Source organism: Stenotrophomonas sp. Sm2128 (genome assembly GCF_030985535.1).
Classification (GTDB): domain Bacteria; phylum Pseudomonadota; class Gammaproteobacteria; order Xanthomonadales; family Xanthomonadaceae; genus Stenotrophomonas; species Stenotrophomonas maltophilia.
The window spans coordinates 1-51,603 of record NZ_JAPTFQ010000027.1 but is presented as its reverse complement, the minus strand read 5'-3'; the positions used below and the strand labels follow the sequence as shown (position 1 = coordinate 51,603).

Genomic DNA, 51,603 nt, shown 5'->3' with positions numbered 1-51,603 from the left:
CCGCTGGCCGGCAGCCCTGGAACGCCGGCCAGCGGCCGGCACTACCTATTCGGCCGTGGCCGCATCGCCCTGCAGGCGCAGGGTGGCCATTACGCCCAGACGCAGGCCCGGCAGGTCGCCGTCGGCCGGCAGCAGGATCGGCTGCTGGCGGATGCCGCCGAAGTGCTTGACCTGGAACAGCACGTCCAGGCCATGACCACTGGCGCCACCGCCGCTGGCCGCCGGCGGCTCGGGGCGGCCACCCGGATTGCGCCGGGCCGGCTGGAACCCCGGGGTACTGCGCACGAGCTCGACGGTGGTTGCCGAGAAATCACCGGCGATCAGGCTGGGCATGCCCTCGGCGGTGGCGCCGATCCAGGTCATCAGGTCGCTGGTCTGGTGCTGGCGGGCAGTGGCCTCGTCCGGGTCCGGGCGCAGCCGTGCCACATAGATGTTGACCAGCGCCTGGCCCAGCTTCAGCCGCATCATGCCGGCGGCGCTGAAGGTGCCGGGTGGGTGCAGCAGGGTTACGCCATCCTCGCTGACCGGCAGCCGGGTCAGCATCGCGTTGCCATGCCGCAACGGCTGGCTGGGCGGATCGGCGGTAACGAAGTCGCAGCTGTAGCGTAGCCGGCTGGCCAGCCAGCAGGCCGGATTGCGGCCCTGCTGCTGCAGCACCTGCTGTACGGAGATCACGTCCGGCTGCAGCTCGGTGAGCAGGTGCGCCACCTGTTCGCGGCGCTGCTTCCACTGCGCATCATCGCGGCTGGGCAGTTCCAGCGCGGCCACGGTCAGCTGCCGGGGCTCGGCCTCACCGCTGGCGGCGGCCGGTGCCTGCGGCCGCGCCTGTGCCTGCAACGCCAGCAGCACGAGACAGCTGAGCAGGAGACGGGCGTGGGCGAGGGGGCGCATAACGATAAGTTTACGCTTTTGTCGTGCAGGTGCCGTGACTTCCGGCATGTAGTGACGTTGCCTGCCACGGATTGGCACCGTTGTCATGCAGCCCTGCAGCGTGCTTCGCAAGCCCCGCTTCCGGTAACCTTGCGCCTTTCGCTTTGCAGGATTGCCTTACAGGATGAGCCACGACGCAGTTGCCCCCATCGCCGGCCAGGGAAAGATGCCGCGCCAGATCCCGTACATCATCGGCAATGAGGCCTGCGAGAGGTTCAGTTTCTACGGGATGCGCAACATCCTGGTGCAGTTCCTGATCACCTCGCTGCTGCTGCAGGAAATCACTGCGGAAGGCCGTGCCGGTGAAGCCAAGGACATCATGCACAGCTTCATGATCGGCGTGTATTTCTTCCCGCTGCTCGGAGGCTGGCTGGCCGACAGGTTCTTCGGCAAGTACCACACCATTCTCTGGTTCAGCCTGGTCTACTGTGCCGGCCATCTGTGCCTGGCGCTGTTCGAGAACAGCCGCGAGGGCTTCTTCCTCGGCCTGGGCCTGATTGCGCTGGGTGCCGGTGGCATCAAGCCGCTGGTGGCCTCGTTCATGGGCGACCAGTTCGACCAGAGCAACAAGCACCTGGCCAAGATCGTTTTCGACGCCTTCTACTGGATCATCAACTTCGGCTCGCTGTTCGCCTCGCTGCTGATCCCGCTGGTGCTGAAGAACTGGGGCCCGCAGTGGGCGTTCGGCATCCCGGGCATCCTGATGTTCATCGCCACTTTCGTGTTCTGGCTGGGTCGCAAGCGCTACGTGCTGGTACCGCTGCCGCCGAAGGACCCGCATTCGTTCGCCAACGTGGTGCGTACCGCACTGACCACGCGCGTGGCCGGCCAGGGCCGTCCGGGCCTGGTGATCGCCGTGCTCGGCCTGGTGCTGGCAGCGGCCTCGTTCGGCTTGGTCGGCTCGCTGGGCATCGTCATCTGCCTGTGCCTGGCGCTGGTGTCGATCCTGGCGGGCATCGGCGGTGGCACCTGGCTGCAGCTTGATCGCGCCCGTGGCCAGCATCCGGCCGAAGCGGTTGAAGGCGTGCGCTCGGTGCTGCGCGTGCTGGTGATCTTCGCCCTGACCACGCCGTTCTTCTCGCTGTTCGACCAGAAGGCCTCGACCTGGGTCCTGCAGGGCCAGCAGATGCAGATGCCGAGCTGGTTCACCGCCTCGCAGATGCAGGCGCTGAACCCGCTGCTGGTGATGATCCTGATTCCGTTCAACAACCTGGTGCTGTACCCGGCCCTGCGCCGCTTCGGCTTCGAGCCGACCGCGCTGCGCCGCATGACCGCCGGCATCGCCTTCAGCGGCCTGGCCTGGATCGTGGTCGGCGGCATCCAGGTGGTGATGGACGGTGGCAATGCCATGTCGATCTTCTGGCAGATGCTGCCGTATGCGCTGCTGACCTTCGGTGAGGTGCTGGTCTCGGCCACCGGCCTGGAGTTCGCCTACAGCCAGGCGCCGCAGGCGATGAAGGGCGTGGTGATGAGCTTCTGGAACCTGACCACCACCATCGGCAACCTGTGGGTGCTGCTGTCCAACGCTGCTGTGCGCAACGATGCGGTGACCCACAAGATCGCCAGTACGGGCCTGAGCGAGGCGGCATTCCTGATGTTCTTCTTCGCCGGTTTCGCCTTCGTCGCGGCGTTGGCCTTCGGTTGGTACGCGAAACGCTATCGTATGGTCGACAACTACCGTAGCGCCTGAGCCTGACATGACCCCCGTCAATCTGCTGTTGATCGCCATCACCGCCCTCCTGTCGTGGATGGCGTTCAACAACCGCAAGCTGGCCGACCGCCTGATCCTGTGGCCGCCGGCCATCGACCGTCACCGCCAGTACGACCGGCTGGTGACCTATGGCTTCATCCACGCCGACTGGTCGCACCTGATCTTCAACATGATCACCCTGTTCTTCTTCGGGGGATTCATCGAGAGCGTGATGGTGCAGCTGACCGGCAGCTACCTGACCTACCCGGCGTTCTACATCGGTGCGCTGCTGGTCTCGATCCTGCCCAGCTACCTGAAGAACCAGAAGAACCCGAACTACCTGAGCCTAGGCGCGTCCGGGGCGGTGTCGGCGGTGTTGTTCGCCTTCATCCTGATCAAGCCGTGGTCGATCATCCTGGTGTTCTTCATCCCGGCACCGGCCATTGTCTATGCCGCGTTCTACGTGGGCTACAGCATCTGGATGGACAAGCGCGGTGGTGATCGCATCAACCACAGCGCCCACCTGGCGGGCGCGGCGTTCGGTGTGATCTTCATGCTGGCCATGCAGCCGAGCATCTTCACCCACTTCCTGCGCGAGCTTTCCAACCCGACCTTCCGCCTCGGCGGCGGTTGAGGGGCCGGAGTCGGATCCACTGGATCCGCCCCCGGGGGCAGGGACCCGCTCCTGGTCAGGCGCGGGTCTGCTGGCCGTAGGTGTCCAGCAGGCGGGCGAATACCTCTTCGCCGATGCGCTGGAAATCCTGATCTTCGGTCTGCCCTTCCACCGCCAGCTGCAGCAGGCCCTCCAGCAGGGCGCGGTCGGTGTCGGAATGGGAATCGCTGGGGTGCATCGGAGCCTCCGCGGTGGTGCGCATGATCAACGGTCGCAAGGGCCGTGCCAGCATGGCCGTACCCCTCCACAGGCGATAGCGGCCGCCCTCGCTCCAGCTTGAGGGTCGAAAACTGACGTGATTGGATTGGACTTGCCCCTGTTCAGGCTTCACGCGATCATGGCGCCCGGCTGCGCACCATCCACGCAGTCGCCGCAGGAGACAGTTCCATGGCTTCGGTCACGCCCCCCGGTCTGGCCTACGAGGTCGAACACGACCTGGCCAACCATCGCTTCACCGCCCGTGTGCGCGGACAGCTGGCGGTGCTCGATTACCAGATCAAGCGCAGGCGCATGGTCATCACCCACACCGAGGTACCTGAGCCGATTGCCGGCCGTGGCATCGCAGGTGAGCTGACCCGCGTGGCACTGCGCTTTGCCCGCGAGCAGAAGTACAAGGTGGTGCCGGCATGTTCCTACGCCGAGGCCTTCCTGCAGCGGCACGAGGAGTACCACGACCTGCTCGCTGGCTGAATGCCAGCGGGCCACGCTTCAGCCATGGCAGGCGATGATGTGCAAACATGAACAGGGGATCCCGATGAAGATTGGAAACAACCGGCCATTGCACGGCAGCGTGCTGGCCGGCGTGGTGGGCGTGCTGTTGCTGGCCGGTTGCCAGCGTGAAAGCGAGCCGGCACCGGCGACCGACGCGGCCCCCGCCGCCGAGGCCACTGCCGCAGGTGAAACGCCGGCCACGGAAGCGCCGCTGGACCTGCGCGACGTGATCGAGAACAACGAGCGCGAAGTGGTGGGCATCAGCTACCCGGCCGGCATCGATCGCTACCCGGGCCTGGCGCGCGCGCTGCAGAACTACGCAACCAGCGCACGCAGCGACCTGCAGCAGGCACTGGACGGGCTCGGCAATGACAAGCCGACCATGCCCTACGAACTGTCGCTGAGCTTCGAGAAGCTGCTGGAAACGCCGCAGCTGGTGGTGGTCAGTGCCGATGGCAGCCGCTATACCGGTGGCGCCCACGGCGAGCCGCTGGTGGCGCGTTTCGTGTGGCTGCCGGCGCAGCAGCAGATGCTCAGTGCCGACAAGCTGGTGGCCGATGCCAAGGGCTGGAAGGCGATCAGTGATTTCGTCGCCGACCAGCTGCGCGAACGCGTGGCCACCCGCCTCAGTGGCGAGGACATGGACCCGGCCCAGCTGCAGGAATCGCTGCGTAACGCATCGCGCATGATCGCCGACGGTACCGGCCCCCAGGCCGACAATTTCAGCCAGTTCCAGCCGCTGACCAACGACAAGGGGCAGATCACCGCGCTGCGCTTTGTTTTCCCGCCGTACCAGGTGGGTCCATACTCGGACGGCACCCAGACCGCCGACGTACCGGCGGCGGTGCTGTTGCCGCACGTGGCCAAGGACTACGTGGAGCTGTTCGCACGCGGTTGACCGCAGTCGAGGAGGTGGCGTGGATACAGGGTTGCAGGAGCGGGGCGCCGGCCTGCTGCAGGAAGCCGGGGTCCGCATCGGCGGCACCCAGCCACAGGACATCCAGGTGCATGACCCGCGTTTCTTCGCGCGGGTCATGGCGCACGGCTCGCTCGGCCTCGGCGAGAGCTACATGGACGGTTGGTGGGATGCCAACGTCCTCGATGAATTCCTCGTCCACCTGATGCAGGCACACCTGGATGAACGGGTGCACGGTTGGCGCGAAGTGGCCGATGCGCTGAAGGCGCGCCTGTTCAACCTGCAGGTCGGGCAGGGCAGCTACGAAGTGGGCCGCCGCCACTACGATCTTGGCAACGACCTCTACCAGGCCATGCTCGGCCAACGCCTGGTGTACAGCTGCGGCTACTGGCGCCATGCCGGTGATCTCGATGCCGCGCAGGAGGCCAAGCTGGACCTGGTCTGCCGCAAGCTGGGGCTGCGCCCCGGGCAGCGTGTGCTGGACATCGGCTGTGGCTGGGGTGAGGCCCTGAAGTTCGCAGCAGAGCGCTACGGCGTCAGCGGCGTCGGCGTGACCATTTCGCAGGAACAGGCCGGGTTCGCACGCGAACTGTGCGCCGGCCTGCCGATCGAGATCCGCCTGCAGGACTATCGCGAACTGGATGAGCCGTTCGATGCGATCTTCTCGATCGGCATGTTCGAGCATGTCGGCGACAAGAACTACGCCAGTTTCTTCGAGGTGGCCAGGCGCTGCCTGTCTTCGCGCGGGTTGCTGCTGCTGCACACCATCGGCACCAACATCTCGCGGCATCGCACCGATCCGTGGATCGCGCGCTACATCTTCCCCAATTCAATGCTGCCGTCGGCGGTGCAGATCAGCAAGGCGTTCGAAGGGCGCTTCGTGCTGGAGGACTGGCACAACTTCGGCACCGACTACGACCTCACCCTGCAGGCTTGGCGGCGCAACGTGGAAGCGGCGTGGCCGCAGCTGGACGCGCGCTACGACGAGCATTTCCGCCGCATGTGGCGGTTCTACCTGGCCGGATCGATGGCCACCTTCCGCTGCCGGCACGCGCAGCTGTGGCAGCTGGTGCTGTCGCCGGAAGGCGTACCGGGTGGGTACGTGGCGCCACGCTGAGGGTGCGCAGGGGTAGATCAGGCCGGATGCGATACTTACTGACGCCAAATCCGTGTGTTGCACGGTCAGCTCCGCGCGTGGGCGTCGTCGACGCTACGCTGTTGGGTCGGCGGGATTACCGCATTCCTGAAGGCGTTGCAGCATGGGTTGGGACATCACCTACCATCCAGTCGCGGATTCGGAGATCCGTGACATCTATTTCCGTGCTCTGGAGGACGTGACGCTGGTCGAGGCGCTGCAACAGCGGTTCCGGATCGAGCCGTTCTACATGGAGCAGTTGCAGGAACGCATCGACGAGGCTCGCTCGATCAGCGCCGACGTGCCTTTCGAGAAGGGGCACGCTTTGTACCTGGCGATCGTGGCCGGCCACCTTCGGCGGTATCACTATCTCCGCGGGAGCGCCCTTTCGTTTTTCATCGACGATCCGGTGGTCGCCCGGTATTTCGCGGACTGGCGGCAACTGGTGCCGTTGCAGTGGGCGGATGCTGCCGCCGGCAACCATCTACGTGAAAACTATGGTGGTGGCGTGTTCATCACGCATGCCCGGCTGAAGCAATTACGCGCTGATTATGCAGTGGACAGCGCACTTGCTGCGCGCCTGGAGGAGCTGTTCTCCGATGGACGCCTGGTCGTTTTCTGGCGTGTTGTCGATGAAGCGATCGCCAGCGGATGCGGATTGCTGGAGGCCAGCGAGGTGGTCGAGCCGAACCCGATGGATCTCAATGCATCGACCAGCTTGAGCAATCTGCTGAACTGCGCGCCGGATGGCGCGATCCTTTATGCGGAAGCCGCGGCGGCCCAGCTGGCGGAGTTCGTGGCAGCGCACCCGGATATCGCATCGACTGCCGCTGCCGCGCCCGGTGCGCCGAAACGACGGTGGTGGGAGCGACTGTTTCGGCGCTGATCTGGAAGCGCATCCACGCATGGCGCGGATCTACTGGAGTGCGTCATGTGTGGATCGATGATGCCGGGGTTCGTGGCGCGAATGGATCGTGTCGACCAACGGTCGGCACCCACCAGTAGATCCACGCCATGCGTGGATGTCCCAACAAAAAAACCGCCCGGTTTCCCGGGCGGTTTTTCGTTTCAGGCTACTGCGCGGGCGATCAGTTGCCGGCGCCGGTCAGGCCACGCTTTTCCAGCAGCGGTTCTATCTGCGGCTCGTGGCCGGCGAAATCGCGGAACAGCTGCATCGCGTCGACGCTGCCGCCCTTGGACAGCAGGGTGGCGCGGAAGTGGTCGCCGTTCTTGCGGCTCAGGCCGCCGTTGTCCTTGAACCACTTCTGGGTGTTGGCGTCGAGCACTTCCGACCAGATGTAGGCGTAGTAACCGGCCGAATAGCCGCCCATGATGTGGCTGAAGTACGGGGTCTTGTAGCGCGGCGGCACCGGCGCGTAGTAGATGCCGTCCTTCTCCAGCGCGGCGCGCTCGAAGGCCATCACGTCCTTGGCGGCCGGCACCTGGTCGGCGCCGATCTGGTGCCAGCGCTGGTCCAGCATGGCCGCACCCAGGTACTCGGTGGTAGCGAAGCCCTGGTTGAACTTGGCTGCCGCCAGCACCTTGTCCAGCAGTGCCTGCGGCATCGCCGAACCATTCTGGTAGTGCTTGGCGTAGTTCTTCAGGATGACCGGGTTGTCGGCCCACATCTCGTTGACCTGCGAGGGGAACTCGACGAAGTCACGCGGCACCGAGGTGCCCGAGAAGTACGGGTACTTCACGTTGGAGAACATGCCGTGCAGGGCGTGGCCGAACTCGTGGAACGTGGTGTTCACCTCGTCCCAGGTCAGCAGGGTCGGCTGGCCGGCCGGCGGCTTCGGAATGTTCAGGTGATTGGCGACCACCGGCTTGAAGCCGGTCAGCTTGGACTGCGAGACGTAGGAGTTCATCCACGCGCCACCGCGCTTGGAGGCGCGTGCATACGGGTCGAAGATGAAGATCGCCAGCTGGCTGCCATCGGCGTCGAACACGTCGTAGACGGTGACGTCATCGTGGTAGACCGGCAGGTCGGTGCGCTGCTTGAAGGTCAGGCCGAATTCCTGGCCCGCGGCGTAGAACACGCCGTTCTCCAGCACGTTCTTCATTTCGAAGTACGGCTTCAGCTGCGACTCGTCGAAGTTGTACTTGGCCTGGCGCACCTTCTCGCTGTAGAAGGCCCAGTCCCACGGTTCCAGCTTGAACGTCGGCTTGCCAGCGGCCTTCTGTTCCTGGTCGATCATCGCCTGCAGGTCGGCGGCTTCACGCTTGGCGTTGGCCACCGCGGCCGGGGCCAGCTTGCCCAGCATCGCGTTGACCGCTTCGGGGGTCTTGGCGGTCTGGTTGGTCAGGTTGTAGGCGGCGAAGTTCGGGAAGCCCATCAGCTTGGCCTTGTCGGCGCGCAGCTGCATGATGCGCGAGACCAGCGCGGTGTTGTCGAACTCACCGCCGCGGCTGCCGCGGCTCACCGATGCTTCGTAGATCTTCTGGCGCAGGGCGCGGTTGGCCAGGTTGGTCAGCGGCGGCTGGCCGGTGGTGTTGAGCAGGGTGATCACGTACTTGCCGTCCTGGCCGCGGGCCTTGGCGGCTTCGGCGGCGGCGGCGATCTGCTCCTTGGACAGGCCGTCCAGTTGCTTGACGTCGTCGACGGTGATCGCCGAAGCGTTCACCTCCGACTGCACGTTCTGGCTGAACTTGGTACCCAGGTTGGCCAGCTCGGCGTTCATCTCCTTCAGCTTGGCCTTGTCGGCGTCGGACAGCTTGGCGCCTGCGCGCACGTAGTTGTCGTAGTACTTCTCGACCAGGCGCACGCCTTCGGCGTCCAGGCCCAGCTGGCTGCGGGTGTCATACAGCGCCTGGATGCGGGCGAACAGCTTGCCGTTCAGCGCGATCGCATCGCTGTGCGCGGCGAACTTCGCCGAGTAGTCGGCCTGCAGCTTCTTGCGGGTGTCGTTGGTGTCGGCACCGACCAGGCTGAAGAACACGGTGGTCGCGCGGTCGAGGACATCACCGCTCTTTTCCAGGGCGATGATGGTGTTGTCGAAGGTCGGCTTGGCCTTGTTGTTGGCGATGGCCTCCACTTCCTTCAGCTGCTGCGCCATGCCGGCGTCGAAGGCCGGGGCGAAGTCGCTGTCCTTGATCTTGTCGAACTGCGGGAAGTGCAGCGGCAGCGGGCTTTCGGCGAAGAAGGGATTGGCCTGCTGGGCGGTGCTGCTGGCGGCCGGGGTGGCGGCGCCGGCCGAGAAGGCGGGCAGGGCAAGGCCGAGGGACATGGCCACGGCAAGGGCAAGGCGGGTGGTCAAGGCAGGAACTCCGGTAAGGCAAACAAGGGCCCGAGGGTAACCCGGCCGGCGGCGCCCGCACTTGTGTCAAAAGGCATGTTGCCGCGGCCGGGCGCGGGTACCATGCATTCACCGCCCACGGTTCACCGCCATGACCACTGCCTACGATTTCAGCTTCCGCGACCTCGACGGCCAGCCACAGGCCCTCGCCGGGTACCGGGGTCACCCGCTGTTGCTGGTCAATGTCGCCAGCCGCTGTGGCTTCACCCCGCAGTACACCGGGCTGGAACAGCTGTGGCAGGAGTATCGCGAGCGTGGCCTGGTGGTGATCGGCTTCCCATGCAACCAGTTCGGCGCGCAGGAGCCGGGGGACGCCGCGCAGATCCGCCAGTTCTGTTCGCTGGATTATCCGGTCAGCTTCCCGCTTTCGGAGAAGATCGAGGTCAACGGCGAGGGGGCTGATCCGTTGTGGGCATGGCTGTCACGCGAGAAGCGCGGCCTGCTGGGTAGCGCCCGCATCAAGTGGAATTTCAGCAAGTTCCTGGTCGATCGCCAAGGGCGGGTGGCTGCGCGCTTTGCGCCAACCACCAGGCCGGAACAGCTGCGCAGCGCGATCGAAGCGCTGCTGTGAAGGGGGTAGTGCCGGCCGCTGGCCGGCAATCCCGGAGCGCACGGAGAGCCGGCCGGCGGCCGGCTGCCGTTGCAGATCATTTCTCGACGAACGCGCGCTCGAACACGTAGTGGCCCGGCTGGCCGATGCGCGGCGAGACCTGGAAGCCGCGGGCATCGAGCACGCTGCGCAGATCAGCCAGCATCTGCGGGCTGCCGCAGATCATCGCGCGGTCGTTTTCCGGGCTCAGCTCCGGCAGGCCGAGGGTGCGCTGCATCTGGCCGCTTTCCATCAGCTGGGTCAGGCGGCCCTGGTTGGCGAACGGCTCGCGGGTGACCGCGGGGTAGTACAGCAGCTTGTCGCCGATCATCTCTCCCAGGAACTCGTGCTCACGCAGTTCCTTCTCGAAGTAATCGCGGTAGGCCAGATCCTTCTCGTAGCGCACGCCGTGGCAGAGGATCACCTTCTCGAAGCGCTCGTAGGTCTCCGGGTCCTTGATGACCGACAGCCACGGCGCCATGCCGGTGCCCGTGCCCAGCAGGTACAGGTTCCTGCCCGGGTGCAGGTCGCTGATCAGCAGGGTGCCGGTGGGCTTCTTGCCGACCAGCACCTTGTCGCCCGGCTTGATGTGCTGCAGGCGCGAGGTCAGCGGGCCGTCCTGCACCTTGATGCTGAAGAACTCCAGGTGCTCTTCCCAGTTGGCGCTGGCGATGGAATAGGCGCGCAGCAGCGGCCGTGCCTCGGTTTCCAGGCCGATCATCACGAACTGGCCGTTCTCGAAGCGGAAGCCGCTGTCGCGGGTAGTGGTGAAACTGAAGTAGGCATCGGTCCAGTGACGGACCTCAAGCACCGTTTCGGCGCCGAAAGCGGAGGACATGGGCGTATCTATCGAAAGTCGTCGGGGTTGATTCTATCTCAAATGAGACGGGTTCTCATTGGGCGGAACGAGAGGCGTTCTCAGCGGTAACCCGCCGCCTGCAGCTCGAACAGCTCGGCGTACCGTCCTCCCTGGGCCATCAGCTGCGCATGGGTGCCGCTGGCCTCGATGCGGCCATCGGCCAGCACCAGGATGCGATCGGCCATGCGTACCGAAGAGAAACGGTGGGAAATCAGCACTGCCGTACGATTATCCGCCAGCTCCCTGAACCGCTGGAACACTTCGAACTCACTGCGCGCGTCCAGCGCTGCCGTTGGCTCATCCAGGATCATCACCTGCGCATTGCGCATCCACGCGCGGGCAATGGCGATCTTCTGCCACTGGCCACCGGACAGGTCCACGCCCTGCTTGAAGCGGCGCCCGATCAGCTGGTCGTAGCCGCCGGGCAGGTCGTCGATCACTTCCTCGGCCATGCCTCGCCGCGCGGCATCGGCGATGCGTGCCTGGTCGTCCATCGCCTCGACCTGGCCGACGCCGATGTTCTCGCCGGCGCTGAGGTTGTAGCGCACGAAGTCCTGGAAGATCACCCCGAGGTTGGCGCGCAGGTCGTCCAGGTCGTAGTCGCGCAGGTCGCGGCCGTCGAGCAGGATGCGGCCTTCGTCCGGCTCGTACAGCCGTGCCAGCAGTTTCACCAGCGTGGTCTTGCCCGCGCCGTTCTCGCCGACCAGGGCCAGCACTTCGCCGGCCTGCAGCTGGAAATCGAGGTGGCGCACCGCCCACTGTTCGGCATCGGGATAGCGGAAGCCGACGTTCTCGAACACGAAGCCCTGGCGGATCGGCTGCGGCACGCGTATCGCGCCTTCACGCGAATGGATTTCCGGCTCGATCTGGAAGAACGAGAACAGGTCGTCCAGGTACAGCGCCTGGCTGGCCACCTGCGAGAAGCCGATCAGCAGGCCTTCCAGCAGCTGGCGCAAGCGCAGGAAGCTGCCGGCAAGGAAGGTCAGGTCGCCGATCGAAAAGTCGCCGCGCACCGTGCGCCAGGCAATGTAGGCGTAGGCGGTGTAATACCCCAGCGTGCCCAGCGCAGCCAGCAGCGTGCCCCAGAACGCGCGGCGCCGGGCCAGTGCACGGTTGGCCTGGAACAGCGCCACCGACAGCCGCCGGTAGCGTTCCACCAGGAAGCGGTGCAGGTTGTAGATCTTCACTTCCTTGGCCGTTTCCACGCTGGCACCGAGCTGGCGCAGGTAGTCGAGCTGGCGGCGCTCGGGCGTCCACTGGAAGTTGAGGCTGTAGCCGGCCGCGTTGAAGTGCGATTCACCGATGAAGGCCGGCACCAGTGCCAGCGCCAGCAGCAGGATCAGCCACGGCGCGTAGACCAGCAGGCCGACGGCGAGGCTGGCCACGGTGATCGCGTCCTGGACCTGGCCGAACAGCTGGCTCATCAGGTTCATCCGGCCCATGGTCTGGCGCCGCGCACGGTCCAGCTTGTCCTGCAGGTCCGGGTCCTCGAAGTCCTCCAGATCCAGCGTCGCCGCGTGTTCCATCAGCCGGATGCTGGTGACGTTGGCGAACAGCTCGGAGAGCAGGGCATCGGCGTAGCTGACCAGCCGGCCGAGCAGGTCCGAGGCGATGGCCAGGCCGAATTCCAGCGCCAGCAGGCCCAGCAGCGGATTCAGCACGCCGCTGGACAGCGCTTCGCCCAGCGGCGGGAAGCCCGCGTCGTGCTGGCTCAGGTGCAGGGCGCTGTCGATGATCAGCTTGCCGACGTACAGCATCGCCACCGGCAGCAGCGCGCGGATCAGGCGCAGCCCGAGGCTGGCCAGGGTGAGCGCGGGACTGGTCTTCCAGACCATGCGCAGGAACGGCGGCAGGTTGCGCATCGCCCTGAAGCGCTGGCGCAGGCTGGGTTTCTTCGCGGCGTCAGCGCCAGCGGCGGGGGTGGCAGGCATGTGCGTATTCTGCGCGCCTGATACGTGCAGAGGGGGTCAGTGCAGGCGTGTGGCCGGCACCGGGGTCAGATCCCTTTGCGCGGCAAAGGGCTCTGACCCCAGCGACCCACAGCGGGTCAGAGCCCTTCGCGAAGCGAAGGGATCCGACTCTCCCGCATCCACGCGTAGCGTGGATCTACCGTGTCGACCAAGGTCGACACCTACCAGCAGCACCGATGAACTGTCGAAGGCGGGGTGGGTCAGGCCGGCAGCGGCGGCAGCAACCCCGCACCGAGGCGGTTCCAGGCATTGATCACCGCGATGCCCATGCTCAGGTCACTGATGCCCATCTCATCGAAGTGCGGCGCCAACGCATCGAACGCCGCCTGCGACGGCGCACCGTCGGTCAGCCGGGTCAGTGCCTCGGCCCAGCCCAGCGCCGCGCGCTCGCGTTCGTCGAAGAAGCGGCTCTCGTGCCATGCCGGCAGTGTGTCCAGCTTGCGCGGCTCGATGCCGCCCTTGCGCAGCGCCGTGCCGTGCATGTCCATGCAGTAGCCGCAGCCGTTGAGCTGCGACACGCGCAGGAACACCAGTTCCATCAGGGTCGGATCGATCGAGCTGTCATGCACCGCCTGGCTGGTGGCCAGCAGGCCCTTGAAGGCCTCGGCGGCCAGGCGGGTGTAGGGGACGCGGGGAGAAGTGTGATTGGACATCGGGGGCTCCACGGCGGCCACGATGGCCGCCTTTCACTACCAGGACGCCGCAGCGTCGCCGCGCGTGACAACCCCCGGCAGCTTTTCCGGATTCAACACGCTGTACACGTTGGCGATGCGGCCATCGACCACCTCGATGGTGGTGACCGAGTGCAAGCGATCACCGACAAAGCGCAGGATCGCCGGCTCGCCGTTGACGTAGCCCAGCTGCGCCGGATGCACCGCGCCACGGCGGGCGATGGCCCAGAACAGGCGGCCGATGCGCTCGGCACCCAGCAGCGGGCGGATCGCTGCGGTAACCACGCCGCCGCCGTCGGACACCAGCAACGCGTTGGTGTGCAGCAGGGCCTGGATCGCCTCGCTGTCGCCGCGCTGCGAGGCATCCATGAAGCGCGCCAGCAGCTGCCGGTGCTGGCTGGCATCGGCGTTGAAGCGCGGCCGTCCGGCCTGCAGGCGTTGCCGGGCACGGTGCACCAGCTGCCGGCAGTTGGCCTCGCTGTGGCCGATCAGCTCGGCGATCTCGCGGTAGTCGTGGTCGAAGGCCTCCTTCAGCAGGAAGGCGGCGCGTTCCTCGGGGCCGAGCTGTTCAAGCAGGGTCAGGAAGGCGACCGAAACGTCGTCGGCCAGGGCATGCAGCTGGGCCGGGCCGGGCGCCGGGTCGGGCTCCAGGGTGACCGCCAGCGGCTCGGCCAGCCATGGGCCGACGTAGTGCACGCGCTCGCGCTTGGCCGCGCGCAGCCGGTCCAGGCCGAGCCGGGTGGTGGTGGTGACCAGCCAGGCTTCGGGGTCGCGGACGGCCGCCGGGTCGGCGCCGGACCAGCGCAGCCAGGCATCCTGGACCACGTCTTCGGCGTCGGCGCGGCTGCCAAGCAGGCGGTAGGCCAGGGCCATCAGGCGCGGGCGGTGGGTCTGGAAAGCGGTTTCGGCGTTCATGTGGGCAAGGACGCCGCAGTGGCGCGTGGCGTGACAGAGCGTCGGGGGAATCTTGCCGGCCAGCGGCCGGCACTACCACCCCGGGGCCGGGGGAGGGGGTAAAATGAGCGGATTACCCCCGCCAGCCTCGAGCAAGCGAGCAAGACGTGACATCGATCAAGCAGGAAGACCTCATCCAGTCCATCGCCGACGCGCTGCAGTACATCTCGTACTACCACCCGGTCGACTACATCAAGAACCTCGCCGCCGCTTACGAGCGCGAGGAGTCGCCGGCCGCGAAGGAAGCGATGGCCCAGATCCTGATCAATTCGCGGATGTGCGCCGAAGGCCACCGTCCGATCTGCCAGGACACCGGCATCGTCACCGTGTTCCTGGAAATCGGCATGGACGTGCGCTGGGACGACGCCACCATGGGCGTGGAAGACATGGCCAATGAAGGCGTGCGCCGTGCCTACATGCACCCGGACAACAAGCTGCGCGCTTCGGTGCTGGCTGATCCGGCCGGCAAGCGCATCAACACCAAGGACAACACCCCGGGCGTGGTCAACGTCAAGGTCGTGCCGGGCAACAAGGTCGACGTGATCGTCGCCGCCAAGGGCGGTGGTTCGGAAGCGAAGACCAAGTTCGCCATGCTCAACCCGTCCGACTCGATCGTCGACTGGGTGCTGAAGACCGTGCCGACCATGGGCGCCGGCTGGTGCCCGCCGGGCATGCTCGGCATCGGCATCGGTGGCACCGCCGAGAAGGCGATGCTGCTGGCCAAGGAAGCGCTGATGGAGCCGATCGACATCACCGAGCTGCAGGCCCGTGGTGCGTCCAACCGCATCGAAGAGCTGCGCCTGGAGCTGTACGAGAAGGTCAACGCGCTGGGCATCGGTGCGCAGGGCCTGGGTGGCCTGACCACCGTGCTCGACATCAAGATCAACGACTACCCGACCCACGCGGCCAACCTGCCGGTGGCGATGATCCCGAACTGCGCGGCCACCCGCCATGCGCACTTCACCCTCGATGGCAGCGGCCCGGTGATGCTGGACCCGCCGTCGCTGGAAGACTGGCCGAAGCTGACCTACGACGCGTCCAAGGGCACCCGCGTGGACCTGGACACGATCACGCCGGAAGACGTGGCCAGCTGGAAGCCGGGCCAGACCCTGCTGCTCAACGGCAAGCTGCTGACCGGCCGCGATGCCGCGCACAAGCGCATGGTCGACATGCTCAACAAGGGCGAGCAACTGCCGGTCGATCTGAAGGGCCGCTTCATCTACTACGTCGGCCCGGTCGATCCGGTGCGCGACGAAGTGGTGGGCCCGGCCGGCCCGACCACCGCCACCCGCATGGACAAGTTCACCGAGCAGGTGCTGGCACAGACCGGCCTGCTGGGCATGGTCGGCAAGGCCGAGCGCGGCCCGGCCGCGATCGAGGCGATCAAGAAGCACAAGTCGGCCTACCTGATGGCCGTCGGTGGCTCGGCCTACCTGGTGTCCAAGGCGATCAAGGCCGCCAAGGTGGTTGGTTTCGCTGACCTGGGCATGGAGGCGATCTACGAGTTCACCGTGCAGGACATGCCGGTGACCGTGGCAGTCGACTCCACCGGTGAATCGGTGCACAAGACCGGCCCGCGCGAATGGCAGGCCCGCATCGGCAAGATTCCGGTGGTGGTGGAGTAACTCCCCGCACGCTTCGGTCCAGACAACGGCGCCCGTGTGGCGCCGTTGTTGTATCCGGGGGGAGGATTAACGCGCCTGTAGCCCTTGCTCTGCTACGGTCGGCACACCCTCGCACAGGACGTGTCCATGGCCCTGCATCGATTCATCGTGGTAGGCATGCTGCTGGCGCTGGCCGGCTGCAACACCCCAGCGTCGTACGAAGGCGCGGATTTCCCTGCATCGGCGCAGTGCCGCGTGCAGTGCCAGGCCGGCTATCGCAGCTGCATGGCGCAGAATGACTCTCTCGGCAGCCGCCAGAGCAATTGCGAGCAGCGGATGGTGCCGGCGCCGGACAAGCGCTGCAAGGACGTGGACAACCCGGACCTGCGCCATGCCTGCGAACTGAAGACGCATGACTGTACGATGCGCGCGCCGATGATGTCCTGTGGCGAACGCCGGGATTCCTGCATGAGCAGCTGCGGCTGAGCAACGATCGTGCGCGCGGGCGCATAATCGGCTGATCCACCTGTACAGGATCTTCTGCATGAGCACCACGCTGTATGGTTCGACCAGTACCGCCGCGCTGGTGGTGCACTGGCTGCTGATCGAGCTGGGCATCGAGCATGAACTGGTGCTGCTGGATTTCGACGCGCGCGAGCACAAGTCGGCGCAGTACCTGGCGCTGAATCCGGCCGGTGTGGTGCCGACACTGCTGATCGATGGCCTGGTACTGACCGAAGCGGCGGCCATTGCGTTGTACCTGGCTGATCGCCATCCGGACGCCAATCTGCTGCCCGCGCTGGGCACGCCGCAGCGCGCCGATGCCTACCGCTGGATGTTCTGGTGTGCCAATACGCTGCAGCCGGCCTATCGAGCCTGGTTCTATCCACACGAAATGGCGGGCGAGGCGAATATCGAGGCCAGCCGCGGCATGGCACGGCAGCGCCTGGAAGCGGCCTGGCAGCATGTGGCCGCGCACCTGCATGCACATGGCCCCTACCTGCTGGGCGCCACGCCCTGCGTGGTCGACTACATGCTGGTGATGCTGATGCGCTGGTCGCGCAACATGCCCAGGCCCACCGACACCTGGCCGGTACTGAAGGCGCACGCCACGTCGATGAAGGCGCGCCCGGCGTTCGCCGAGGTGTACCGCCGCGAAGGCATCACCGACTGGCTGTAAGCCAGCCGGGGAGGAGGGCGTCCGGGTAGAAGGGGGGCGCTGGGGTAGAGTCGACTGTCAGTCGACTATCGCACGCAGTGCGGGCTTTTCCGCGGATGCATATGAAGGGTGAGGAGGGAGTCGACTAACAGTCGACTCTACCAACAGTCGACTCTACCAACACGCTCCGCTACGCGGCGGCGAGGCGGGTTACAGGATTTCCAGCACTGTTTCCGGTGGACGGCACAGGCGTGTGCCCTTGTCCGTGCGCACCACGGGGCGGTTGATCAGTCGCGGGTGTTCGGCCATCGCGGCCAGCAGCGTGGCCTCGTCCGCACCTTCCAGGCCCAGTTCGGCGAACTGCGCTTCCTTGCTGCGCACCAGATCACGTGCGCTCAATCCTGATTCGGCCAGCACCTGGCGCAGTGTGGCCACATCGGGTGGATTGCCGAGATACTCGATCACCACTGGCTCGAAGCCGGCATCACGTATCAGCTTCAATGCGCCGCGCGAGTTGCTGCAGGCCGGGTTGTGCCAGATCGTCACGGGCATCAGAACCACTCCAGCAGCGACACGCCCACGCCCACGTAGGTGGCCTTGTGGTTGTAGTCGATCAGGCTTTCGCCATAACCGTCGAACACCTGCACATGCCCGCGCAGCAGGTTGCTGATCGGGAAACCGTAATCCAGCTGCAGGGCACCGTGCGAGCGGCTGCCGGTGCGCAGCGAATGGCGCGCCATCAGCGAGACTTCGTGGCCGTTGCGGTTCCAGGTCAGGGTCGCATCACCGCGGCCCATGTAATCCTCGATGTCCGGGTTGTTGTCGTCGCTGCGGGTCTCGGGAATGCGGTACCAGGGGCGCAGCACCAGCGCCCAGTTCTCGCGGTCCAGGCCGATGTTGAGCATCACCCGGTTCCAGCTGCGCGAAAGCGGGTCGGCGCGGCCGTTGGATTGGTGGTTCAGCGCGATGCCGGTCATGCGCCCGCGCCAGCCACCGATCGAGTAGCCGTTGCGGAACACCATCATCACTTCCGGCTCGTAATTGGTTTCGCGGAACGGGCGCGAATCCTCGCCGTTGTAGGCCTGCCAGCGCGAGCTCTGGGTGTAGCCGGCCCAGATGTCGCCATTGTCGCCGAACAGGTTCTCGGCGATCTTGGTCTTGAAACTGATCTGGAACTTCAGCTCGGCACTGTCCAGCACCTGCGGCGTGGTGACCGTGTTGGCCGGGTTCGGCGAATGCGGCGTGGTGTTGCGATCGCTGGTCCAGAACGCCGGCAGCAGGTACACCGGCTTGTAGGCGCGCAGCTGGAACGGGCCCAGCTTGGAGTCCTCGGCCAGTTCCCAGCGGCTGTCCAGCAGCGAACCGCGGCCAGCATTGGCCAGTGCGCTGTCAGGGGCTGCTGGACGGAACAGATCGCTGACCCGCTCGCGCAGCTTCTCTTCGCCCTGGCTCACGCGTGCAGTCTGGCGTTCTTCGCGACGGGCCTGCGCGGCCGCCTCGGCCGCAGCGTCGGCCTCGGCAGTGGCCTGCGGGGTACGGCCGAACTGGCGGTCATAACAGGCCAGGCGGGCAGCATCGGTGGTAATCGCCGCGCACGCGGCCGGCGAGGCTTCGGCGCTGGGCGCGAACTCCTGCGCGGCCAGCGGCGCACTGGCCAGGGCCAGCGCCAGCGGCGCGAGACGGGGAAGCAGCGGAGACAGGGTCATTGCAGCAGGCCCTTAGGTGAATACGGGAATCGCACAGTGTGGCGGCTGCACCGGTTCACGGCCAGCCCCCACGGTTTATGCACGGGCACCGCGTGCGCGCGGCGTGAAGGCAGTGCGGGTTACAGGAACCAGGCGAAGGCGAACAGGCCGAGCATCGCGATCACCACGGCCAGTTTCAGCGCCAGGCCGAGCAGGATACCGAGCCAGGTGGCCAGGCCTACCCTGGTCGAGCGCCCCAGTTCGCGGGTGTGCCAATACTCGCCGGCCAGGGCGCCGATCAGGGGGCCTGCAAAGAGGCCGATCGGCATGAAGAACAGGCCGACGATGCTGCCGACGAACGTACCCCACAGTGCCTTGCGGCTGGCACCGACCCGCTGCGCACCCACCACCGTGGCCAGCACGTCCACCAGCAGCGAGAGGACGGTCAGTACGCCCAGCGCGACCAGGGTCGGCCAGCCGACGTGGGTGAAGCCGTCCGCCCAGGCCGCCAGCAGCAGTCCGATGAACACCAGCGGGATGCCGGGCAGGGCCGGCAGGATGATTCCGGCGATGCCGACAAGGACAAAAATGACCGCTAGCAGATATAAGATGAATGAGAGTCCCATGCTGTCCCGTATGGTCGCCGTTTTGGGGTTGACAGTGAAAGATTTTGCCAGTTGCTTTTTCGTTTTGGGCGGGTTAAGTTGCAGTCGCTGAGCTTGGCAAGGTCACCGTGGATCGTGGCCTGATGAAGCAAGATCTTCCCGATCCGCTGCATCGATGCACCTCGCTTCCCCCTTGCTTGTCAGCCGCCCACCAGGCGTTTCCAACAACAAGAGAGAGTCACCAGGGAGTTAGTGAGATGTCTGATCGCGAGACCGGTACCGTCAAGTGGTTCAACGATGCAAAGGGCTTCGGCTTCATCAGCCGTGAAAACGGCGAAGACGTGTTCGTGCACTTCCGTGCCATCCAGACCCAGGGCTTCAAGAGCCTGAAGGAAGGCCAGAAGGTCACCTTCACCGTCGTGCAGGGCCAGAAGGGCCTCCAGGCCGACGCCGTGCAGCCGACCTGATCGCGCTGCAAGCCGTCACATGAAAAAGGCCCGCGCAAGCGGGCCTTTTTTCTTTGCCGCCGGCCCGGCGCAGGTCAGCGCAGGATGACCTTGCCGTTGACCACGCGCACGTAGGTGTTTTCGCGGATGCCGCCGAGGTCGCGCTGGTTGACCACGATGGTGCGGCCATCGTCCATGCGCACGCTGATGTCGTAGGTATCACTGGTCACGTTCTTCTGGATCTGGTTGCCGGCCAGCGCGCCACCGACCGCGCCTGCGGCCGCAGCGATGTTCTTGTTGCCACGGCTGCCACCGGTGTGATCGGAGATCTCATGGCCGGCCACGGCACCGACGATGCCGCCGAGGATGGCGCCGGTCGCGCTGGGCGCGGTGCGGCCCGACGGCACGGTGTTGATGCGGGTGACGATGCCACAGTCAGCGCAACGGCCCTGGTTGTAACCGCCGTTGTTGCCGTAGCCACCATTGTTGTAGCCGTTGTTGTAACCACCGCCACCGTAGCCGGGCGAGGTGGCACAGCCAGCCAGGGCGAGGGTAGCGATGGCGCTGGCGGCAATGAGCTGGATCTTCATGGAGCGTCTCCTGGCCGTGAAGGCGGGTGTGTTGGGTGGTACTGCGTCATGCAGCAGGGTGGACGAATCCTCTCCTTTCGAACGTGAACAAGGTGCCAACCAGGTGTGCCTTGCCCGGCTACAGGATGAATGCGCGTCAGCGGAAGTCCTGGTGGCAGGCGCGGCAGTCGGCCTGCACGGTTTCCACGACCTTGGCCAGGGCGGTGCAGTCACTGGGCGGAGCCGCCAATGCGGCGTTGAGGTTGCCGCGCAGCTGGCTGGCGTGCTGCTGGAACCGGCCGTTGTCCTTCAGCCCGGGAAAGGCCAGGTCGAGGTCGTTGGACAGAAGGCGCAGGGCCTGCAGCCGCGGCACGCTGTCGGCCAGGCTGCAGCGGTTCTGCTGCTGGGCCTGCTGCAGCAGCTGCGCTTGCCGCTGCATCACCTGCATCAGGCTGTCCGGGAACGGGTCGCGGCGGGCCTGCAGGGCGCGGCCGACCACGACCGTGGCGACCAGGCCGATCAGCAGGCCCAGGCACAGCACGAACAGGTACCGCTGGGCAGTGGACGGGCGGCGGGGCGGGCTGGCGTTCATGGCGGGCTCTCCTGGCGTGCAACGGTGGGTTCGATGCCGGCGCGCTGTAGGCGCTGGCGCCTGCACGTTAAAATAGCCGCATGAACGAACAGGTCAAACAACGCTTCGCCGGCATCGAACGGCTGTATGGCGTAGGTGCGCTCGAGCGCCTGCAGGGCAGCCGCGTGGCGGTGGTGGGCATGGGTGGGGTCGGCTCGTGGGTGGTGGAAGCGCTGGCGCGTTCGGCGGTCGGCCACCTGACCCTGATCGACGCCGATGACATCTGTGTGTCCAACACCAACCGGCAGCTGCCGGCGATGGAAGGCAACTACGGCCGCAACAAGGCCGAGGCGATGGCCGAGCGTTGCCGTGCGATCAACCCGGACATCGAGGTCGATGCCGTGCAGGCATTCCTGACCGTGTCGAACATGGCCGAGTTGCTGGACCGTGGCTTCGACCTGGTGATCGATGCCTGCGACAGCTTCCGGGTGAAGGTCGAGACGATCGCCTGGTGCCGTCGCCGCAAGCTGCCGCTGCTGACCGTGGGGGCTGCCGGTGGTCGCACCGATCCGACCCTGGTGCGCATCCGCGATGTCTCGCGCACCGAGCACGACGCCATGCTGGCGCTGATCCGCAAGAAGCTGCGCAGCGAGTTCAATTTCCCGAAGAATGCCAAGCGCTATTTTGGCGTACCGGCGGTGTACTCGCTGGAAAACGTGAAGTATCCGCAGGCCGATGGCAGCGTCTGCGGCATCCGCCCGAACCTCGGTGCGGATGCTGCATTGAAACTGGACTGTGGCGCAGGCCTCGGTGCGGCAACCCACATCACCGGTGCCTTCGCCTTCGCGGCGGTCGGCAAGGCGCTTGAAATGCTGCTGGAGCCGAAGAAGGTGAAGGCCGAAGTGGTCGAGTCCAGCGAGGTGTGATGGATCGTGCCGGCCAGCGGCCGGCACCTGCCCGTTACATTGCCGGCAGCGCGAACAGGCGCCGCGCATTCTCCGTCGTGGCCTGGGCCACCGCGTCCAGCTCCATCCCGCGCAGTGCGGCCACGTGGCGGGCGATGACTGCCAGTCGCGCTGGTTCGTTGCGCTGGCCGCGGATGCCGGCGTCAGGCTGGTCGGGCGCGTCGGTCTCCAGCAGCAGCTGTTCCAGCGGCATCCCGCGCACCAGGCGCTGCAGCCGTTGCGCGCGATCGTAGGTCAGCGGACCACCGAGACCGAGCAGGAAGCCTTGCCGATGCAGTTGCGCGGCCTGTTCCGGGCTGCCGGAAAAGCTGTGCACCACGCCGCGCAGGCCGCCGACGCGACGGATCGCGGCAATGACCGCATCCACCGCGCGTCGCGCATGCACGATCACCGGCAGCTCGAACTCGCGGGCCAGTTGCAGCTGGCCGATGAAGTACGCCAGTTGCGCCTCTGCATCCAGTCCCTCGACGAAGAAGTCCAGCCCGCATTCGCCGATCGCGCACGGGCGTTCGCGATCGATCCATTCGCGCAGCAGCGGCAGATGGTCGGGCCGGTGCTCGGCCAGGAACATCGGATGCAGGCCGTAGGCCGGGTACAGCCCCGGTGCCTGCCGGCAGACCTCGCGCAGCTTCGGCCAGCTGGCGGCCGTGACGGCCGGTACCACCTGCTCGCGCACGCCCGCGGCGCCCGCGCGCTCGATCACCGCCGTGCGGTCAGCATCGAATTCACTGGCATCCAGATGGCAGTGGCTGTCGACCAGCGGGATCAACGCTGTTCCAGCGGCGGCGGGGCCGGGACTGTATTGCGGCTCTTCCAGTTGGCCAGCAGCAGGGTGCCGAAGCCCAGTACCAGCTCGTCGACGAACGGAATCGGGTCGGGAATGAACAGGGTCAGCACGAACAGGCCGGCGGTCAGCTTGAACAGGGTGGGGTAGCGCAGCCGGCGGGCCCATTGCAGTACCGGCAGCAGCATCGGGTAGGCCATGGCGTGGATCCTCGTGGGGAATATGCAAACGCTACCACGGGCCCAGCATTTCCCGATGCTGAATGGGTTACAGGAATGAGCAGGAAATGTGGAGATTCCGTTCAGGCAGTGCATGCTGCAATCTGGGCCGAGAACGTTGCGGATGGTCCGCAAGGAGCAGGTCATGAAAAGCACAACTACAACTGTCCTGGTCGCAGCGGGCGCGCTGCTGGTCGGTGGCATCGCCACCGCCGCCTTCATGAAGAGCGGCGACAAGTCGCCTGATTCCATCAGCGCCGGAACCCCCAACGGTGAATCGCGGCTGGTTGACGGCAATGCCGTTGACGATGGCGCGCGTGGTGACAAGCTCGACCCGTCTGCACCGCGCGGGCTGGAATACGCCGACGTGCTGAAGGTCGACCCGATCACCGAGAAGCAGAAGGCCTACGCCACCGTGATCGGCACCGATCCCGTGCGCGAGACCTCCACCACCCAGACCCCGCACGAGGTCTGCCAGGACGTGACCGTGCAGGAGCGCCTGCCGGAGCGTGACGGCAACGTCGGCGGCACCGTGGTCGGCGCGGTGGTCGGCGGCCTGCTCGGCAACCAGGTCGGCGGTGGCAACGGCAAGAAGGCCGCGACCGCAGCCGGTGCCGTGGCCGGTGGCTTCATCGGCAACCAGATCGACAAGCGCCATGTGGGTGGCCGCGTGGTCAACCGCACCGAGCGCCAGTGCCACACCGAGACCGCCACCTCCGAGTCGAGCCGTGTTACCGGCTACAACGTGACCTACCGCAACGAGGACGGCACCACCGGCACCATGCGCATGGCCAGCAAGCCGGGCAACCGCATCGCCATGGGCACCAATGACGTGGTGAAGGGCTACAACGTGACCTACCGCTACGACGGCGCCGAGAAGACCGTGCGCATGGACAACAAGCCGGCCAGCGATCGCCTGCCGGTGGTCGATGGCCAGCTGGTCACGCAGACCGCTGCTGCCGGCGCCACTGCAGCCACGCGCCAGTAATCCAGAATACGTGCTGTACCCGACGGGCCGGCGCATGCCGGCCCGTTTCGTTGTGAGCGCGGGCATTCATCCGTGTGGAGGCGGAATCCACCATCATGGTGGCCCCTTCGACATGGAGTCGGCATGAGCATCTTCGACCTGCGCCTGGAAACCGAGCGCCTGATCCTGCGTCCGCTGCTGCGCGAGGACTACGAACCCTATCTGGCGTTCTGCGCCGACGAGGAAACGATGCGCACCCTCGGTGGCGTGCAGCCGCCTTCGGTAGCCTGGCGCGGCTTCTGCAGCCTGGCTGGCGCCTGGCAGCTGTTCGGCTTTTCGATGTTCAGCGTGATCGAAAAATCCAGCGGGGACTGGATCGGGCGGATGGGCCCCTGGCAACCGCAGGACTGGCCGGGTACCGAGGTCGGCTGGGGCATCCGCCGCGCCAGCTGGGGCCGGGGCTATGCGCCGGAAGCGGCGGTCGCGGCGATCGACTGGGCCTTCGACACGCTGGGTTGGCACGAGGTGATCCATACCATCGCCGAGAACAACGACAACTCGCGGGCGGTCGCGCGCAAGCTGGGCAGCACGTTGCTGCGGATGGGCGAACTGCCGCCGCCGTACAACGACAAACCGATGCAGATCTGGGGCCAGTCGCGCGAACAGTGGCGGCAGCGTGCACGCTGAACGTGGCCCGGTAGTGCCGGCCGCTGGCCGGCAATCGCTTGGATCCAGCTGCATGGAGGATGCCGGCCAGCGGCCGGCACTACCGGGGTGCCATGCTGCATCCGCGCTTGGCATTCCCTGGCGCACTTGCCAGACTGCACGCAGCCGGCCGCCGGCCGGATCCGATGGAGCAGGCAATGGTGGAAGAGCGCGTCCCGCTGACGGTGCATGGCATGTCGGTCTCGGGCAATTGCCACAAGGTCCGGCTGCTGCTTGAGCAGCTCGGCAGCCGTTACCGCTGGGTGGAAGTGGACAGTGCCCATGGCCAGACCCACACGCCCGAATTCCTGGCGCTCAACCCGAATGCCAAGGTGCCGCTGATCGTCCGCGACGACGGCCGCGTGCTGACCGAGTCCAACGCGATCCTGTTCTGGCTGGCCGAAGGCACGCCCTACCTGCCCAGCGATGGCTGGGAGCGTGCGCAGGCGTTGAGCTGGATGTTCTTCGAGCAGTACACGCACGAGCCGTGCGTGGCGGTAGCGCGCTTCATCCGGGGCTGGACGGCGCCCGACTCGCCACGCCGTGCCGAACTGCCACGCCTGCACGAGCGTGCCGCCACCGCGTTGGCGGTGATGGAGCAGCACCTGCGCGAAGCGCAGTGGTTCACCGGCAGCGGATACGGCATTGCCGATATCGCCCTGTTTGCCTATACCGATGTGGCGGGCGAGGGCGGCATCAGCCTGGAGCCGTTCCCGGAAGTTCGCGCCTGGCTGCAGCGCGTGCGTGCGCAGCCGCGCTTCCTGCCGATGCCGGCGGTGACCGCCGAGGTGCGCTCGCGTTTCGAGGCGGCCTGATGCCCACAGGGTAGCGCCCGGTATTGCCGGGCGGAACGCAACAACGACACGGAGGGTGTTCGATGTTCGCTGTGGTTCCGGATCCGATTCCCGCGCGCATGCGGGGGTTCAACCGCGCCGAGGTGTGCGACGTCAATTTCCTTGAGGCGGTGCGCGGGTGGCGCGGGACGCCGCGCCCGCGACCCGCGGCAGATGCTCCGATCCTGCCGGGCAGTACGCTCACCGCTGCCGCCTTCGATGAACTGTTCGACTCGCAGCTGGCCAGTCGCCAGCTGGACCTGATGGCGCGCGTGCTGCGCGTGCAGAACAAGGTCTTCTACACCATCGGTTCGTCCGGCCATGAAGGCAACGCGCTGCTGGCGCGGGCCTGCCGGCACACCGATCCTGCCTTCCTGCACTATCGTTCCGGCGCCTTCATGGCCGAGCGTTCGCGGCAGGTGCCGGGCATCGACCCGCTGCGCGATGCGGCACTGTCCTTCGCCGCCAGCGCGGATGATCCGGCCAGCGGTGGCCGCCACAAGGTGTGGGGCAGCAAGCCATTGTGGGTGCTGCCGCAGACCTCGACGATTGCGTCGCACCTGCCCAAGGCGCTGGGTACCGCGCTGGCCATCGAGAGTGGCAAGCGGCTGGGGCAGGCGCTGCCCATTCCCACCGACAGCATCGTGCTGTGCTCGTTCGGCGATGCGTCGGCCAACCACGCCACCGCGCAGACCGCCTTCAATACCGCGATGTGGTCGGCCTACCAGAAACTACCGGCGCCGATCCTGTTCGTCTGCGAGGACAACGGCCTGGGCATCTCGGTGAAGACCCCCGATGGCTGGATCGCCGAGCGCTTCAGCCACCAGCCGGGGCTGGACTATTTCTTTGCCGATGGCCTCGACCTGGCCACCGGGCACGCCCAGGTGCAGGCGGCGGTGGAACACTGCCGGCGCACGCGGCGGCCGACCTTCCTGCATCTGCGCACCACGCGCCTGATGGGCCATGCCGGCACCGACTTTGAAGTGGAATGGCGCGCGCTGCCGGAACTGTGCGCGGCCGAGGCGCAGGATCCGCTGCTGCGCTCGGCGCAGATCGCGCTGGAATCAGGCTGGATGGATGCGGCCGCCATCGAAGTGGCCTACGAAACGATGCGCGCGCGCTGCATGGCCGCTGCCGCCGATGCCGAAGGCAGTGCGAAGCTGCAGTCGCTGCGGGAGGTGATGGCGCCGCTGGCACCGTACACCCCTGCAGCGGTGCAGGCCGAAGCGCAGCGCGAGGTCGCTGCCGAAGCACGCGAGGCACTCTATGGCGGTGCCGAGGCATTGCCGGAACGACAGACGCCGCGGCATCTCGCAATCCAGATCAATCATGGTCTGCAGGAGCTGCTGGCCAAGTATCCGCAGAGCCTGCTGTTCGGCGAGGACGTGGCGCAGAAGGGCGGTGTCTACACCGTCACCAAGGATCTGCTGCGCCGCTTCGGGCCGCGCCGGGTGTTCAACACCCTGCTGGACGAGACCATGATCCTGGGCATGGCGCAGGGCCTGGCCAACATGGGCACGCTGCCGATCCCGGAGATCCAGTACCTTGCCTACTTGCACAACGCCATCGACCAGCTGCGTGGCGAAGCCTGTTCGCTGCAGTTCTTCTCCAACGACCAGTACCGCAACCCGATGCTGGTGCGGGTGGCCGGGCTGGGCTACCAGAAGGGTTTCGGCGGCCATTTCCACAACGACAACTCGGTCACCGCCCTGCGCGACATCCCCGGGCTGGTGGTCGGCTGCCCATCGCGCGGCGACGATGCGGTGATGATGCTGCGCACGCTGGCGGCGCTGGCCCGGGTGGATGGGCGCGTGGCGGTGTTCCTCGAGCCGATCGCGCTGTACATGAGCAAGGACCTGCATGAGCCGGGCGATGGCCAGTGGCTGTTCGACTACCCGGCCCAGGGCCGGGCACTGGTGCCGGGCGAAGGCCGTGTTTACGGGCCGGAGGCTGGCGACCTGGTGGTCTACACCTACGGCAATGGCGTGCCGATGGCGCTGCGCGCAGCGCGGGCCATCGAACAGCAGCTGGGCTGGCAGGTACGGGTGGTCGACCTGCGCTGGCTGGTGCCGCTGGATGCCGGCTTCATCGCCAGCCAGGCCGCCAGCGCACGGCGCGTGCTGGTGCTGGACGAGGGCCGCCACAGTGGAGGGGTGGGCGAGGGCGTGGTCACCGCACTGGTCGAGGCCGGTTTCGGCCACCTGCCGCTGCGCCGGGTCTGCGGCGCCGATACCTATACCCCGCTGGCAGGGGCAGCAATGTTCGGGCTTCCAAGCGACAATGCGGTGATTGGCGCCGCCCTTGAACTGGCGCAGGAACCTTGATGCATGTGTGGATTGGCGGGAATGTTGTTGCCGGCGCCGGTGGCGTCGGCCGAGGTGCTGCAGGCGCAGGTCCTGGCCATGGGCGAGGCGCTGCACCACCGCGGGCCGGATGATGGCGGCAGCTGGGTCGATGCCGCGGCAGGCATCGCGCTGGCGCACCGTCGGCTGAGCATTCTCGATCTGTCGCCGCTGGGCCACCAGCCGATGGCCTCGTCCGATGGCCGCTACGTGATGGCCTACAACGGCGAGGTCTACAACTTCGCCGCCCTGCGTGCCGAACTGGAGCCGTTGGGGCATGCTTTCCGTGGCCATTCCGACACCGAAGTGCTGCTCGCGGCGATCCTGCAGTGGGGCATGGAAGAAACCCTGCAGCGTTGCAACGGCATGTTCGCCATCGCGCTGTGGGATCGCCAGGCGCAGTGCCTGTGGCTGGCACGCGACCGCGTTGGCAAGAAGCCGCTGTACTACGGCTGGGCCGGTGACACTCTGGTGTTCGGTTCCGAACTGAAAGCGCTGTGGCAGCACCCGGCGTTCGACAACGACATCGACCGCGACGCGCTGACCCTGTTGCTGCGGTTGGATTACATTCCGGCCCCGCACAGCATCCACCAGCGCTGCTACAAGCTGATGCCCGGCCGCGTGCTGCGCCTGGACGCCGAAGCCGTAGCGGCGGGTGCATCGGCGCATCGCCCGGAGCAGGCGCAGCGCCCGTACTGGGATGCGCGTGCACGCATGCAGGCGGCACTGGCTGCGCCGTTCCAGGGCCGCATCGAGGAGGCAGAGGAGCAGCTGGACGGGCTGCTGCGCGACGCGGTGGCGCTGCGCATGGTGGCCGACGTGCCGGTGGGCGTGTTCCTGTCCGGCGGTACCGATTCGTCGCTGGTGGCGGCGCTGATGCAGGCGCAGAGCGGGCAGCCGGTGCACAGCTTCAGCATCGGCTTCACCGATTCGGGCCACGACGAGGCACCGCTGGCCAGGGAACTGGCCACGCATCTGGGCTGCGACCATACCGAGCTCTACGTCAGCGGCGCGGATGCACTGGCAGTCGTGCCGCAGCTGCCGGCAATGTTCGACGAACCCTTTGCCGATGCCTCGCAGGTGCCGACCGCGCTGGTCGCCCGGCTGGCGCGGCAGGGCGTGACCGTGGCGTTGTCTGGCGACGGCGGTGATGAGCTGTTCTTCGGCTATACCCGCTACGTGCGCGCGCTGCGCAACTGGCAGATGCTGGGCCGCGTGCCGGGCCCGCTGCGACGCTGGATGGGCGCGCGCGCGCAGCACCAGGGCGAGGCCTCGCGGACCGGCGGACTGGCCGCGCTGTTGGCCGAGTCCGGCGCGCGTGGCATTGGCGACGTGTACCGCAACCGCATCTCGCGCTGGCGCGACCCCGCCGCGGCAGTGCCCGGCGCACAGGCCGCCGGCAGCTTCTACGACCTGGCCGATCCGCTGCACGGTGCCGGCACGCCGGCCGACGCGATGATGCTGGCCGATTACGTGACCTACCTGCCGGATGACCTGCTCTGCAAGGTCGACCGCACCTCGATGGCGGTCAGCCTGGAGGCACGCGCGCCGCTGCTGGACTGGCGCGTGGCCGAGTTCGCCTGGTCGCTGCCGCTGGGCTTCAAGCGCAGCGAAACCACCAGCAAGGTGCTGCTCAAGCGCGTGCTTGGCCGCTACGTGCCGCAGTCGATGGTGCACCGGCCCAAGCGCGGGTTCGGCGCGCCGGTCAGCGACTGGCTGAAGGGCGACCTGCGGCCGTGGGCCGAAGATCTGTTGCAGCCGGCGCGCCTGGAGCGCGAAGGCGTGCTGTCGGCGGCGGCGGTGCAGCCGCTGTGGCAGCAGTTCCTGGGCGGCCAGCGCAAGTGGCATACCCACCTGTGGAATGTGCTGATGTTCCAGGCCTGGCAGGCGCATTGGCGGCAGGTGCGGACCCGCGTGACCGGGGGCTGATCTTCACCGGACGGCACGGGCCCGGCGTCTAGGCTGGGCCTCCCGCACCGTGAGGAGTATGTCCCTATGTCCGTCCCCACCATCGCCGTGTTCGTCGGCAGCCTGCGCAAGGATTCCTGCAACCGCAAGCTGGCCCATGCGCTGGAGAAGATCGCTGGCGACCGCGCGCGCTTTCAGTACGTGCAGATTGGTGATCTACCGCTGTACGACCAGGATTTCGATGGCCAGTACCCGCCTCAGGGCACCCGGCTGAAGGATCAGGTGCGCGCCGCCGACGCGGTGCTGTTCGTGACCCCCGAATACAACCGGTCGGTGCCGGGCGTGCTGAAGAACGCCATCGACATCGGCTCGCGCCCCTACGGTGACAGTGCGTTTGCCGGCAAGCCGGCGGCGGTGATCGGCGCCTCCATCGGCCAGATCGGCACCGCCGTGGCCCAGCAGCACCTGCGCAACAGCCTGGCCTTCCTGGACATGCACGTGCTCGGCCAGCCCGAGGCGTTCATCCATTTCAAGGACGGCCTGATCGACGCCGACGGCACGATCCACAACGAGGGCACGCAGAAATTCCTGCAGGGCTACGTGGACCGGTTCCTGGCACTGATCGCGGTGCATGTGAAGGGCGACTGAGACCGATGGGGTAGCAGCAGCCAGGCCGCGGGTCGGGATCCCGGCGCGCAGCGGCGGGCCCTGGCCCCACGTTCCGCTGAGCACCGGAGCCCGTGCGCTGCACGGAATCCGACCCTGGCCGCCTGATCTGCGATAATGACCCACCCGGGCGCCGCAACGGCGCCCGTCGCAGGCACTGCGACGCCCCCGCGCCAGAGTGGCCAGGCACTGGCGGATATCCCCCGTTTCTCCACGGCTTATCCACAGGCTTGTCCATGGCTGCCGGGGTCGGCGCATGCCTACACTCGTCCGGCCCACTTTTGCAGGAAACACCGCAGCATGTCCGCTCGTTCCGGCTTCCGTTCCAACCGCAGAGAGCGCGGTGATGGCTTTGATCGTGATCGCGACGAATCGCGTATCGACCAGTTGCGCGTTCCGCCGCATTCGGTGGAAGCCGAGCAGGCGGTGCTGGGTGGTCTGATGCTGGCGCCGGAGGCCTACGACCGGGTCAACGACCAGCTGACCGAGGGCGATTTCTACCGCCGCGATCACCAGATGATCTACCGCGCGATCCGTGAGCTGTCCGAGCGCGAGCGGCCGTTCGACGCGGTGACCCTGGGCGAGTGGTTCGAATCACAGGGCAAGCTGGAACTGGTGGGCGATGGTGCCTACCTGATCGAGCTGGCGAGCACCACGCCATCGGCGGCCAACATCGTGGCCTATGCCGAGATCGTGCGTGACAAGGCCGTGCTGCGGCAGCTGATCCAGGTCGGCACCGACATCGTCAACGATGGCTTCCAGCCTGAGGGCCGTGACAGCAGTGAGCTGCTGGCCTCTGCGGAGAAGAGCGTGTTCGCCATCGCTGAACAGGGTGCACGCGGCCGTACCGACTTCGTGGCGATGCCTGGCGCGCTGAAGGATGCCTTCGAGGAACTGCGCAACCGCTTCGAGAACGGTGGCAACATCACCGGCCTGCCGACCGGCTACAACGACTTCGATGCGATGACTGCCGGCCTGCAGCCGACCGACCTGATCATCCTCGCCGCGCGCCCGGCCATGGGCAAGACGACTTTTGCACTGAACATTGCCGAGTACGCGGCGATCAAGTCGAAGAAGGGCGTGGCGGTGTTCTCGATGGAAATGTCGGCCTCGCAGCTGGCGATGCGCCTGATCTCCTCCAACGGCCGCATCAACGCGCAGCGCCTGCGTACCGGCCAGCTGGAAGATGAAGACTGGAGCCGCGTCACCAGCGCGATCAAGATGCTGAAGGAAACCAAGATCTTCATCGACGATACGCCGGGCGTGTCGCCGGAAGTGCTGCGTTCCAAGTGCCGCCGCCTCAAGCGCGAGCACGACCTGGGCCTGGTGGTGATCGACTACCTGCAGCTGATGAGCGTGCCGGGCAACAGTGAAAACCGCGCCACCGAAATCTCGGAGATCTCGCGTTCGCTGAAGGGCCTGGCCAAGGAACTGCACGTGCCGGTGATCGCGCTGTCGCAGCTCAACCGATCGCTGGAAACACGTACCGACAAGCGCCCGGTGATGGCCGACCTTCGCGAATCGGGTGCAATCGAGCAGGACGCGGACATGATCGTGTTCATCTACCGCGACGATTACTACAACAAGGAAAATTCGCCGGACAAGGGCCTGGCCGAGATCATCATCGGCAAGCACCGTGGTGGCCCGACCGGATCGTGCAAGCTGAAGTTCTTCGGTGAGTACACCCGCTTCGACAACCTGGCCCACGACTCGGTCGGCTCATTCGAATAACCGTAGTGCCGGCCGCTGGCCGGCAACCACCCCACGGCTTGCAAACCATTCAGAACGCCAATCTTCCGTACGTGGCGTGTAAATGACATGTAACGCGAGGCTTCTACGATTCCGCCGCTGCTGCTCTTCGACGCCGCCCTTCGGCGTCCAGCGTGCCCAAGGAATCCGCCTCCATGCCGTCCCACGCTCCGCTTCGCCGCAATCTGCTGGCCCTGCTGGTCTGTGCTTCGCTGCCGTCGCTGGCTGTCGCTGAAACCGCCCCCGCGACCGACGCGCAGTCGGCCACGACCCTCGATTCGATCTCGGTGATCGGCCGCGGCGAAGCCCGCCAGGTGCAGCGCGTGACCGCCGAGGACATGAAGGTCCTGCCGCCCGGTGCCAACCCGCTGAAGCTGCTGGCGGCCAAGCCGGGCGTGCATTTCGAATCGGCCGATGCCACCGGCGCCTACGAATGGTCCACCAGCATCAGCCTGCGTGGCTTCAACCAGAATCGCCTGGGCTACACCCTCGATGGCATTCCGCTGGGCAACATGGCCTACGGCAACAGCAACGGCCTGCACATCAGCCGCGCGGTGATCAGCGAGAACCTGGGCGGTGCGGAGGTCTCCACCGGCATTGGTGCGCTGGGTACGCCGTCCACCAGCAACCTCGGCGGCGTGTTCCAGTTCTACTCGATCGATCCGTCCACCGAATATGGGGTCGTGCTGGCACAGAGCTTCGGCAGCGACAATGCGCGCCGCAGCTATGCGCGCCTCGATACCGGCGACCACCAGGGCTTTGCCGCTTACCTGTCCGGCGTGTATTCCGAAGGCGACAAGTGGAAGGGCAAGGGCTCGCAGGAACTGAAGCAGTTCAACGGCAAGGCCACCTACAACTTCGGCACGGACAGCAGGATCACCGCGCTGTCCAACGCTTCGCGCCGCGTCGAGGCCGACTACCAGGACCTGTCGCTGGAGATGATCGATCGCCTCGGCTGGGACTGGGACAACTACGCGCCGGACTGGGATCGCGCGGTGGCTGCTGCACGCGGAAAGTACAGTGGTGGCGTCAACAGCCCGTGGGACGCCTATTACTCCGGTCACGGCCTGCGCAATGACGATGTGTCCAGCATTGCCGGTGATTTCGGCCTGAACGAGTCGATGCGCCTGAAGGTCAACGTCTACAACCACAGCAACCGTGGCCAGGGCCATTGGTTCAGCCCGTCCAATCCGTCCAACCCGGGCACCAGCCGCGAGATCCCGATCTCGATCCGCACCACCGAGTATGCGATCGACCGCACCGGCGTGACCTCGGCGTTTACCTGGAACGTGGCGGGCCACGAACTGGAGGCGGGCCTGTGGTACGAAGACAACGGCCACAGCGTGCAGCGCAACTTCTACTACATCGACGGCCCGATCACCGACGACTTCTTCCTGCGCAATCCGGACCAGCGCGTGTGGCACCAGCGCTACACCACCATCACCCGCCAGTTCTACGTGCAGGACCGCTTCCGCCTGTTCGATGACCGCCTGACCATCGACATCGGCGCGAAGTCGCCGCACACCCGCACCCGCGTGCGCACGCCGCTGGGCAGCTATGCCAACAACAGCAGCCTGACCTCGAAGAAGGGCCTGCTCCCGCAGGCGGGCTTCAACTTCAAGCTCAACGAGGGCAACGAGATCTTCGGCTCGTTCGCCAAGAACGTGGCCGCCTACGCGCTGGGCGTGGGCAGCCCGTTCAACGTGCCGCAGGCCGCCTTCGATGCCAGCGCGAAGAACCTGAAGCCGGAACAGTCGCGCACCATCGAGCTGGGCTGGCGCGGCTACGGCCAGGGCTATGAAGCCTCGGTAGCGGTGTACGACGTCAAGTTCGACAACCGTCTGCTGGCCATCGCGCAGTGCGTGGGCATCCTCGGTTGCCCGGCGCTGTTCTCCAACGTCGGTTCGGTAACCAGCCGCGGCGCCGAGGCGACCCTGCAGCTGAAGCCGATGCAGGACCTGACCTGGTCCAACGCGCTGTCGTGGAATGACAGCACCTACGACAACGACTACGTCAACAACGGCGTGGTGCCGACCCGCGGCAAGAAGACCGTCGACACCCCGGAATGGATGTTCGCCAGCACCCTGGCCTGGACCCCGGGCCCGTGGGACCTGCGCCTGGCCGCCAACCATGTCGGCAAGCGTTACGTGACCTATACCAACGACGTGTCGGTGCCCAGCTACTGGCTGGTCAACGCTTCGGTGGCCTATGACTTCGGCACGCTCGGCCCGGCGCAGAACCTGACCGTGGCGCTGAACCTGACCAACCTGACCGACAAGCGCTACCTGTCCTCGATCAATACCAACGGCACCTACGCCGCCGACCCGACCCGCAGCCTGGCGACCATGCAGGTTGGCGCGCCGCGGCAGGTGATGGCCACCGCCACCGTGCACTTCTGATGCGCGGCCCCGTCGATCCGGAAAGCCGTCGTCGCCTGTTGCGCATGGCATGGCAGGGCACGGGGGCGGCGATCGCACTGGCGGCGATGCCGGGGCTGGCCACGGCCGGCCCGCGCCCGCGGTTGGGGCGTGATCCGTTCACCCTGGGCGTCGCCGCGGGCGATCCGGATCCGCAGGGAGCCGTACTGTGGACGCGTCTGGCGCCGGACCCACTCAACGGTGGCGGCATGCCATCGCGGGCGGTGCCGGTGCGCTGGTTCGTGGCCGAAGACCCGGGCATGCGCCGGCTGGTGCAGCGTGGCGTCGCCGCGGCGGTGCCCGAGCTGGCCCATTCGGTGCACGTGGAGGTCAATGGCCTGCGCCCAGGCCGCGACTACTACTACCGTTTTGCCTGCGACGGTGACGAGGAAAGCGCGGTCGGCCACTTCCGCACCGCGCCGCTGCCCGACACGCAGCTGCAGCAGCTGCGGCTGGCCCTGTGCACCTGCCAGGCCTGGAACAGGGGCTACTACCCGGTGCTGCGCGATATCGCGAAGAGTGATGTCGACCTGGTGCTGCATGCCGGTGACTACCTGTACGAGTACAGCCCACTGCAGAACGCGCGCGGACGCACGCTGGATGCGGAACGCTTCAGTGGCGAGACCGTTGGCCTGGAGCGCTACCGCGACCAGTACGCGCTGTACAAGCTCGATCCCGATCTTCAGGCCGCGCACGCCGCCCACGCGTTCGCGGTGATCTGGGACGACCACGAAGTGCAGAACGATTACTCCGGCATCCATCCGGAGAAGCCCGGCGTCTCGACGGAGGACTTCATCGTTCGCCGCGCGGCGGCCTACCGCGCGTTCTACGAACACCTGCCGATGCGTAGTACGCCTGCGGGCAACGGTGGCCTGCGCGTGCATCGGCGCCTGCGTTACGGCGATCTGGCACAGCTTGCGCTGCTCGACTGCCGCCAGTTCCGTCCGGCCAATCCCTGCGGGGTGGGCGAGTCGCCGCGCTGCGACGCTGCGTTGGATCCACGCATGAGCATGCTGGGCGTGGGCCAGGAAGCCTGGTTCGCGCAGTCGATGGCGGCCGCACGCGGCACGCGCTGGAACGTGGTGGTGCAGCAGCTGCTGATGGCGCAGCTGCGGCTGGACGGCGGCACGGCGCGAGAGCGCTTCTGGAACGATGCCTGGGACGGCTATCCCGCCGCACGCAAGCGATTGCTGCAGGCGATGCAGGCAGGCGGGCAGGGCAATGCCATCGTGCTCGGTGGTGACTGGCATTCCACTTTCGTCAACGACCTGAAGCTGGATTTCGACGCGGCCAGCGCGCCGGTCGTCGCCACCGAATTCATCGCTCCGGCGATCAGCAGCGGCGGCGACGACACACCGTACGGGCCGTACTATGGGCCGTCGATAGCGCAGAACCCGCACATCCGCTATTTCGACGGTGACCGCCGCGGCTGGTGGAAGCTCCAGCTGAACCGGCAGACCGTGGATGCGGAGCTGCGCTTCGCCGACAGCGTGCTGCGCGCGGATGCGTCGGTGCGTACTGCGGCGCGCTTCCAGGTCATCCACGGCCGCCCGGGCGCAGTGCCGCTGTGAATCCGTTCGGTCGTGCCGGCCGCTGGCCGGCAACCTGATCAATCTTCGGTTTCCCCACCACCGGATTCATCGCCCCGAGCCGGGTTTCGTCGCAAACCGTTTGCGGGCGGCCAGAGCGGGGCGCCAAGGTGTCCGCAGGCGGCAAGGTGCCGCCACAAGGAGACCGTGATGAAGACCCTGTTCGCGCTCGGCGTGTGGTGCCTGCTGTTCGTGCTGTGCTGGCCGCTGGCGATCCTCGCCCTGATCGCCTGGCCGTTCGTGTGGCTGCTGAGCCTGCCGTTCCGCCTGGTCGGCATCACCTTCTCGGCCCTGTTCGCCTTCCTGCGCGCGCTGTTCATGCTGCCGGCGCGGCTGCTGGGTGGCCGGGCGGTGGCGGCATGAGGGTGCTGCTGCTGGTCGGGTTGGCCCTGCTGGCCGGCCCGGCACTGGCGGAACCGCCGGCACCGGCACCGTCCTCGGCGTGGCTGGAACGGCAGCAGGCGGCCGCTGCCGATGAGGCGGATGCGGCCGCGGCTCGATCCTCGAAAGCGCCCGTTGCCAAAGAGAGCTGTCGGGTCGTGAAGCAATGGAAGGTGGGGGACACCGTGGTCAAGCACCGCGTCTGTGACGACCCGCCAAAGCCGGCGCCGCCGGCCAAGCAAGGGTAGAGCCGAGCCTGCGCTCGGCTGCTTTTCGCAAGGGCCAGCCGAGCATGGGCTCGGCTCTACAACGGTTCGCGCATCAGGCCGCCTCTGCGCGCAGTGCGGCCTGCACCGCCGGACGCGCGTTGATCCGGCGGACATACGCCTCCAGCGCCGGCCACGCTGCAAGGTCGATCGCAAAGAACCGGCACCAGCCCAGCACCGTGAACAGATAGGCGTCGACCACGCTGAAGTCGGGCCCCATCAGGAAGTCCTGCGCCGCCAGGGTTTCCTGCAGCAGGTCGAAGCGCTTGAACAACTTCTGCCGGAAGAATGCCTTGGCCGCTTCCGGCAGATCGGCATTGAACAGCGGCGCCGAGCCGGCGTGGATCTCGCTGGTCACGAAGTTCAGCCATTCCTGCAGGCGCACGCGTTGCCAACTGCCCGCTGCCGGGGCCAGACCGCTGTCCGGCCGCAGATCGGCCAGGTACTGGACGATGGCCGGGCCTTCGGTCAGCACCTGGCCGTCATCCAGTTCCAGCGCGGCCACGTAGCCCTTGCGGCTGATGGTGCGGAAATCGCGACCATCGCTGGTGCGCTTGCTCGCGTTGTCGACCTTGATCAGTTCGAAGGGGAGGCCCAGTTCGCGCAGCACGATATGCGGTGACAGCGAGCAGGTGTAGGGGGCGTAGTACAGCTTCATGGGGGATCTCCGTTGGCGGGGAAGCAGGCGTGGGGCCTGCCGATGCAGGGCAGTCTGCCCAGCCGGGGAGGGGTGGTAAAATCAATGTTTGATTCGGTATCCATAAGCTGAGCTACTGCCGCACATGATGAATCTCGCGCATTGGCGGCTGCTGGTTGCGGTGGCTGACGAGGGCACGATCTCGCGCGCCGCCGAGCGCGTGGGCATCAGCCAGTCCGGTGCCAGCCAGGCCCTTGCCCAGCTGGAATCCTCACTGGGGTTTGCCGTGTTCGTGCGCGAACGTCGCCAGGTGGATGTCACCGCGCTGGGCCAGCAGGTGATCGAACATGCGCGCACCATGCTGGGTGGCCTGCAGGCCATCCGCGCGCTGGCCGACGACAGCCAGGGGCTGAGCGGGGCGCGCATCCGGCTGGCGACGTTCCCCTCGATCGTTTCAACCGTGCTGCCTGCGCTGCTGCGCGACTTCCAGCGCCGCCACCCTGGCATCGAAGTGGTCGTGGTGGAGGGCACGGACGAGGAGGTCGAGCAGTGGCTCGACTCGGGCGCTGTCGACGTGGGCGTGGTGATGAACCCCGCACTAGCGCGGTCACCCGTGGCCCTGGGCAGCGACGCGTGGGTGGCGGTGCTTGCACAGACCCATCCGCTGGGGCGTCGTGCGACCGAGCGCGGGATCGCGCTGGATGAACTGGCCGCCGAGCCCTTCATCCTCGCCACCGGCGGCTGCACGGTGAACGGCCAGCGGCTGATGGAAGACGCGGGCCTGCACTTGGCCGACGCACGGATCACGGTGCGCGACTGGGCCAGCGCCTGTGTGCTGGTGCGCGAGGGCCTGGGCGTTTCGCTGGTGCCCGAATCGACCTTGCCGACGGACCGTCACGGGCTGCGGGTGTTGCCCGTGGCCCCCGGCATCCGCCGCGTGTTCGGCCTGGTCTGCTCGGAGGTGGGGCGTGCATCGCGCGCCACGCAGGTCTTCGTGCAGGCGCTGGCTACCGCCGCTGCAGGCCGCGCGTCCTGATCAGCGTGAGCCCGCGGCCGGCGGTGCAGGGATGACCTGCTGCTGGCCATCGCTGTACATCATCATGATCTTCTCGCCGCGGTAGGGCAGTACGACTTCGGGCCGCCACGGATTGTCCTTGGGCGAGGTGGCCTTGGCCATCGGCTTGCAGCCGCTGTCCTTGATGCCGCAGCGGCGGATCGCAACCTGCAGGGTGCCACCTTCGGAGCGGTAATCGACCCCGGGAGAGTAGAACAGGGTTTCGCCCGGCATGCTGTAGCGGATCCTGATCTGGTTGGCGCCGTGCGGGCTCACTTCGACCGGCTGCACCGAGGCCCTGCGGTAATCGCCTTCAAGCGGTTCGGCTGCGCAGGCCAGCAGCGGAACCAGGGTTGCCATCAACACCACCGCAGCGGTGCGGCACGGGCGGGCGAGGGGGATCGAGCGCATGGACGTTCCTTCCTTGGTCAGATGCCCCGATCATTGGACCGCCGCATTGCAGCGTCAAGGCACTCAGTGACGGCAACAAAAACAGAACCGCCGAATCGGGGTTTTCGTCTGCAGGCAGGTCAGTTGAGGCAGAGGAACGGGCGCTGACGGATCTGTTGCCGTAGAGCTGCGTCCTGCATTGCTTGGTCTACATTTGGCGCCGCGAAGCGGCGCGTCGGCGCGTGGCTCTACGGTCAATCCGGAACCATTGGTCTTGAAGAAAAATCCCTATCCTAGCGGCGAAGCTCCGCGTCTTTGCTGTCCCGAGAGTGCTTGCATTTCCGGTTTTTATACCACAACATGAGGTCTCGATTCCGGAAACGCAAAGGTCGTCTTCGTGAGCAAACTTGAGCTGTCCAGTTTTGGCCCTCGTCGGGCAAAAGCGATTGTTGAACCCGCAGAGGTTGAGGCCCGTCTTCACGGGCTGCATCCAGACCTGACGTCCGTTATGTTGCGTGCTGCCGTTATTGGTGGTCTCGGTGCTCGAAATGATGTGACGCGGGCTTCCGCTCCTACTGCGGCGGGTGTCCAGCAATGGCTCAAGACGGTCGAGGACCTGCGCACGATCCTGGCCAAGGTTCAATGGAAGATTCATGAGCATAAAAATTGCCCTTTTATCAGTTCTCCGGAGCATGAAGTGTCAATTGTAGTGATGACCGGAAATGCTGAGACGGGCAGGGAAGGCTTTGATGATCCTACCAATCAGGCCGAGAAGGGCGCTGTCGCAGAAGGTTACGTGCAGAGCAACTACCAGCAACTTGAGCTGTTCAACGGTAATTCGCTGAAGGTTGCTAGAAGAAAGGGGAAGGAGACTCAAGTCTGGGCCCTGCTTTATCATTACGATCGGAGTTTGCAACAGGTTCGCTTCGAGCTTTCCTTGCCGACTGGATTTAGTAGGAAGAAGATCACGCAGTGGGGAGAGCGCTTGATTTTTGGAGCCGTTCCTAACGGCCCCGATGAGTTCATGATTCCGAAGGGAGAGCCAAACATCCCAACCACGGTTGAAGTTGTGCCCAAGAAGGGTGCGTTTTGAGTAGAAATTTATGTCTGACATTAATCCCAAGCAAATTTCTTTTGCCAGGATTAGACGGCGCCTGACGAAGGCGCAATTTGCCAAGGAATTGGGCGTAACGAGTCGTAGCGTTCAGAATTATGAGTCCGGAGCTTCTGCTCCGGACCTGGAAATGCTGGCGCACATGGCGAAGTTGCTCAGATTTCCACAGAGCTTCTTTTTTGTTGAGGATGACATGCCCGAGATTCAGGGGCATGCGGTTAGCTTTCGTAAGCTTTCGAAGATGACAGAGGCGACAAAGGCGTGTGCGTTTGCGGCTGGTTCAATCGCTTTCAAGATAAATCAATGGATTGAAGATCGCTTCGATTTGCCCTCGGCGGATCTGCCTGATCTGAGTGACCTGGGGCCGGAGGAGGCTGCGGCGACACTTCGCCGTGCGTGGAGTTTGGGTAATGCCCCTATTACGAATATCGTTCATTTGCTTGAGTCGAAAGGTATTCGTGTTTTCTCGTTGGTCGAGGAAACTCGGGATGTGGATGCCTTTTGTACTTGGTACGAAGGTAAACCTTTTGTTTTCCTGAACACCTTGAAATCTGCTGAGCGCAGTAGGTTTGATGCAGCGCATGAGCTGGGCCATCTTGTCCGTGACGTCTACACGATGCAGCATGGGGCGGGGCATGGGCCGGAAATGGAGCGGCAGGCGGACGCCTTTGCTTCCGCTTTCTTGATGCCTGAGGACAGTGTGGTTTCCTATCAACCGCCTGTTTGTACGATCAAGTATTTGATGAAGCTGAAGCATTACTGGGGCGTTTCGTTGGCTGCACTGGCCTATAGGTTTCGGTCTCTCGATTTGGTCAGTGAATGGAGTTATCGTAGCTTGTGCATAGAGATTGCGAAAAATGGTTATCGGACTAATGAGCCGGAGCCAATGGAGCGTGAGACTTCCCAGCTATTGGGGAAGGTGATGGATAGCCTTCGCGAGCATGGAAAGGGACGTCGGGAGATTGCTGCGAGCTTGAATTTGAGTGTGGATGAAATTGATGCACTCACGTTCCAGCTGACTAAGCTATCGGTGGTTTCGGGTGGAGCTGTTTCAACATCGAGCACAGCTCAGAAGGCACCGCCAAAGCTTCGACTAGTTAAATGACACCGGATGATGCGCAGTTCCGATTCATTTGATTTCTATAAAGAGTGAGAACGAAAAGCCCCGCCGAGGCGGGGCTTCTTCATTTCACAGCAAGGCCGGCCAGTTGGCCTTGTGGATGGCGCGCTTGCTTATGGCCATGGGGGCTTCGTGGACGAATTCTGGCAGTGAAGGGTGCGCATGGCCGATCTAGACTCCACTTGGTGCAGGACTTCTCTAAACAGCTGATGCAAGAGCGGCTTGCATCATACTCTGCCCATGCTGAGGAAGGTCGGACTATAAAATTTGGTCCGTACGAACATAATAGTCGTCGTGTGGACTTCTTACGAAATAACCAAGCTCCACCAGGTCTTCCAGATCCTGGAAGGCACTGGTGCGGCTGATATTAGGATACGATTCCATGTAATCTTGAGTCGACACAACTTCACCAGGCTGCGTGTGGGCCGCAAATTGCTTTGCGTTAAGTTCATCATCGCGCTGTGCTCTTGGGGCGAGCGAAATCGTGAGTTTTACTCCATCGCCAACTGAAGCCCACACGGGATCTCGGAGACCAGATTTTCGGCATTCTGAGACGATGCGTCCGGCCCCGCTACCCCATTGCTCAACGAGGCCTCTTACATGGGCTATATTGGCAATGTCAGGATTTACAGGGCGGGATACTTGAATGGAGGCAATGCTCTCCGCAGAGATTCCTTCCGGCAGGTTCCCAGGATTCCAAATCTCCAGCCTATTGGGATGGAGGGAGATCATCACAAAGGCGTTGGTCTGCGAGTAGTCGCGGTGAACGAGGGCATTCATCACCGATTCCCGTATTACAAAGGCTGACAGCTGTCGGTTGTCATGCCGTGTGTATCCATCGAAGTGGGACGAAATCGGAATGTGTCGCTCAAGGAATGATGTTATCTCATCAAATAAGTGGAAAAGTCCGCCCTGAATTATCCTGCTGTCTCTAAATGAAGATCGATCAGGCCCATCAAAAGCGGCGATCTTCACCTTTGATTGGTCAAGCCCTATTCCGGCCTTCGCGAAAAGTACGGCGGCCGAATTGAATATTTGGCCCGATGCAGATACACGCATGCTATCAAGCGCGTCCGTCTTATCACGAGCGTGCAGTTTATCTCCACCCGGGCGATCAAGCATTAGTCGCCAAGTGTTGAGAACCTGGTCGCCGTCGAGATCCTCGTAGTCCAACCCTGACGCTGGTTGGCGTTCCCAGCGCACTGGTTCCTCTGCTCGAGATGAGATCATTGACGATATCTCACGAGGTGTCGCCTGCTTCACAGCGCCCTCGTGCCAAATGTAAATGCCATCGTCAGCGACATAGGGGCGATCCGTCCCGGGTGGAACATCAATGATGATAATAGAGCGTTCTTTGATTTTCCGATCGATCACTGAAAATGCAGCCCGGGGGCTAATGATGTCTCGAATTCTGTAGGAGATTTCCTCTTTTTCGTGCCACTCGGGAATCCCCTGCACGCTCCCATCCAAAGAGACGCCCAGCATTATGCGGCCACCTGAACCATTCGCCAAGGAACATACCGCGGCTGCTACATCATTAATGTAAAAATTCTCAAAGACAACTAAGTTGTCGATATGGCTTGTACTCTTATTCATGAGCTTGTGTCACTTCCGAAGTTGTGGTCGGGTGTTGGAATCGCGAGACTTCGGAGAACTGACTTTCTATATACTCAAGCAATGATGTGTCGTCGGAAAACTGTTGAACCCAATTGCCCTGACGTTCGCTGATGGGCCGATCAGCTAATGTCGCGTCGTCATAGAGGTCTATTACGCGGATGTCGTCGATGACTGGGGTCTTCTTAAAGAAGGTGTGGTGACGGGGGGTGCCGTCCGCTTCCTTTCTAAATTGCTTCAGAAGGTGCCTCGCCGTTACCACGTCTCGATGGGCTACCAGATAGCGCGGTTTTCCTAGTTCTATTGCTTTTAGAATTTCTTTGTGGGTAATGGAGGGCTCATCGCCGTCTATGCCGCTTCCATAGCGCCCGTTTATTATTCCAAGCACGATGTCCGCTTTTTCAACTCCGGCAATGCAGTTCTCGAATGCAGTCAGGCCTGGATTTACCGGCATCGTCCCGCGATGCGACATCCAGACCTTATAGCCATACCCTCGAAGTACTGCGAAAATCTGATTTAGTAACGCCTCTTGGCCATATACAGATGAGCTGACAAAGATAGTTGGAGGGGTCATCGTGCACTTCCTTTCGATCCCATTAGATTGTCAGTCCGGGCGTGAGGCGTCAAGAACGCAGTCCGAAAGGATGTCTGCGTGTTTTTGTCGAAGAGATGAGATGCAGTGGTCGGCAGAAATGTTGCGCGTTGACTGTCATTACGCAAACAAAAAACCCCGCCGAAGCGGGGTTTTTCGTCTGCAGGTGAGTGCCGGCCAACGGTCGGCACCTACCATGATGCAGATCAGTTCGCCTTGTGGATGGCGCGCTTGCTGACCGCCATCGCCGCGTCGTGGATCACTTCCGACAGCGACGGGTGGGCGTGGCAGATGCGGGCCAGGTCATCGGCCGAGCCGCTGAACTCCATGGTCAGCACGCCTTCGTGCACCAGTTCGGAGACGTTGGCGCCGACCAGGTGCATGCCGAGGATGCGATCGGTTTCGGCATGGGCCAGGATCTTCACGAAGCCAGCCGGCTCGATCATCGCCACGGCACGGCCGTTGGCGGCGAACGGGAAGCTGCCGGCCTTGTACGGAATGCCTTCGGCCTTCAGCTGGGCTTCGGTCCTGCCGACCCAGGCCAGTTCCGGCTCGGTGTAGATGACCCACGGAATGGTGTCGAAGTTGACGTGGCCCGGCAGGCCGGCGATCAGCTCAGCCACCGCGATGCCTTCCTCGAAGCCCTTGTGCGCCAGCATCGGGCCGCGCACGCAGTCGCCGACCGCCCACACGCCGTTGACGCCGGTGTGGCAGTGCGCGTCGACTTCGATCTGGCCGCGCTCGTTGATCTTGACGCCGGTGCCTTCGGCCAGCAGGCCCTTGGTGGCGGCGCGACGGCCAACGGCCACCAGCAGCTTGTCCACGGTCAGGGTCTTTTCGCCTTCGCTGTCGGTGTAGGTGACAACGACTTCCTTCTTCTTGCCCTTGCCGGTGATCTCGGTCTTGGAGACCTTGGCACCGAGGCGGATGTCCAGGCCCTGCTTCTTGAATTCCTTGGCAGCGGTCTTGGCCACTTCGGCGTCGGCCACGGCCAGGAACTCCGGCAGTGCTTCCAGGATGGTGACTTCAGCGCCCAGGCGCTTCCACACGCTGCCCAGTTCCAGGCCGATCACGCCGGCGCCGATCACGGCCAGGCGGTTCGGCACTTCGGTGAAGTCCAGGCCGCCGACGTTGTCGACGATGGTGTCGCCGTCGAACTTGGCGAACGGCAGTTCGATCGAATCTGAACCGGCGGCGATGATGACGTTGGTGCCCTTCAGCTCGACGATGGAACCGTCATGCTGGGTGACCTTGACCACGTTGCCCGGCTGCAGTTCGCCGAAGCCGTAGTAGGCGGCGACCTTGTTGGCCTTGAACAGCATGCCGATGCCGCCGGTGAACTGCTTGACGATCTTGTCCTTGCGGCCAACCATCGCCTCGACGTCGATCTTGGCATCCTTGAAGCTGATGCCGTGGTCGCCAAAGATGTGGCCCATGTTCCAGAACTGGCGCGAGGAATCCAGCAGCGCCTTGGACGGGATGCAGCCCACGCGCAGGCAGGTGCCGCCGAGGGCCGGCTTGCCGTCCTTGCCCAGCGCTGCGTCGATGCAGGCGGTCTTCAGGCCCAGCTGGGCCGCGCGGATGGCAGCGTGGTAACCGGCCGGGCCGGCACCGATGACGACGACGTCGAATTGTTCAGCCATTGAATTATTCCTTGATGCATTACCAGAACCCCTCCGCGCAGGCGCGGAGGGGCGGGAGGTTTCTTACAGGCCGAACAGCATGCGGCCCGGGTTTTCCAGCTGGTTCTTGATGTCCACCAGGAACTGCACCGAATCCTTGCCGTCGATGATGCGGTGGTCGTACGACAGCGCCAGGTACATCATCGGCGCGATCACGACCTGGCCGTTCTGGGCGATCGGACGCTCCTTGATGGCGTGCATGCCCAGGATGGCGCTCTGCGGCGGGTTGATGATCGGGGTCGACAGCAGCGAACCGAAGGTGCCGCCGTTGGTCACGGTGAAGGTGCCGCCCTGCAGTTCATCCAGGCCCAGCTTGCCGTCACGCGCCTTCTTGGCGTAGTCGGCGATGGTCTTCTCGATGTCGGCGAACGACATGCGCTCGACATTGCGCAGGACCGGGGTGACCAGGCCCTTTTCGGTCGAGACGGCGATCGAGATGTCCGAGTAGCCGTGGTAGATGATGTCGTCGCCGTCGATCGAGGCGTTGACCAGCGGGAAGCGCTGCAGCGCGTTGGCGGCGGCCTTCACGAAGAAGCTCATGAAGCCCAGCTTGATGCCGTGGGCCTTGACGAACTCGTCCTGCAGTTCCTTGCGCGCCGCCGACACCTTGGACAGGTCGACTTCGTTGAAGGTGGTCAGCATGGCGGTGGAGTTCTTCGACTCCATCAGGCGCTCGGCAATGCGCTTGCGGATGCGGGTCATCGGCACGCGCTCTTCCGGACGTGCGCCACCGGCCTTGCCGGCGCCGCCGTTGCGGGCGAAGTTGACGATGTCTTCCTTGGTCACCGCGCCGCGACGGCCGGTGCCGTCGACGTCGGCCGGGTTCACGCCTTCGGTGATGGCGGTGAAGCGGGCGCCCGGCGGCAGCGCATCGGCGGCCGACTTGGCGGCCGGGGCCGGAGCGGCGGCAGCGGTCGGAGCAGCAGCGGCCGGGGCAGTGGCTGCTGCCGGAGCGGCTTCAGCAGCCGGAGCCGGGGCAGCAGCCACGGCGCCTTCTTCGATGATCGCCACGACCTGGCTGGAGGTCACGGTCGAGCCTTCGGCGAACTTGATTTCCTTCAGCACGCCGTCGACCGGCGACGGCACTTCCAGGACGACCTTGTCGGTTTCCAGGTCAAGCAGGTTTTCGTCGCGCTTGACGGCGTCGCCCACCTTCTTGTGCCAGGTGGCGATGGTGCCGTCGGCGACGGATTCGGGCAGTACCGGGGCTTTGACTTCGGTGGCCATTGCGGGAGCTTCCTGGTTTGTCTTCTAAATAGGGGGAGGATTATTCAGCGAACGTGTCGTTGAACGGGTTGACCAGCGCGTCGGCGATCAGCTGCTGCTGTTCGCGGACGTGGTCAGCCATGTGACCGGCAGCTGGCGACGCCGAACGTGCGCGACCGGCGTAGTGCAGGTTCTGGCCATCGGCCAGGCAGAACTGCAGGTGGTGGCGGATCTGGTACCACGCACCCTGGTTCTGCGGTTCTTCCTGCGTCCACACCACGTCGGTGGCCTTGCCGTACTTCTTCAGCTCGGCAGCCAGCAGCGCACGCGGGAACGGATACAGCTGCTCCACGCGGATGATCGCCACGTCGTCCTGGCCACGCTTGGTCTGGTCTTCCAGCAGGTCGTAGTAGACCTTGCCCGAGCACAGCACCACGCGCTTGACCTTCTTGGCGTCCGCACTGGCGTCGCCGATCAGGTGCTGGAACTCGCCGTTGGCCAGTTCGTCCAGGGTCGACACGGCCAGCTTGTGGCGCAGCAGCGACTTCGGCGACATCACCACCAGCGGCTTGCGGGTGGTCAGGTGCAGCTGGCGGCGCAGCATGTGGAAGGCCTGTGCCGGGGTGGACGGAACCACCACCAGCATGTTCTCCAGTGCACACAGCTGCAGGAAGCGCTCCAGGCGCGCCGAGCTGTGCTCCGGGCCTTGCCCTTCATAGCCATGCGGCAGCAGCAGGGTCAGGCCGGAAATGCGGCCCCACTTGGCTTCACCGGCGGCGATGAACTGGTCGATCACCACCTGGGCGCCGTTGGCGAAGTCGCCGAACTGGCCTTCCCAGATGCACAGCGTGTTCGGATCGGTGGTGGAGAAGCCGTACTCGTAGGCCATCACCGCTTCTTCGCTCAGCAGCGAATCGATGACGGTGGCCTTCTCCGGCGAATCCACCAGCTGCCGCAGCGGCATGTAGTAGTTGTCGGTCTTCTGGTCGTGCAGGATCGCGTGGCGGTGGGTGAACGTACCGCGACCGACGTCCTGGCCGACCAGGCGCAGTGCGTGGCCTTCGTCGAGCAGGGTGGCGTAGGCCAGGTTCTCGGCAAAGCCCCAGTCGCCCGGGATCTCGCCGGCGGCCATCTTGCGGCGGTCGTCATAGACCTTGGCCACGCGCGAGTGCAGCTGCACGTCTTCGGGAATGGTGTTGATCAGCTTGGCCAGTTCGACCAGCTTGTTCTTCTCGACCTTGGTCGAGACCGGGTCGGACAGCTTGCCTTCCAGCAGCTTCGGCCAATCGACGAACAGCGGGCTGGTCGGCGGGGTCTTCTCGACCTTGGCCAGCTCGGTGGTCACCTCACCGGCATCGAGCTTCTCGCGGTAGGCATCGACCATCGCCTTGCCGGCACCGGCAGCGATCACGCCTGCCTTTTCCAGCTGCTCGGCGTACATCTCGCGGGTGGTCGGGTGCTTGCGGATCACCTGGTACATCAGCGGCTGGGTGATCGCCGGCTCGTCGGCCTCGTTGTGGCCCCAACGGCGGTAGCACATCAGGTCGATGACCACGTCCTTGGCGAACTTCTGGCGGAACTCGAAGGCCAGCTGCGCGGCGAACACCACCGCTTCCGGATCATCGCCGTTCACGTGCAGCACCGGGGCGGCGATCATCTTCGCCACGTCGGTGGCGTAGCGCGTGGAGCGCGTGTCCAGCGGGTTGGAGGTGGTGAAGCCGACCTGGTTGTTGACCACGATGTGCACGGTGCCGCCGACGGCGAAGCCGCGGGCCTGCGACATCTGGAACAGCTCCATGACCACGCCCTGGCCCGAGAAGGCCGCATCGCCGTGGATCAGGATCGGCATGACCTGCTTGCGTGCGGTGTCCTTGCGGCGCTCCTGGCGCGAACGCACGGAACCGGCCACGACCGGGTCGGCGATTTCCAGGTGCGACGGGTTGAACGCCAGCGCCAAGTGCACCGGGCCGCCGTCGGTAGCCACGTCGGCCGAGAAGCCCATGTGGTACTTCACGTCGCCGGCAGAAGCGTGCTCGTCGTGCTCGAACTTGCCTTCGAACTCGTCGAACAGCTTGCGCGGGTTCTTGCCGAGGGTGTTGACCAGCACGTTCAGGCGGCCGCGGTGGGCCATGCCGATCACCACGTCCTTGACGCCATCCTTGCCGGCGCTGCGGATGATGGTGTCCATCATCGGGATCAGCGAGTCGCCGCCTTCCAGCGAGAAGCGCTTCTGGCCGACGTACTTGGTGTGCAGGTAGCGCTCCAGGCCTTCGGCCGCGGTCAGGCGCTCCAGGGTGCGGCGCTGGGTGTCAGCGTCCAGTTGGTAGTTGCCGCCGGCTGCTTCCAGCTTCTTGTAGATCCACTGGCGCTGCTCGACCTCGGAGATGTGCATGAACTCCGCACCGATCGAGCCGGTGTAGGTCGCCTTCAGGCGTGCCAGCAGGTCGCGCAGCTTCATGCGCGGCTGGCCACCGACGCCGCCGGTGCTGAACTCGCTGTTGAGGTCGGCATCGGACAGGCTGTGGAACGGCAGGCCCAGGTCCGGGGTGTTGACCGGCGCGGCCAGGCCCAGCGGATCGAGGCGGGCGTCCAGGTGGCCACGCGAGCGGTAGGCGGTGATCAGACGACCGACATTGCGTTCACGCTCGTCGCCCGCACCGTTGCCGGTGCCGGCCTTCAGCGCTTCCTTGGCCGCGTCCGCAATGTGGGAGATGACGGCCGAGTGCGGAATGTCGCCTGCTTCGCGGCCCTTGAAGCCGTCGAAGTAGGTCTTCCATTTGGGATCGACACTGTCCGGGGAGACCAGGTACTGCTCGTACAGGTCCTCGACATAGGAGGCGTTGCCGCCGGCGAGCTGCGAAGATTGCGCAAACTGCTTCAGTTGATTGTCCACGATGGAGGGTGTTGATTCGCTTTGTGGGGTATGGCTTCAGAAGGACCCGGCAGGAAGATGAATAGCCCTGCGCGGGCGCGTTCAAACAGCCAAATTGTACCCCCATCCGGACAGGAAGGGGCACCAAAACGGGCATCCCGGGTCCCCCGGTGCCGCTTCCAGACAGGTTGAGTAGGCGGTACCCGCTCAGATGCCGAGCGCACGCAGTTCGCTGCAATCGCGCGAACGGTCCCAGACCCGCTGCAATTGCTGCTCGAACGGCTGCGAACGTGCAGGCAGTGCGACGCCTGCCTCGCCGTCGAGGCGATGACCGATCAGACGAAAGTAGAAGTCGCCGGCGTCGTTGAGCAGGCAGGCCGAGGCCAGCGCACGGTCGACCGGGTCGGTGACCTCGCGGAACTGGATCACACTGGGCAGGCGCTGGGCCAAGGCCAGCAGCGGCGCCCCGGCAGACGCGATGGCGGCGGCGTCGTGCACGATCACCCGCAGCTGCTTGTCGTGGCGGGCGGTGACGAAGCGGCGCAGGGCGGCCTGTACCGGCGGCGCGTCGAGCAGTCCCGGGTCCAGCTGACGGCTGTGCAGCCACACTTGGCGGCGGGCGCGGTGGACGATGGCCGTGGTGATGGCCACCGCCTGCTCGCGACTGTCGATGGCACTGGCCGCGCCCAACCGGCGGCGCATCTGCTGGTGGCCGATGCCGGCCTCCTCGAATACCTCGCCTTCCGGCAGGAAGCCCTGGCGGGCATAGAAATCGCGGGCGGGCAGCTGGGCGTGCAGGTGCAGCTCGGCCAGGCCGAGCCTGCGCCCGGCCTCGACCAGTGCCTCCAGCAGGGCCTCACCGACCCCGTGGCTGCGATGGCTGGCCAACACCGCCATGCGGCCGATGCGGCCGTCCGGGGCCAGCCGACCGGTGCCGACCGGCTGGTTGTCACTGTCCAGCGCCAACACATGGGCGCTGAGCGGGTCCAGCGCATCGCGTTCCAGTTCGGCGGCGATGCCCTGTTCCTGCACGAACACGCGTTGGCGCACGTCGTGGATGGCAACGTGGGCGTCGGCGTGGCTGACCTGCTGGACCCGGACCATGGCAGGGCTCAGGCGCGACCGTCGTCGCTGTCGTCTTCGTCGTGATCCTCGAAGTTGACGATGACCTCGATGCCGTCGTCGTGCACGGTCACGGTGTGGACATCGTCGGACACCGCGTCGGCGTCGATCGCGTCGACACGGTCACGCCCTTCGACCACTTCGCCGAGCACCACGGCGTCTTCGCCGTCATCCTCATCTTCAGCGTCATACACCTCGTTCGGATCGATCAGCTGGAACACGCCACCGACCAACAGCTGCTGGACCACCGCGCGGCCCTTGTCGGACAGGCCGCGATAGGCGGCGGCATCGAGCTGCTCGGCGCCGGCCAGGCGCTGCGCGTCCTTCACCGGCAGCGCGAAGTCCTGGCCACTGACGTACAGGCTGGCGCCGCGCTTGGCCCGGCGCCAGGCCAGGCGTGCCCACGGATGACGCTGCAGCAGCAGGCCCGAGGCCAGGGCCTGGGCCACTTCCTCCAGTGCCGGTGCGGCCTGGTGAGCCATCACTTCGCCGGCCGCGCGGTAGGTGGTGATGAAACGGCCGAACCAGTCACCCAGCTTGTCCGGATCGTTCATGCGGATGGCATTGAGCGCGGTGATCACCCGCGCCATCGCCACCGTGTCGATCTCGTTCGGGTCGGCCGGCACCTTCAGGTCGGCATCCTGGTAGCGGATGTTCTCGTCGGCATCGGCGATCAGGGTGTCCAGGTAGTCGCTGATCAGTTCGGCCGACGATGGCGCGCGCATGCCGAAGGAGAAGGTCAGGCAGGGGTCTTCGGCGACGCCGTGGTGCGGCACGTTCGGCGGCAGGTAGAGCATGTCGCCCGGCGCCAGCACCCAGTCGTGGGTGGGCTTGAACACCTTCAGCAGCTTCAGCTCCACGTCGGGGCGGAAGCCCAGCGGCGGCTGCCTGCCCTTGATCGATTCGCTGGCATCGATCTGCCAGCGGCGGTGGCCGTGGGCCTGCAGCAGGAATACGTCGTACTGGTCGACGTGGGCGCCGACCGAGCCGCCGGTGGCGGCGAAGCTGATCATCACGTCATCCATGCGCCAGCGCGGCAGGAAGCTGAAGTGCTCGATCAGGGCGCGCACGTCCGGGTCCCACTTGTCCACGTCCTGTACCAGCAGTGTCCAGTCATGGTCGGGCAGGGCGGGGAACACGTCTTCCTGGAACGGGCCGGTGCGCACGCGCCAGCCGTCCTGGGTCTTGTCGTGCTCGATCAGGCGCGCCAGCACGCCTTCCTCGCAGGCCAGCCCGGCCAGGTCTTCCGGCTGCACCGGGGTCTGGAAGTCGGGGAAGGCGTTGCGGATCAGCAGCGGGCGCTTTTGCCAGAAGTCGCGCAGGAAGGTGGCCGGCGCCATGCCCAGCGGCTGGCCGGGGCGGGCGGTGACTTCGATG

General features: G+C 65.4%; 49 protein-coding genes. 26 read left to right on the top strand and 23 right to left on the bottom strand.

Features of this window, described 5'->3' with window-relative positions:
• Nucleotides 1-45: 45 nt before the first annotated feature.
• Nucleotides 46-891, bottom strand: a complete 846-nt coding sequence (locus O0K41_RS10075; RefSeq protein ID WP_164222021.1) for an endonuclease/exonuclease/phosphatase family protein — start codon at nucleotides 889-891, stop codon at nucleotides 46-48.
• Between the two features lie 163 nt (nucleotides 892-1,054).
• On the opposite strand from O0K41_RS10075, the gene O0K41_RS10070 reads away from it, so the two are divergent.
• Together O0K41_RS10070 and O0K41_RS10065 are read left to right on the top strand one after the other, a co-directional pair.
• Entirely contained in the window at nucleotides 1,055-2,620 is a 1,566-nt protein-coding gene (locus O0K41_RS10070) for an oligopeptide:H+ symporter (protein ID WP_005413967.1), read from the top strand.
• Nucleotides 2,621-2,627: 7 nt separating this feature from the next.
• Complete coding sequence (locus O0K41_RS10065) at nucleotides 2,628-3,254, top strand: rhomboid family intramembrane serine protease (protein ID WP_005410307.1); 627 nt, start codon at nucleotides 2,628-2,630, stop codon at nucleotides 3,252-3,254.
• Between the two features lie 55 nt (nucleotides 3,255-3,309).
• Here the strand turns inward: O0K41_RS10065 and O0K41_RS10060 are convergent, their stop codons facing one another.
• Nucleotides 3,310-3,471, bottom strand: a complete 162-nt coding sequence (locus tag O0K41_RS10060; protein ID WP_005413966.1) for a hypothetical protein — start codon at nucleotides 3,469-3,471, stop codon at nucleotides 3,310-3,312.
• A gap of 209 nt (nucleotides 3,472-3,680) precedes the next feature.
• On the opposite strand from O0K41_RS10060, the gene O0K41_RS10055 reads away from it, so the two are divergent.
• The 4 genes from O0K41_RS10055 to O0K41_RS10040 all read left to right on the top strand — a co-directional run bounded on the left by O0K41_RS10055 (nucleotide 3,681) and on the right by O0K41_RS10040 (nucleotide 6,941).
• Nucleotides 3,681-3,983: a GNAT family N-acetyltransferase gene (locus O0K41_RS10055; protein WP_005410305.1), complete on the top strand. Its 303-nt coding sequence runs from the start codon at nucleotides 3,681-3,683 to the stop codon at nucleotides 3,981-3,983.
• A gap of 37 nt (nucleotides 3,984-4,020) precedes the next feature.
• Nucleotides 4,021-4,902 carry a DUF3298 and DUF4163 domain-containing protein gene (locus O0K41_RS10050; protein ID WP_049451503.1) on the top strand — a complete coding sequence of 294 codons (882 nt, stop codon included), beginning with the start codon at nucleotides 4,021-4,023 and terminating at the stop codon, nucleotides 4,900-4,902.
• A 19-nt stretch (nucleotides 4,903-4,921) separates the two neighbouring features.
• Nucleotides 4,922-6,037: a cyclopropane fatty acyl phospholipid synthase gene (gene cfa / locus O0K41_RS10045; RefSeq protein ID WP_308304498.1), complete on the top strand. Its 1,116-nt coding sequence runs from the start codon at nucleotides 4,922-4,924 to the stop codon at nucleotides 6,035-6,037.
• Nucleotides 6,038-6,179: 142 nt separating this feature from the next.
• A complete protein-coding gene (locus O0K41_RS10040) occupies nucleotides 6,180-6,941 on the top strand; it encodes a hypothetical protein (RefSeq protein ID WP_012480798.1) in 762 nt (253 codons plus the stop codon).
• A gap of 202 nt (nucleotides 6,942-7,143) precedes the next feature.
• Here O0K41_RS10040 and O0K41_RS10035 read toward each other — a convergent pair whose 3' ends face one another.
• Entirely contained in the window at nucleotides 7,144-9,312 is a 2,169-nt protein-coding gene (locus tag O0K41_RS10035) for a M3 family metallopeptidase (RefSeq protein WP_049397923.1), read from the bottom strand.
• Between the two features lie 130 nt (nucleotides 9,313-9,442).
• On the opposite strand from O0K41_RS10035, the gene O0K41_RS10030 reads away from it, so the two are divergent.
• A complete protein-coding gene (locus O0K41_RS10030) occupies nucleotides 9,443-9,922 on the top strand; it encodes a glutathione peroxidase (RefSeq protein WP_005413962.1) in 480 nt (159 codons plus the stop codon).
• Between the two features lie 76 nt (nucleotides 9,923-9,998).
• On the opposite strand, the gene O0K41_RS10025 is transcribed toward O0K41_RS10030, so the two are convergent.
• From O0K41_RS10025 to O0K41_RS10010, 4 genes are all read right to left on the bottom strand, one after another.
• A complete protein-coding gene (locus O0K41_RS10025; RefSeq protein ID WP_005410300.1) occupies nucleotides 9,999-10,778 on the bottom strand; it encodes a ferredoxin--NADP reductase in 780 nt (259 codons plus the stop codon).
• A gap of 80 nt (nucleotides 10,779-10,858) precedes the next feature.
• A complete protein-coding gene (locus tag O0K41_RS10020; RefSeq protein WP_049451476.1) occupies nucleotides 10,859-12,730 on the bottom strand; it encodes an ABC transporter ATP-binding protein in 1,872 nt (623 codons plus the stop codon).
• 239 nt (nucleotides 12,731-12,969) lie between these two features.
• A complete protein-coding gene (locus tag O0K41_RS10015; RefSeq protein WP_164222017.1) occupies nucleotides 12,970-13,422 on the bottom strand; it encodes a carboxymuconolactone decarboxylase family protein in 453 nt (150 codons plus the stop codon).
• A gap of 36 nt (nucleotides 13,423-13,458) precedes the next feature.
• Nucleotides 13,459-14,355: an RNA polymerase sigma-70 factor gene (locus O0K41_RS10010; RefSeq protein WP_099605542.1), complete on the bottom strand. Its 897-nt coding sequence runs from the start codon at nucleotides 14,353-14,355 to the stop codon at nucleotides 13,459-13,461.
• A gap of 146 nt (nucleotides 14,356-14,501) precedes the next feature.
• On the opposite strand from O0K41_RS10010, the gene O0K41_RS10005 reads away from it, so the two are divergent.
• The 3 genes from O0K41_RS10005 (at nucleotide 14,502) to O0K41_RS09995 (ending at nucleotide 17,178) form a co-directional block, all read left to right on the top strand.
• The gene (locus O0K41_RS10005) at nucleotides 14,502-16,019 is read left to right on the top strand and encodes a fumarate hydratase (RefSeq protein ID WP_005410296.1); all 1,518 of its coding nucleotides are present in this window, start codon (nucleotides 14,502-14,504) and stop codon (nucleotides 16,017-16,019) included.
• Between the two features lie 126 nt (nucleotides 16,020-16,145).
• Nucleotides 16,146-16,484 carry a hypothetical protein gene (locus O0K41_RS10000; protein ID WP_005410295.1) on the top strand — a complete coding sequence of 113 codons (339 nt, stop codon included), beginning with the start codon at nucleotides 16,146-16,148 and terminating at the stop codon, nucleotides 16,482-16,484.
• A gap of 58 nt (nucleotides 16,485-16,542) precedes the next feature.
• A complete protein-coding gene (locus O0K41_RS09995; protein ID WP_012480793.1) occupies nucleotides 16,543-17,178 on the top strand; it encodes a glutathione S-transferase family protein in 636 nt (211 codons plus the stop codon).
• A 189-nt stretch (nucleotides 17,179-17,367) separates the two neighbouring features.
• Here O0K41_RS09995 and arsC read toward each other — a convergent pair whose 3' ends face one another.
• The 3 genes from arsC to O0K41_RS09980 all read right to left on the bottom strand — a co-directional run bounded on the left by arsC (nucleotide 17,368) and on the right by O0K41_RS09980 (nucleotide 19,468).
• Nucleotides 17,368-17,709 carry an arsenate reductase (glutaredoxin) gene (gene arsC / locus O0K41_RS09990; RefSeq protein ID WP_024956646.1) on the bottom strand — a complete coding sequence of 114 codons (342 nt, stop codon included), beginning with the start codon at nucleotides 17,707-17,709 and terminating at the stop codon, nucleotides 17,368-17,370.
• Nucleotides 17,709-18,863, bottom strand: coding sequence for a phospholipase A (locus O0K41_RS09985; RefSeq protein ID WP_005413953.1), 1,155 nt, complete (start codon nucleotides 18,861-18,863; stop codon nucleotides 17,709-17,711). The genes arsC and O0K41_RS09985 overlap by 1 nt, the downstream gene beginning before the upstream one ends.
• 119 nt (nucleotides 18,864-18,982) lie before the next feature.
• The gene (locus tag O0K41_RS09980; protein ID WP_043034719.1) at nucleotides 18,983-19,468 is read right to left on the bottom strand and encodes a DUF456 domain-containing protein; all 486 of its coding nucleotides are present in this window, start codon (nucleotides 19,466-19,468) and stop codon (nucleotides 18,983-18,985) included.
• Nucleotides 19,469-19,704: 236 nt separating this feature from the next.
• Here O0K41_RS09980 and O0K41_RS09975 point away from each other — a divergent pair, with 236 nt between their 5' ends.
• Entirely contained in the window at nucleotides 19,705-19,914 is a 210-nt protein-coding gene (locus O0K41_RS09975) for a cold-shock protein (protein WP_005410290.1), read from the top strand.
• Nucleotides 19,915-19,988: 74 nt separating this feature from the next.
• On the opposite strand, the gene O0K41_RS09970 is transcribed toward O0K41_RS09975, so the two are convergent.
• Together O0K41_RS09970 and O0K41_RS09965 are read right to left on the bottom strand one after the other, a co-directional pair.
• Complete coding sequence (locus O0K41_RS09970; RefSeq protein ID WP_005410289.1) at nucleotides 19,989-20,483, bottom strand: glycine zipper 2TM domain-containing protein; 495 nt, start codon at nucleotides 20,481-20,483, stop codon at nucleotides 19,989-19,991.
• 136 nt (nucleotides 20,484-20,619) lie between these two features.
• Complete coding sequence (locus O0K41_RS09965) at nucleotides 20,620-21,054, bottom strand: hypothetical protein (protein ID WP_005410288.1); 435 nt, start codon at nucleotides 21,052-21,054, stop codon at nucleotides 20,620-20,622.
• Nucleotides 21,055-21,134: 80 nt separating this feature from the next.
• Here O0K41_RS09965 and O0K41_RS09960 point away from each other — a divergent pair, with 80 nt between their 5' ends.
• On the top strand, nucleotides 21,135-21,959 hold the full coding sequence (locus O0K41_RS09960; RefSeq protein ID WP_005410287.1) for a tRNA threonylcarbamoyladenosine dehydratase: 825 nt from the start codon (nucleotides 21,135-21,137) through the stop codon (nucleotides 21,957-21,959).
• Nucleotides 21,960-21,993: 34 nt separating this feature from the next.
• On the opposite strand, the gene O0K41_RS09955 is transcribed toward O0K41_RS09960, so the two are convergent.
• Nucleotides 21,994-22,767 (bottom strand): TatD family hydrolase, encoded by a 774-nt coding sequence (locus O0K41_RS09955; protein WP_149501236.1) that lies wholly within the window; start codon nucleotides 22,765-22,767, stop codon nucleotides 21,994-21,996.
• Nucleotides 22,764-22,982, bottom strand: a complete 219-nt coding sequence (locus O0K41_RS09950) for a DUF6116 family protein (protein WP_149501235.1) — start codon at nucleotides 22,980-22,982, stop codon at nucleotides 22,764-22,766. Before O0K41_RS09950 ends, O0K41_RS09955 begins: the two co-directional genes overlap by 4 nt.
• A gap of 163 nt (nucleotides 22,983-23,145) precedes the next feature.
• Here O0K41_RS09950 and O0K41_RS09945 point away from each other — a divergent pair, with 163 nt between their 5' ends.
• The 11 genes from O0K41_RS09945 (at nucleotide 23,146) to O0K41_RS09895 (ending at nucleotide 36,805) form a co-directional block, all read left to right on the top strand.
• Nucleotides 23,146-23,988 (top strand): glycine zipper 2TM domain-containing protein, encoded by an 843-nt coding sequence (locus tag O0K41_RS09945; RefSeq protein ID WP_005410284.1) that lies wholly within the window; start codon nucleotides 23,146-23,148, stop codon nucleotides 23,986-23,988.
• 123 nt (nucleotides 23,989-24,111) lie between these two features.
• Nucleotides 24,112-24,654 carry a GNAT family N-acetyltransferase gene (locus O0K41_RS09940; protein ID WP_005410283.1) on the top strand — a complete coding sequence of 181 codons (543 nt, stop codon included), beginning with the start codon at nucleotides 24,112-24,114 and terminating at the stop codon, nucleotides 24,652-24,654.
• Between the two features lie 176 nt (nucleotides 24,655-24,830).
• The gene (locus O0K41_RS09935; protein ID WP_005410282.1) at nucleotides 24,831-25,487 is read left to right on the top strand and encodes a glutathione S-transferase family protein; all 657 of its coding nucleotides are present in this window, start codon (nucleotides 24,831-24,833) and stop codon (nucleotides 25,485-25,487) included.
• 62 nt (nucleotides 25,488-25,549) lie between these two features.
• Nucleotides 25,550-27,829 (top strand): transketolase C-terminal domain-containing protein, encoded by a 2,280-nt coding sequence (locus tag O0K41_RS09930; RefSeq protein ID WP_164222015.1) that lies wholly within the window; start codon nucleotides 25,550-25,552, stop codon nucleotides 27,827-27,829.
• A gap of 3 nt (nucleotides 27,830-27,832) precedes the next feature.
• On the top strand, nucleotides 27,833-29,776 hold the full coding sequence (asnB, locus tag O0K41_RS09925; protein WP_049451492.1) for an asparagine synthase (glutamine-hydrolyzing): 1,944 nt from the start codon (nucleotides 27,833-27,835) through the stop codon (nucleotides 29,774-29,776).
• 66 nt (nucleotides 29,777-29,842) lie between these two features.
• On the top strand, nucleotides 29,843-30,403 hold the full coding sequence (locus O0K41_RS09920) for an NAD(P)H-dependent oxidoreductase (protein ID WP_005410279.1): 561 nt from the start codon (nucleotides 29,843-29,845) through the stop codon (nucleotides 30,401-30,403).
• Between the two features lie 318 nt (nucleotides 30,404-30,721).
• Nucleotides 30,722-32,152, top strand: a complete 1,431-nt coding sequence (locus tag O0K41_RS09915; RefSeq protein WP_005410278.1) for a replicative DNA helicase — start codon at nucleotides 30,722-30,724, stop codon at nucleotides 32,150-32,152.
• Nucleotides 32,153-32,325: 173 nt separating this feature from the next.
• Nucleotides 32,326-34,569, top strand: a complete 2,244-nt coding sequence (locus tag O0K41_RS09910) for a TonB-dependent receptor (protein WP_099524149.1) — start codon at nucleotides 32,326-32,328, stop codon at nucleotides 34,567-34,569.
• On the top strand, nucleotides 34,569-36,158 hold the full coding sequence (locus tag O0K41_RS09905; RefSeq protein ID WP_164222013.1) for an alkaline phosphatase D family protein: 1,590 nt from the start codon (nucleotides 34,569-34,571) through the stop codon (nucleotides 36,156-36,158). The genes O0K41_RS09910 and O0K41_RS09905 overlap by 1 nt, the downstream gene beginning before the upstream one ends.
• Nucleotides 36,159-36,326: 168 nt before the next feature.
• Nucleotides 36,327-36,539 carry a hypothetical protein gene (locus O0K41_RS09900; RefSeq protein ID WP_010486834.1) on the top strand — a complete coding sequence of 71 codons (213 nt, stop codon included), beginning with the start codon at nucleotides 36,327-36,329 and terminating at the stop codon, nucleotides 36,537-36,539.
• Nucleotides 36,536-36,805, top strand: coding sequence for a hypothetical protein (locus O0K41_RS09895; RefSeq protein ID WP_164222011.1), 270 nt, complete (start codon nucleotides 36,536-36,538; stop codon nucleotides 36,803-36,805). The genes O0K41_RS09900 and O0K41_RS09895 overlap by 4 nt, the downstream gene beginning before the upstream one ends.
• A gap of 73 nt (nucleotides 36,806-36,878) precedes the next feature.
• On the opposite strand, the gene gstA is transcribed toward O0K41_RS09895, so the two are convergent.
• Nucleotides 36,879-37,481, bottom strand: coding sequence for a glutathione transferase GstA (gene gstA / locus O0K41_RS09890; protein ID WP_164222010.1), 603 nt, complete (start codon nucleotides 37,479-37,481; stop codon nucleotides 36,879-36,881).
• A gap of 127 nt (nucleotides 37,482-37,608) precedes the next feature.
• On the opposite strand from gstA, the gene O0K41_RS09885 reads away from it, so the two are divergent.
• A complete protein-coding gene (locus O0K41_RS09885) occupies nucleotides 37,609-38,496 on the top strand; it encodes a LysR family transcriptional regulator (protein WP_239503559.1) in 888 nt (295 codons plus the stop codon).
• On the opposite strand, the gene O0K41_RS09880 is transcribed toward O0K41_RS09885, so the two are convergent.
• Entirely contained in the window at nucleotides 38,497-38,925 is a 429-nt protein-coding gene (locus O0K41_RS09880) for a hypothetical protein (protein WP_164222006.1), read from the bottom strand.
• Between the two features lie 376 nt (nucleotides 38,926-39,301).
• On the opposite strand from O0K41_RS09880, the gene O0K41_RS09875 reads away from it, so the two are divergent.
• Both O0K41_RS09875 and O0K41_RS09870 read left to right on the top strand, forming a co-directional pair.
• Nucleotides 39,302-39,997, top strand: coding sequence for a hypothetical protein (locus O0K41_RS09875; RefSeq protein WP_164222004.1), 696 nt, complete (start codon nucleotides 39,302-39,304; stop codon nucleotides 39,995-39,997).
• A 10-nt stretch (nucleotides 39,998-40,007) separates the two neighbouring features.
• Entirely contained in the window at nucleotides 40,008-41,123 is a 1,116-nt protein-coding gene (locus O0K41_RS09870) for an XRE family transcriptional regulator (protein WP_164222002.1), read from the top strand.
• 273 nt (nucleotides 41,124-41,396) lie between these two features.
• Here O0K41_RS09870 and O0K41_RS09865 read toward each other — a convergent pair whose 3' ends face one another.
• From O0K41_RS09865 to O0K41_RS09835, 7 genes are all read right to left on the bottom strand, one after another.
• Nucleotides 41,397-42,734, bottom strand: a complete 1,338-nt coding sequence (locus tag O0K41_RS09865; protein WP_164222000.1) for an ATP-binding protein — start codon at nucleotides 42,732-42,734, stop codon at nucleotides 41,397-41,399.
• Nucleotides 42,727-43,326, bottom strand: a complete 600-nt coding sequence (locus tag O0K41_RS09860; protein ID WP_164221998.1) for a DUF4062 domain-containing protein — start codon at nucleotides 43,324-43,326, stop codon at nucleotides 42,727-42,729. The genes O0K41_RS09865 and O0K41_RS09860 overlap by 8 nt, the downstream gene beginning before the upstream one ends.
• Nucleotides 43,327-43,550: 224 nt before the next feature.
• A complete protein-coding gene (gene lpdA / locus O0K41_RS09855) occupies nucleotides 43,551-44,987 on the bottom strand; it encodes a dihydrolipoyl dehydrogenase (protein ID WP_164221996.1) in 1,437 nt (478 codons plus the stop codon).
• A 63-nt stretch (nucleotides 44,988-45,050) separates the two neighbouring features.
• Nucleotides 45,051-46,253, bottom strand: a complete 1,203-nt coding sequence (sucB, locus tag O0K41_RS09850; protein WP_164221994.1) for a dihydrolipoyllysine-residue succinyltransferase — start codon at nucleotides 46,251-46,253, stop codon at nucleotides 45,051-45,053.
• Nucleotides 46,254-46,293: 40 nt separating this feature from the next.
• A complete protein-coding gene (locus O0K41_RS09845; RefSeq protein WP_005410271.1) occupies nucleotides 46,294-49,125 on the bottom strand; it encodes a 2-oxoglutarate dehydrogenase E1 component in 2,832 nt (943 codons plus the stop codon).
• Between the two features lie 186 nt (nucleotides 49,126-49,311).
• Complete coding sequence (locus tag O0K41_RS09840) at nucleotides 49,312-50,208, bottom strand: GNAT family N-acetyltransferase (protein WP_088436789.1); 897 nt, start codon at nucleotides 50,206-50,208, stop codon at nucleotides 49,312-49,314.
• Nucleotides 50,209-50,216: 8 nt separating this feature from the next.
• Entirely contained in the window at nucleotides 50,217-51,602 is a 1,386-nt protein-coding gene (locus O0K41_RS09835) for a cupin domain-containing protein (protein WP_308304497.1), read from the bottom strand.
• Nucleotide 51,603 lies beyond the last annotated feature (1 nt).

Bases quoted from the DNA above. Each gene is read 5' to 3' on its own strand.
- O0K41_RS10075 (WP_164222021.1), bottom strand. From the start codon at position 891: ATGCGCCCCCTCGCCCACGCCCGTCTCCTGCTCAGCTGTCTCGTGCTG.
- O0K41_RS10070 (WP_005413967.1), top strand. From the start codon at position 1,055: ATGAGCCACGACGCAGTTGCCCCCATCGCCGGCCAGGGAAAGATGCCG.
- O0K41_RS10065 (WP_005410307.1), top strand. From the start codon at position 2,628: ATGACCCCCGTCAATCTGCTGTTGATCGCCATCACCGCCCTCCTGTCG.
- O0K41_RS10060 (WP_005413966.1), bottom strand. From the start codon at position 3,471: ATGCACCCCAGCGATTCCCATTCCGACACCGACCGCGCCCTGCTGGAG.
- O0K41_RS10055 (WP_005410305.1), top strand. From the start codon at position 3,681: ATGGCTTCGGTCACGCCCCCCGGTCTGGCCTACGAGGTCGAACACGAC.
- O0K41_RS10050 (WP_049451503.1), top strand. From the start codon at position 4,021: ATGTGCAAACATGAACAGGGGATCCCGATGAAGATTGGAAACAACCGG.
- O0K41_RS10040 (WP_012480798.1), top strand. From the start codon at position 6,180: ATGGGTTGGGACATCACCTACCATCCAGTCGCGGATTCGGAGATCCGT.
- O0K41_RS10030 (WP_005413962.1), top strand. From the start codon at position 9,443: ATGACCACTGCCTACGATTTCAGCTTCCGCGACCTCGACGGCCAGCCA.
- O0K41_RS10025 (WP_005410300.1), bottom strand. From the start codon at position 10,778: ATGTCCTCCGCTTTCGGCGCCGAAACGGTGCTTGAGGTCCGTCACTGG.
- O0K41_RS10020 (WP_049451476.1), bottom strand. From the start codon at position 12,730: ATGCCTGCCACCCCCGCCGCTGGCGCTGACGCCGCGAAGAAACCCAGC.
- O0K41_RS10015 (WP_164222017.1), bottom strand. From the start codon at position 13,422: ATGTCCAATCACACTTCTCCCCGCGTCCCCTACACCCGCCTGGCCGCC.
- O0K41_RS10010 (WP_099605542.1), bottom strand. From the start codon at position 14,355: ATGAACGCCGAAACCGCTTTCCAGACCCACCGCCCGCGCCTGATGGCC.
- O0K41_RS10000 (WP_005410295.1), top strand. From the start codon at position 16,146: ATGGCCCTGCATCGATTCATCGTGGTAGGCATGCTGCTGGCGCTGGCC.
- O0K41_RS09995 (WP_012480793.1), top strand. From the start codon at position 16,543: ATGAGCACCACGCTGTATGGTTCGACCAGTACCGCCGCGCTGGTGGTG.
- arsC (WP_024956646.1), bottom strand. From the start codon at position 17,709: ATGCCCGTGACGATCTGGCACAACCCGGCCTGCAGCAACTCGCGCGGC.
- O0K41_RS09985 (WP_005413953.1), bottom strand. From the start codon at position 18,863: ATGACCCTGTCTCCGCTGCTTCCCCGTCTCGCGCCGCTGGCGCTGGCC.
- O0K41_RS09980 (WP_043034719.1), bottom strand. From the start codon at position 19,468: ATGGGACTCTCATTCATCTTATATCTGCTAGCGGTCATTTTTGTCCTT.
- O0K41_RS09975 (WP_005410290.1), top strand. From the start codon at position 19,705: ATGTCTGATCGCGAGACCGGTACCGTCAAGTGGTTCAACGATGCAAAG.
- O0K41_RS09970 (WP_005410289.1), bottom strand. From the start codon at position 20,483: ATGAAGATCCAGCTCATTGCCGCCAGCGCCATCGCTACCCTCGCCCTG.
- O0K41_RS09965 (WP_005410288.1), bottom strand. From the start codon at position 21,054: ATGAACGCCAGCCCGCCCCGCCGCCCGTCCACTGCCCAGCGGTACCTG.
- O0K41_RS09960 (WP_005410287.1), top strand. From the start codon at position 21,135: ATGAACGAACAGGTCAAACAACGCTTCGCCGGCATCGAACGGCTGTAT.
- O0K41_RS09950 (WP_149501235.1), bottom strand. From the start codon at position 22,982: ATGGCCTACCCGATGCTGCTGCCGGTACTGCAATGGGCCCGCCGGCTG.
- O0K41_RS09945 (WP_005410284.1), top strand. From the start codon at position 23,146: ATGAAAAGCACAACTACAACTGTCCTGGTCGCAGCGGGCGCGCTGCTG.
- O0K41_RS09940 (WP_005410283.1), top strand. From the start codon at position 24,112: ATGAGCATCTTCGACCTGCGCCTGGAAACCGAGCGCCTGATCCTGCGT.
- O0K41_RS09935 (WP_005410282.1), top strand. From the start codon at position 24,831: ATGGTGGAAGAGCGCGTCCCGCTGACGGTGCATGGCATGTCGGTCTCG.
- O0K41_RS09930 (WP_164222015.1), top strand. From the start codon at position 25,550: ATGTTCGCTGTGGTTCCGGATCCGATTCCCGCGCGCATGCGGGGGTTC.
- asnB (WP_049451492.1), top strand. From the start codon at position 27,833: ATGTGTGGATTGGCGGGAATGTTGTTGCCGGCGCCGGTGGCGTCGGCC.
- O0K41_RS09920 (WP_005410279.1), top strand. From the start codon at position 29,843: ATGTCCGTCCCCACCATCGCCGTGTTCGTCGGCAGCCTGCGCAAGGAT.
- O0K41_RS09915 (WP_005410278.1), top strand. From the start codon at position 30,722: ATGTCCGCTCGTTCCGGCTTCCGTTCCAACCGCAGAGAGCGCGGTGAT.
- O0K41_RS09910 (WP_099524149.1), top strand. From the start codon at position 32,326: ATGCCGTCCCACGCTCCGCTTCGCCGCAATCTGCTGGCCCTGCTGGTC.
- O0K41_RS09905 (WP_164222013.1), top strand. From the start codon at position 34,569: ATGCGCGGCCCCGTCGATCCGGAAAGCCGTCGTCGCCTGTTGCGCATG.
- O0K41_RS09900 (WP_010486834.1), top strand. From the start codon at position 36,327: ATGAAGACCCTGTTCGCGCTCGGCGTGTGGTGCCTGCTGTTCGTGCTG.
- O0K41_RS09895 (WP_164222011.1), top strand. From the start codon at position 36,536: ATGAGGGTGCTGCTGCTGGTCGGGTTGGCCCTGCTGGCCGGCCCGGCA.
- gstA (WP_164222010.1), bottom strand. From the start codon at position 37,481: ATGAAGCTGTACTACGCCCCCTACACCTGCTCGCTGTCACCGCATATC.
- O0K41_RS09885 (WP_239503559.1), top strand. From the start codon at position 37,609: ATGAATCTCGCGCATTGGCGGCTGCTGGTTGCGGTGGCTGACGAGGGC.
- O0K41_RS09880 (WP_164222006.1), bottom strand. From the start codon at position 38,925: ATGCGCTCGATCCCCCTCGCCCGCCCGTGCCGCACCGCTGCGGTGGTG.
- O0K41_RS09870 (WP_164222002.1), top strand. From the start codon at position 40,008: ATGTCTGACATTAATCCCAAGCAAATTTCTTTTGCCAGGATTAGACGG.
- O0K41_RS09865 (WP_164222000.1), bottom strand. From the start codon at position 42,734: ATGAATAAGAGTACAAGCCATATCGACAACTTAGTTGTCTTTGAGAAT.
- O0K41_RS09860 (WP_164221998.1), bottom strand. From the start codon at position 43,326: ATGACCCCTCCAACTATCTTTGTCAGCTCATCTGTATATGGCCAAGAG.
- lpdA (WP_164221996.1), bottom strand. From the start codon at position 44,987: ATGGCTGAACAATTCGACGTCGTCGTCATCGGTGCCGGCCCGGCCGGT.
- sucB (WP_164221994.1), bottom strand. From the start codon at position 46,253: ATGGCCACCGAAGTCAAAGCCCCGGTACTGCCCGAATCCGTCGCCGAC.
- O0K41_RS09840 (WP_088436789.1), bottom strand. From the start codon at position 50,208: ATGGTCCGGGTCCAGCAGGTCAGCCACGCCGACGCCCACGTTGCCATC.